This window comes from Staphylococcus sp. HMSC070D05 (assembly GCF_001815595.1).
Lineage (GTDB): Bacteria > Bacillota > Bacilli > Staphylococcales > Staphylococcaceae > Staphylococcus > Staphylococcus hominis.
This window is the reverse complement of the sequence record NZ_KV821155.1, coordinates 1-57,671: the sequence shown is the minus strand read 5'-3', so window position 1 is coordinate 57,671 and position 57,671 is coordinate 1. Positions and strand designations below refer to the sequence as shown.

At 33.0% G+C, this 57,671-nt stretch carries 51 protein-coding genes, 2 tRNA genes, 4 pseudogenes, 1 riboswitch and 1 other annotated feature (1 of these 59 running past the window's edge); of the genes and pseudogenes, 30 read left to right on the top strand and 27 right to left on the bottom strand.

From position 1 onward, the window contains the following. The 15 genes and pseudogenes from HMPREF3046_RS09135 to HMPREF3046_RS09070 form a co-directional block, all read right to left on the bottom strand. Positions 1–328, bottom strand: partial view of an alpha/beta hydrolase gene (locus HMPREF3046_RS09135; RefSeq protein WP_053023570.1) — the beginning only. The gene continues 437 nt to the left of window position 1, outside the view; 328 of the gene's 765 nt are visible here — the first part of the coding sequence; the start codon lies at positions 326–328; the stop codon falls past the left edge of the window. A gap of 24 nt (positions 329–352) precedes the next feature. Then, the gene (locus HMPREF3046_RS09130) at positions 353–1,012 is read right to left on the bottom strand and encodes an ABC transporter permease (protein WP_017175648.1); all 660 of its coding nucleotides are present in this window, start codon (positions 1,010–1,012) and stop codon (positions 353–355) included. Then, complete coding sequence (locus HMPREF3046_RS09125) at positions 1,012–1,962, bottom strand: osmoprotectant ABC transporter substrate-binding protein (RefSeq protein ID WP_070718917.1); 951 nt, start codon at positions 1,960–1,962, stop codon at positions 1,012–1,014. Before HMPREF3046_RS09125 ends, HMPREF3046_RS09130 begins: the two co-directional genes overlap by 1 nt. An 18-nt stretch (positions 1,963–1,980) precedes the next feature. Beyond that, a complete protein-coding gene (locus HMPREF3046_RS09120; protein WP_017175646.1) occupies positions 1,981–2,613 on the bottom strand; it encodes an ABC transporter permease in 633 nt (210 codons plus the stop codon). Next, positions 2,610–3,797, bottom strand: coding sequence for a betaine/proline/choline family ABC transporter ATP-binding protein (locus HMPREF3046_RS09115; protein ID WP_070718914.1), 1,188 nt, complete (start codon positions 3,795–3,797; stop codon positions 2,610–2,612). Before HMPREF3046_RS09115 ends, HMPREF3046_RS09120 begins: the two co-directional genes overlap by 4 nt. Before the next feature lie 132 nt (positions 3,798–3,929). Continuing rightward, a complete protein-coding gene (locus HMPREF3046_RS09110; RefSeq protein WP_070718912.1) occupies positions 3,930–4,403 on the bottom strand; it encodes a thioesterase family protein in 474 nt (157 codons plus the stop codon). 4 nt (positions 4,404–4,407) lie between these two features. Then, on the bottom strand, positions 4,408–5,373 hold the full coding sequence (locus HMPREF3046_RS09105) for a 3-hydroxyacyl-CoA dehydrogenase NAD-binding domain-containing protein (protein WP_017175643.1): 966 nt from the start codon (positions 5,371–5,373) through the stop codon (positions 4,408–4,410). After that, positions 5,373–6,257: a beta-keto acid cleavage family enzyme gene (locus tag HMPREF3046_RS09100; RefSeq protein ID WP_017175642.1), complete on the bottom strand. Its 885-nt coding sequence runs from the start codon at positions 6,255–6,257 to the stop codon at positions 5,373–5,375. Before HMPREF3046_RS09100 ends, HMPREF3046_RS09105 begins: the two co-directional genes overlap by 1 nt. Before the next feature lie 126 nt (positions 6,258–6,383). Further along, positions 6,384–6,941, bottom strand: coding sequence for a TetR/AcrR family transcriptional regulator (locus HMPREF3046_RS09095; protein WP_017175641.1), 558 nt, complete (start codon positions 6,939–6,941; stop codon positions 6,384–6,386). Positions 6,942–7,413: 472 nt separating this feature from the next. Beyond that, positions 7,414–7,563, bottom strand: a pseudogene (locus HMPREF3046_RS11255) (GNAT family N-acetyltransferase); the annotation flags it as partial. Between the two features lie 23 nt (positions 7,564–7,586). Continuing rightward, positions 7,587–8,909 carry an ISL3 family transposase gene (locus tag HMPREF3046_RS09090; protein ID WP_070718908.1) on the bottom strand — a complete coding sequence of 441 codons (1,323 nt, stop codon included), beginning with the start codon at positions 8,907–8,909 and terminating at the stop codon, positions 7,587–7,589. A gap of 159 nt (positions 8,910–9,068) precedes the next feature. After that, positions 9,069–10,709 (bottom strand): mercury(II) reductase, encoded by a 1,641-nt coding sequence (merA, locus tag HMPREF3046_RS09085; protein ID WP_002440486.1) that lies wholly within the window; start codon positions 10,707–10,709, stop codon positions 9,069–9,071. A gap of 28 nt (positions 10,710–10,737) precedes the next feature. Further along, on the bottom strand, positions 10,738–11,130 hold the full coding sequence (merR, locus tag HMPREF3046_RS09080) for an Hg(II)-responsive transcriptional regulator (protein ID WP_001863748.1): 393 nt from the start codon (positions 11,128–11,130) through the stop codon (positions 10,738–10,740). Positions 11,131–11,319: 189 nt separating this feature from the next. Then, positions 11,320–11,760 (bottom strand): annotated as a pseudogene (locus HMPREF3046_RS09075) (GNAT family N-acetyltransferase); the annotation flags it as partial. 88 nt (positions 11,761–11,848) lie between these two features. Then, positions 11,849–12,034 (bottom strand): annotated as a pseudogene (locus HMPREF3046_RS09070) (RimJ/RimL family protein N-acetyltransferase); the annotation flags it as partial. A gap of 183 nt (positions 12,035–12,217) precedes the next feature. Between HMPREF3046_RS09070 and HMPREF3046_RS09065 the strand changes: the two are divergent. Beyond that, the gene (locus HMPREF3046_RS09065) at positions 12,218–13,792 is read left to right on the top strand and encodes a BCCT family transporter (protein ID WP_070718905.1); all 1,575 of its coding nucleotides are present in this window, start codon (positions 12,218–12,220) and stop codon (positions 13,790–13,792) included. A gap of 228 nt (positions 13,793–14,020) precedes the next feature. Here HMPREF3046_RS09065 and lepB read toward each other — a convergent pair. Then, positions 14,021–14,591 (bottom strand): annotated as a pseudogene (gene lepB / locus HMPREF3046_RS09060) (signal peptidase I). 206 nt (positions 14,592–14,797) lie between these two features. Between lepB and HMPREF3046_RS09055 the strand changes: the two are divergent. Genes HMPREF3046_RS09055 through HMPREF3046_RS09040 form a run of 4 tightly spaced genes read left to right on the top strand, consistent with a single transcriptional unit; the run spans position 14,798 to position 18,075 of the window. Then, the gene (locus tag HMPREF3046_RS09055) at positions 14,798–15,205 is read left to right on the top strand and encodes a YxeA family protein (RefSeq protein ID WP_070718902.1); all 408 of its coding nucleotides are present in this window, start codon (positions 14,798–14,800) and stop codon (positions 15,203–15,205) included. 23 nt (positions 15,206–15,228) lie between these two features. After that, entirely contained in the window at positions 15,229–15,987 is a 759-nt protein-coding gene (locus HMPREF3046_RS09050; RefSeq protein WP_070718899.1) for an ABC transporter ATP-binding protein, read from the top strand. Continuing rightward, positions 15,977–17,857 (top strand): FtsX-like permease family protein, encoded by a 1,881-nt coding sequence (locus HMPREF3046_RS09045; RefSeq protein WP_070718895.1) that lies wholly within the window; start codon positions 15,977–15,979, stop codon positions 17,855–17,857. The genes HMPREF3046_RS09050 and HMPREF3046_RS09045 overlap by 11 nt, the downstream gene beginning before the upstream one ends. Before the next feature lie 26 nt (positions 17,858–17,883). Then, positions 17,884–18,075 carry a VraH family peptide resistance protein gene (locus HMPREF3046_RS09040; protein WP_070718892.1) on the top strand — a complete coding sequence of 64 codons (192 nt, stop codon included), beginning with the start codon at positions 17,884–17,886 and terminating at the stop codon, positions 18,073–18,075. A gap of 40 nt (positions 18,076–18,115) precedes the next feature. On the opposite strand, the gene HMPREF3046_RS09035 is transcribed toward HMPREF3046_RS09040, so the two are convergent. From HMPREF3046_RS09035 to rpmH, 10 genes are all read right to left on the bottom strand, one after another. Next, entirely contained in the window at positions 18,116–18,691 is a 576-nt protein-coding gene (locus HMPREF3046_RS09035; protein WP_070718889.1) for a helix-turn-helix transcriptional regulator, read from the bottom strand. A gap of 419 nt (positions 18,692–19,110) precedes the next feature. Then, positions 19,111–19,653, bottom strand: coding sequence for a TetR/AcrR family transcriptional regulator (locus HMPREF3046_RS09030; RefSeq protein WP_070718886.1), 543 nt, complete (start codon positions 19,651–19,653; stop codon positions 19,111–19,113). Further along, complete coding sequence (locus tag HMPREF3046_RS09025) at positions 19,619–20,014, bottom strand: DUF3147 family protein (protein WP_070718883.1); 396 nt, start codon at positions 20,012–20,014, stop codon at positions 19,619–19,621. The genes HMPREF3046_RS09030 and HMPREF3046_RS09025 overlap by 35 nt, the downstream gene beginning before the upstream one ends. Positions 20,015–20,032: 18 nt before the next feature. Next, complete coding sequence (locus HMPREF3046_RS09020; RefSeq protein WP_070718879.1) at positions 20,033–20,395, bottom strand: DUF3147 family protein; 363 nt, start codon at positions 20,393–20,395, stop codon at positions 20,033–20,035. 171 nt (positions 20,396–20,566) lie between these two features. After that, positions 20,567–21,406: a nucleoid occlusion protein gene (gene noc, locus HMPREF3046_RS09015; protein ID WP_070718875.1), complete on the bottom strand. Its 840-nt coding sequence runs from the start codon at positions 21,404–21,406 to the stop codon at positions 20,567–20,569. A 53-nt stretch (positions 21,407–21,459) separates the two neighbouring features. Further along, the gene (rsmG, locus tag HMPREF3046_RS09010; protein WP_070718872.1) at positions 21,460–22,182 is read right to left on the bottom strand and encodes a 16S rRNA (guanine(527)-N(7))-methyltransferase RsmG; all 723 of its coding nucleotides are present in this window, start codon (positions 22,180–22,182) and stop codon (positions 21,460–21,462) included. Then, positions 22,182–24,059: a tRNA uridine-5-carboxymethylaminomethyl(34) synthesis enzyme MnmG gene (gene mnmG / locus HMPREF3046_RS09005; protein ID WP_070718869.1), complete on the bottom strand. Its 1,878-nt coding sequence runs from the start codon at positions 24,057–24,059 to the stop codon at positions 22,182–22,184. Before mnmG ends, rsmG begins: the two co-directional genes overlap by 1 nt. Before the next feature lie 71 nt (positions 24,060–24,130). After that, positions 24,131–25,510, bottom strand: coding sequence for a tRNA uridine-5-carboxymethylaminomethyl(34) synthesis GTPase MnmE (mnmE, locus tag HMPREF3046_RS09000; RefSeq protein ID WP_070718867.1), 1,380 nt, complete (start codon positions 25,508–25,510; stop codon positions 24,131–24,133). A 140-nt stretch (positions 25,511–25,650) separates the two neighbouring features. Next, entirely contained in the window at positions 25,651–25,995 is a 345-nt protein-coding gene (gene rnpA / locus HMPREF3046_RS08995; RefSeq protein WP_070718864.1) for a ribonuclease P protein component, read from the bottom strand. Between the two features lie 98 nt (positions 25,996–26,093). Continuing rightward, positions 26,094–26,231 (bottom strand): 50S ribosomal protein L34, encoded by a 138-nt coding sequence (gene rpmH, locus HMPREF3046_RS08990; protein ID WP_000240855.1) that lies wholly within the window; start codon positions 26,229–26,231, stop codon positions 26,094–26,096. 692 nt (positions 26,232–26,923) lie between these two features. Between rpmH and dnaA the strand changes: the two genes are divergently transcribed. The 6 genes from dnaA (at position 26,924) to gyrA (ending at position 36,054) form a co-directional block, all read left to right on the top strand. After that, the gene (gene dnaA / locus HMPREF3046_RS08985; RefSeq protein WP_070718863.1) at positions 26,924–28,276 is read left to right on the top strand and encodes a chromosomal replication initiator protein DnaA; all 1,353 of its coding nucleotides are present in this window, start codon (positions 26,924–26,926) and stop codon (positions 28,274–28,276) included. A 289-nt stretch (positions 28,277–28,565) separates the two neighbouring features. Next, positions 28,566–29,699 carry a DNA polymerase III subunit beta gene (gene dnaN / locus HMPREF3046_RS08980; RefSeq protein WP_131566578.1) on the top strand — a complete coding sequence of 378 codons (1,134 nt, stop codon included), beginning with the start codon at positions 28,566–28,568 and terminating at the stop codon, positions 29,697–29,699. 360 nt (positions 29,700–30,059) lie between these two features. Next, positions 30,060–30,302 (top strand): S4 domain-containing protein YaaA, encoded by a 243-nt coding sequence (gene yaaA / locus HMPREF3046_RS08975; RefSeq protein ID WP_170999996.1) that lies wholly within the window; start codon positions 30,060–30,062, stop codon positions 30,300–30,302. Next, the gene (gene recF, locus HMPREF3046_RS08970) at positions 30,299–31,414 is read left to right on the top strand and encodes a DNA replication/repair protein RecF (protein ID WP_070718860.1); all 1,116 of its coding nucleotides are present in this window, start codon (positions 30,299–30,301) and stop codon (positions 31,412–31,414) included. The genes yaaA and recF overlap by 4 nt, the downstream gene beginning before the upstream one ends. A 9-nt stretch (positions 31,415–31,423) precedes the next feature. Continuing rightward, positions 31,424–33,358: a DNA topoisomerase (ATP-hydrolyzing) subunit B gene (gene gyrB / locus HMPREF3046_RS08965; protein WP_070718857.1), complete on the top strand. Its 1,935-nt coding sequence runs from the start codon at positions 31,424–31,426 to the stop codon at positions 33,356–33,358. Positions 33,359–33,399: 41 nt separating this feature from the next. Continuing rightward, positions 33,400–36,054, top strand: a complete 2,655-nt coding sequence (gyrA, locus tag HMPREF3046_RS08960; protein ID WP_070718854.1) for a DNA gyrase subunit A — start codon at positions 33,400–33,402, stop codon at positions 36,052–36,054. Positions 36,055–36,102: 48 nt separating this feature from the next. Here the strand turns inward: gyrA and HMPREF3046_RS08955 are convergent, their stop codons facing one another. Further along, a complete protein-coding gene (locus HMPREF3046_RS08955; protein ID WP_070718851.1) occupies positions 36,103–36,915 on the bottom strand; it encodes an NAD(P)H-hydrate dehydratase in 813 nt (270 codons plus the stop codon). Between the two features lie 270 nt (positions 36,916–37,185). Continuing rightward, positions 37,186–37,389, top strand: a binding site (T-box leader). A 75-nt stretch (positions 37,390–37,464) separates the two neighbouring features. On the opposite strand from HMPREF3046_RS08955, the gene serS reads away from it, so the two are divergent. The 19 genes from serS (at position 37,465) to HMPREF3046_RS08860 (ending at position 57,668) form a co-directional block, all read left to right on the top strand. Continuing rightward, positions 37,465–38,751 carry a serine--tRNA ligase gene (gene serS, locus HMPREF3046_RS08950; RefSeq protein WP_070718849.1) on the top strand — a complete coding sequence of 429 codons (1,287 nt, stop codon included), beginning with the start codon at positions 37,465–37,467 and terminating at the stop codon, positions 38,749–38,751. A 286-nt stretch (positions 38,752–39,037) separates the two neighbouring features. Continuing rightward, positions 39,038–39,733 (top strand): AzlC family ABC transporter permease, encoded by a 696-nt coding sequence (locus tag HMPREF3046_RS08945; protein ID WP_070718845.1) that lies wholly within the window; start codon positions 39,038–39,040, stop codon positions 39,731–39,733. After that, on the top strand, positions 39,730–40,059 hold the full coding sequence (locus tag HMPREF3046_RS08940; RefSeq protein WP_070718844.1) for an AzlD domain-containing protein: 330 nt from the start codon (positions 39,730–39,732) through the stop codon (positions 40,057–40,059). The genes HMPREF3046_RS08945 and HMPREF3046_RS08940 overlap by 4 nt, the downstream gene beginning before the upstream one ends. Before the next feature lie 85 nt (positions 40,060–40,144). Next, a riboswitch (SAM riboswitch) is annotated at positions 40,145–40,246 on the top strand. A gap of 71 nt (positions 40,247–40,317) precedes the next feature. Further along, positions 40,318–41,286, top strand: a complete 969-nt coding sequence (locus tag HMPREF3046_RS08935) for a homoserine O-acetyltransferase MetX (RefSeq protein WP_070718841.1) — start codon at positions 40,318–40,320, stop codon at positions 41,284–41,286. A 90-nt stretch (positions 41,287–41,376) separates the two neighbouring features. Next, positions 41,377–42,288, top strand: coding sequence for a YybS family protein (locus tag HMPREF3046_RS08930; RefSeq protein WP_070718838.1), 912 nt, complete (start codon positions 41,377–41,379; stop codon positions 42,286–42,288). A gap of 27 nt (positions 42,289–42,315) precedes the next feature. Beyond that, positions 42,316–44,283 (top strand): DHH family phosphoesterase, encoded by a 1,968-nt coding sequence (locus tag HMPREF3046_RS08925; RefSeq protein ID WP_070718836.1) that lies wholly within the window; start codon positions 42,316–42,318, stop codon positions 44,281–44,283. After that, positions 44,280–44,726 (top strand): 50S ribosomal protein L9, encoded by a 447-nt coding sequence (rplI, locus tag HMPREF3046_RS08920; protein WP_070718833.1) that lies wholly within the window; start codon positions 44,280–44,282, stop codon positions 44,724–44,726. Before HMPREF3046_RS08925 ends, rplI begins: the two co-directional genes overlap by 4 nt. Positions 44,727–44,838: 112 nt before the next feature. Then, positions 44,839–46,239, top strand: a complete 1,401-nt coding sequence (gene dnaB, locus HMPREF3046_RS08915) for a replicative DNA helicase (RefSeq protein ID WP_070718831.1) — start codon at positions 44,839–44,841, stop codon at positions 46,237–46,239. Between the two features lie 278 nt (positions 46,240–46,517). Next, complete coding sequence (locus HMPREF3046_RS08910) at positions 46,518–47,801, top strand: adenylosuccinate synthase (RefSeq protein WP_070718829.1); 1,284 nt, start codon at positions 46,518–46,520, stop codon at positions 47,799–47,801. 385 nt (positions 47,802–48,186) lie between these two features. Next, positions 48,187–48,261: transfer RNA gene (locus HMPREF3046_RS08905), tRNA-Glu, on the top strand. A gap of 5 nt (positions 48,262–48,266) precedes the next feature. After that, a tRNA-Asp gene (locus HMPREF3046_RS08900) sits at positions 48,267–48,339 on the top strand. Between the two features lie 488 nt (positions 48,340–48,827). Further along, positions 48,828–49,529, top strand: a complete 702-nt coding sequence (gene yycF, locus HMPREF3046_RS08895) for a response regulator YycF (RefSeq protein WP_070718826.1) — start codon at positions 48,828–48,830, stop codon at positions 49,527–49,529. Positions 49,530–49,541: 12 nt separating this feature from the next. Next, positions 49,542–51,368, top strand: a complete 1,827-nt coding sequence (walK, locus tag HMPREF3046_RS08890; protein WP_070718822.1) for a cell wall metabolism sensor histidine kinase WalK — start codon at positions 49,542–49,544, stop codon at positions 51,366–51,368. Then, positions 51,358–52,689, top strand: coding sequence for a YycH family regulatory protein (locus tag HMPREF3046_RS08885; RefSeq protein ID WP_070718819.1), 1,332 nt, complete (start codon positions 51,358–51,360; stop codon positions 52,687–52,689). Before walK ends, HMPREF3046_RS08885 begins: the two co-directional genes overlap by 11 nt. Next, positions 52,690–53,481 carry a two-component system regulatory protein YycI gene (locus HMPREF3046_RS08880; protein ID WP_070718815.1) on the top strand — a complete coding sequence of 264 codons (792 nt, stop codon included), beginning with the start codon at positions 52,690–52,692 and terminating at the stop codon, positions 53,479–53,481. 273 nt (positions 53,482–53,754) lie between these two features. Continuing rightward, a complete protein-coding gene (locus HMPREF3046_RS08875) occupies positions 53,755–54,537 on the top strand; it encodes an MBL fold metallo-hydrolase (protein WP_100066513.1) in 783 nt (260 codons plus the stop codon). A 419-nt stretch (positions 54,538–54,956) separates the two neighbouring features. Further along, positions 54,957–55,436, top strand: a complete 480-nt coding sequence (gene rlmH, locus HMPREF3046_RS08870; protein WP_070718812.1) for a 23S rRNA (pseudouridine(1915)-N(3))-methyltransferase RlmH — start codon at positions 54,957–54,959, stop codon at positions 55,434–55,436. Between the two features lie 321 nt (positions 55,437–55,757). Beyond that, positions 55,758–57,014, top strand: coding sequence for an MrcB family domain-containing protein (locus HMPREF3046_RS08865; RefSeq protein ID WP_000566670.1), 1,257 nt, complete (start codon positions 55,758–55,760; stop codon positions 57,012–57,014). Between the two features lie 414 nt (positions 57,015–57,428). After that, positions 57,429–57,668, top strand: a complete 240-nt coding sequence (locus HMPREF3046_RS08860; protein ID WP_001282728.1) for a hypothetical protein — start codon at positions 57,429–57,431, stop codon at positions 57,666–57,668. Positions 57,669–57,671 lie beyond the last annotated feature (3 nt).

Genomic DNA, 57,671 nt, shown 5'->3' with positions numbered 1-57,671 from the left:
TAGACAACGGTAAAATCTGGTGTACATAATTGTAAACTTCTAAAATGTAATCATAATAACTGTGTCCGAAAGCCATATTCGTATAAAAACTGTGATCTGCATTAGGCATTATAATCGCTAATTGATATTCATTAGCATATCGTTCTATACTTGTATATCTCATATACGAGTGAGTGTCGCTAGATAGTCCATGAAATAACAACATTGTTTTAAGTTTTTTTGTCTCGTTCGATGAATCAAAGTAACTGTCATCTTCAGGTAAAATAATATTTAAAGATTGATGCATTCCAAGTGTTTTTGATAAGTAATTCATCTGGATTAAAGCCATATTATCTACTCCTTAAATACTTTATTAATTATTCGTTTGTGTAGCTGGATCTAATTTTTTCTCTACTAGACGTAAAACAATATCTATAAGAACTACTATCACAACAATTGGTAATGCACCAGCCAAGATAAATAGTGTACCATCAGTAGCATTCGTACCACGAATAACGACATCACCAAGTGAAGGCGCTCCAATGAACGAACCAACAGCAACAACACCTATTGCAACTACGAGTGCAATACGTATGCCACCAATAATTACTGATAAAGAAAGTGGTAACTCAATCATACGTAAGACTTGATTACGTGTCATTCCCATTCCTTTTCCAGCATCTTTAATATTAATATCTACTTCTTTAATACCGGTATAAGTATTTTTTATAATTGGAAGTAAAGCATACAAGAATACTGTAAAAATAACCGTATTGATGCCTAATCCTATTACTAACATAAGCATCGCTAACATCGCAATGACAGGAACAGTCTGTATGATATTCGCTAAAGTAATGATAACGCCTGATAATTTTCCAAATCGTGCAATAATGATGCCTAAAGGAATACCTATAATTGACGCAAATAATACACCATACACTGACATTAGGAAATGATTAATAAACAATTCAAAAAGGTAGCCTGAATTTGTTTGATAGTAAGAAATAAGTTGTTCAAATAAATTACCATTCATTAATTTCGACCGCCTTTCTGTTTTGCATCATTTTCAAAATAATCATGTTTTTTCAAGAAATCTTCTGCTACTGTTGCTGGCTCTTTACCTTTTCCATCTGCTTGATAATTTAATTCTTGCATCTGTTCAGTTGAAATCTTACCTTCTAATTTTTCAATAATTGGTTTTAATTGTGGTTTTTCTTTTAATAGTTTATCTGTTGCTAAAGGACTAGCATCATAAGGTGGAAAGAACTGCTTGTCATCTTTCAGTACTTTTAAATCATATGCCGCGATACGACCATCAGTTGAGTAGCCTACAGCGACATCTAAGTTACCTGAATGTAATGCGTCGTATACTAAACCAATTTGCATTGGTCTAACAGTACCAAAATGGATACCGTATTCTTGTTTAAATCCAGGGTATCCATCACCCTTACGATTTTGCCATGAACTATCCATTCCTACTCTTAAATCTTTAGCATGTTTCTTTAAATCTGAAACTGTTTCTAAATTATATTTTTGTGCTGTTTCTTTTGTTACCATTAGTGCATATGTATTTTCAAAACCATATGAATTAAAGAAAGTCTGATTAAACTTTTCTTCAAATCCTTTTTGTGTCACTTTCATTGCTCTATCAGGATCTTTAATTGGATCTTCGCCTAATGCACCAGTTAAATCCGTACCTGTATATCGCGTACCTGACATATTAGCTTGACCACTCGTAATAGCATTGTGTTGAATTACACTAGACCCTAAGTTATTGATTAAAGTGGGTTTAATCTTTCCATTTGTATCATGTTCAATGAGTAGTCTTAACATATGTGAAATAATTTGAGATTCACTTGTTCCTAGAGATGTAATTCTAACCTCATCATCTGAACTACTATTTTTTAAACCTGGCAAGCTACATCCAGATAACACAGTTAGACATAGCACTAAAACAACAATATACTTTTTACAATATTTCATAATGTCCTCCTTTATTGTTTATCTGGAAATTTTAAGTCCTTTTGGTATAATCCATTTTTCAATTTGAGCTAAAATTAAATCAACGATTAATGCTAACAATGTTACCAAAATTGTACCTACGATAATCATTTCTGGTTCATATAATGCTAAACCATTAAAGATTAAGTCACCTAAACCACCAGCGCCAACATAACTCGCAAGTGCTGCCCAACTAATCACATAGACTGACGACAAACGAATCCCACTTAGAACCATTGGTAACGCTAAAGGTAATTCAATATCTTTCATTAATTGAAAGTTAGTCATTCCCATACTACGGCCAGCTTCTACAATATTACGATCTATATTTTGAACACCTACAATTGTATTATTTAATATAGGTAGTAAAACATATATAAATAACGCAATAATTGCCGTTACTTTACCTACACCAAATAAGGGAATCATTAAAGCTAAAATCGCTAGTGTAGGAATCGTTTGTAAAATACCAGCTATAGTTAACGACACCTTTGATAACTTTTCTTTCTTTGATAACAAAATACCTAAAGGAATGGCAACAATCATAGCAAGTATGAGAGCCATGATAGAAATGTAAAGATGCTCTAACGTTTTATTCAGTAACATACCACTATTTTCTACTAAATAATTCATACGTTATCAGCCCCAATTTCTTTAGGCTCCACAATACCTTGATTTTCAGTAGTCATTCCTTCCTCATCTTCACCCCAGAGTGTATCATATACGATATCAACTAAGTTAGAACGTGTTACAAGTCCAATTAAAGTATGTCCGTCCGTATCAACAACAGGTACATTTCTTACATTACGCTTAAGAATAGTACGTACTGTATCTTGTAATTTACTATCTACCTTAACGCGATAAATATCACGTTGCATCGTATCAATTAATTCTTTTTTACTACGTAATCCTTGGTTGATATCTTCAATATCTAAATAACCAAGTAAATGATGTTGATTGTCAACGACAAAAATGGTATCTATACGATTTTTTCTCATAATATTAACTGCATCATTTAATGATTCGTCAACATGTACAGTTATAGGCTTAATCATTGCGTCTTCTACAGTTTTAATATTTGGTCTATCTTGAATCAAGCGATTTTGTCCAATGAAGTCTTTAACAAAATCATTAGCAGGATAACGTAAAATATTATCTGGTGTATCATATTGCACTACTTTACCGTTCGTCATAATACAAATTTTATCTGCTAATTTAATGGCTTCGTCCATGTCATGCGTTACAAAAATAAATGTTTTTCCTAATTGTTGTTGTAATTTTTTTACTAAATCTTGTAATGTATCTCTTGTGATAGGATCCAAAGCACCGAACGGCTCATCCATTAAAATAATATCTTGTTCAGCTGCTAATGCACGAATCACGCCAATACGTTGTTGTTGCCCACCAGATAACTGTGAAGGATATCGTTCTAAATACTCTTCAGGTAAATCAACAAGTTTAATTAGTTCTTTTGCTTTTTTATCTTTTTTTTCTTGCGACCATTTTAATAATTTAGGTACAAGTACAATATTCTCTTTAATTGTCATATGAGGCATTAAACCAATTTGTTGAATTACATAACCAATGCTTCTTCTCAATTCTACTGCATTGATATCTTTAATATTTTTGCCATTAATTGTAATTTCGCCCTCTGATGATTCAATCATTCGATTGATCATTCTTAATGCAGTTGTTTTTCCACTACCACTCGTTCCAATAAAAGCGATAAAGTCTCCTGATTCAATATCAATATTCATATTATCTACCGCTTTCTTACCACCTGCATAGACTTTTGATAAGTTTCTAATGCTTAACATATGTCCAATTCCTCTCTATCTATCATTTATTAAAAAAGAGAACTTAAAGTGAATGTTATACAAAGTTTACTAAGTAAAAACAAGGCACATTAAGTCCTCAATATTTCAAGCATTCGATTATCAATACAAACTTTATTTGTTTCTACTAATTCCGATTTGATGGCCTAATTGTTTAGGCACATTTACATCAGAAGTTTGGTTAAAATACGCTACTATAGATTCTGTAATACTTTTAGGAAATGGAGCCGGTCGATTTGTGACTGTATCTATTCCCATTAGCATAACTTCATATACTGCGCTACATACCATGTCATCATTTAACATTTCCATAAAGATATGAAGTCTCTTACTATCATAATCATATAAACTCACTCTTACTTCAATAGATTCATATTTCTTCATTTCTTTCAAAAATGTTATATGATTTTCTAATGTAAAAATGGTATAGTGTAACGATTGAATTCCTTCTTGATCAAGTCCAATGTATGCTAACCAAGCATCAGTTGCATCACTAAACACACGATTATATTCAGCATCATTCATGTGTCCATTGTAATCAACCCAAGATGATTTTACATTAGTATGATAAACAAACTGAGCTGTCATAGCTTTACACCTTCTGATGTTGCTTAGATTTTTTCATTGATGCTGTATCTTTAGGCCAGTATTCTTCTGCGAGTTGTTTTACTTTAATAAGGAATTCATTACGTTTTCGATCAAGTTCTGACATTGTATATCCTTGTGAAGTCGCTTCACTACCGCGTACCACTTTTTCATAAAGATCCTCTGTCAATTCGGGTGCAACTAACTTAGTCCATGGTTTTTTCAATGCAGGACCAAATTGTTTAAGCATATGTCTCATGCCACCTTCTCCACCTGCAAGATGGAATGTCATAAATGGTCCATATTGAGCATAACGTAAACCAGCTGCATGCGTAAATGCTTTATCTACTTCTTCTGTTGTTGCAATACCATCATTAACAATATGTAATGATTCTCTCCATAATGCTTCCATTAGACGATCTGCAATATGTCCTTCAATTTCATTTCGCACATGAAGCACATCCATACCAATACTCTCATAAACTTCTTCAGCCTTAATAACTGTCTCTTCTGAGGTGTTTTGACCTGGTACAATTTCAACAAGAGGTAAAATATATACTGGGTGAAAAGGATGTGCTACTACTAAACGTTCAGGGTGTTTTAAATTCTTTTGTAACTCAGTTGGCATAATACCAGAGGTACTTGAACCGATAATGGCAGACGGTTTCGCATAAAAATCGATTTCTTTTAAAACAGCATCTTTAATCGATTCTACTTCAGGAACGTTTTCTTGAATAAGATCTGCATCCTTAACTGCCGATTTTAAATCAGTAGTAAAGCTTAAATTATCCAACGATGCTCCCTCAGATAATCCCATTTCTTTAGCATAAGGCCAGTTTTGTTTAACTTGTGTTAGCATTCTTTCATAGGCACCATCACTAGGATCTGTAGCAATAACTTCGTGGCCGTGGGCGAGTATTCTTGTTATCCATCCGCTACCAATCACGCCTGTTCCAACTACTGCAAACTTCATTATTTATCTCCTTTATTATTTTTAAGATTAAATTTTTCTCTTGCTTCTGCAGGTGTTAATGGTATTAAATCATATTCTTTCATTATTTTTTTAGCTTCTTCAACTAATGCCTCATTTGTTGCTTTAACACCTTTTGAAATATACAGGTTATCTTCAAGACCAACACGAATATTTCCACCACGTTTAGCAACTTCTCTAACTGTTGGTAATTGCATTCTACCAATACCAAATGCAGACCATTGCGCACCTTCAGGGATTCTTGAAATAAGATAGTCTAACGTCTGAGCATCATTTTCAGCACCCCAAGGTATACCTAAACAAAACTGGAACATAGGTTGTTCGACTAAACCTTCATCAACAAGTTGCTTTGCAAAACTGACATGACCTGTATCAAAACATTCAAGCTCAGGTTGTACACCTGCATCTTTAATCATTTGTGCTTGTTCTCTCAGCCATGAAGCGGGACTAATATATATCGAATCTCCCATATTAACGCTGCCACAATCAAGCGTACACATTTCTGGTAATGTGTCTCCTACTGGTCTATGACGCTCTTTTGGTGTTTGAATCCAGGTTCCTTCACCGCCTGTTTCTGGGTGTTGTTGACTTGGGATAAAGTCGCCACCGCCACCAGCTGTTACATTAATAATAATATCTTCGTCTGCCTCTCTAATGAGTCTTACGGTTTCACTATATAGTTCTGGATCATGACTCACCCCACCTGTTTTAGGGTCTCTAACATGAATATGTGCTACTGTTGCTCCAGCTTTTGCACACTTAATTGCTGAATCAGCAAGTTCTTGAGGTGTTACTGGAACATTTTCATTTTTGTCAATTGTATCTCCAGCGCCTGTAATTGCTGCAGTTAATACCACTTTTTTCAAGGTAAGCACTCCTTTATATTTTAAATACGTTATAAACTATACCAACTGGTCGGTAAAGTTTCAACCATGACATAAAAAATAAGCTGAAAAGTTTCATTCTCACCTAACAGCTTAAAACCTGAAAATTTATTTTTTTTCTTTATTAATACCTACTTCTACTTTTTCTTTTAACCGATTTATTACTTTTTCACGCATTGCTTCGTCAACTGCACTTATTCCAAAAACTTCTGATAACCATAAACCATCAACGGCTAACCTAATGATTGTTGCATCTACTTCATCTAGACCGTCATTAACAATTTGAGATTGCCAATCTTCATATAAAGATTTTAATGGTAAGAGTAGCGCTTTATTTGAACCTTGTGCAGCAAGCATTGCAGAAGTAATAGGCGCATTTTCAACACGATGTTCTTTCGTTGCTTCAATAAACGCATTTAACCATTGTCCTTGTTTACAATGCGTATTATCAATATGGCTATTTACATTTTCTCGATATAATTCATTAGCATAATTGACAAGCTCTTTTATTAAACCTTCTCTATTTTTAACATGATAAAGCAAACCACCCTTGCTTATACCTGCTTCTTTTGCTACTGCATCTAATGTTAAATAGTCAGTACCTTGTCTATTTACTATATTAGCTGCAGATTCTAAAATATACTGTTTCTTAGACTTCCTTGCCACCAATTCACCTTCTTCCAATTAAAATCAATATTGTTTACATATTACTCTTAAATAGATAGAAATTATTATATTATATAAATTATTTTAAAAAAAGTTTTACGTTCTAATCTCTTTAATTATATTCAAAATGATTATACTTAAAAAATGTATAAAGTTAAGAATAAGATAAAGAGTTCAAAATGCATTCTTCTTTCTATCTCAACTATGTATATAACCTAATTTATATTGAATGTAAACCTCCTTTATGAAAGTCTTAGTTCTAGGACTTAAATCAAATTGAACTTAAATTTTTAACCTTTTGTATTGATTGTATAAGAGTAGAAGCGAAAAACTTAATATAAGTGTATTTTTTCATTTTAATTATTGATTACCTTTGTATTAAAATATAAGAAACGCTCATTTAAAACGCTTTCTGTCAAGTAGATAATTAAATAATTAAAAGCTATTATTAATTTTAAATAATTTCTCATCTTTAAATTTGACTTTCATATTCTTTTCTCAACAAGCTATACACATAACTATCTGAGAATTCCCCTTGTAAACGTTCATCACTTCTCAATATACCCTCTTGTGTGAATCCAAGTCTTATTGGTATAGCTCGGCTTTTCTTATTTTGGGTATTCGGATTTTATGGTGGAAAAGGGCTTATAAATCACCCTTCTCCAAATTCTTAATAAGTGTGGAAAAATCGACACCAAAGTTGTCTGTAATGTCGTGATCATTCACTTCATACCAATTGAAAGTATCGTATAACATAGCTTTATTGAAAGCACTTGAATTAAATCGTGGCTTACGTTTTTTATGGAGCTTCTCATTGAAAAGGATTTTGGCTCGTAAGGCATCAAACGAGTAACCTCTACCCATTCGCTCTACCTGCCTAATAATGCTGTTAATTGACTCCGTATAAGCATTAGTGAGCCTTTTATCAAAGTAGTTGAATATTTCGACATGCCAGTTGTCTACGGCTCTCACGAGGTCTTTATATGCGTCTTTAGAGTTGCTGGACATACAACGGTGTCTCCATTGACTATAACGAAGATGACCTTCATCTGGATCAGGAGTATCCCATATCCAGTAAAACTCTTCTTTGAGTTCATAGGCTTCTTTTAAAGCAGGAAGATTACCTAACCAAGTATCTAAGAGGAATGATTCACGTTCATTTAGATCGTGTTTACGCTTTAGAAGGATAAACCTTTCACGCATAAGGGTACGTCTTTCTTTTTGGCTCATATGGGCTTTCAAAGACTTTCTGACGTTATCTAAGGCTTGATTAGCCATTCTAACTACATGAAACTTATCTACGACAACTTTAGCGTGTGGAAGGATAGTGTTCACTGCGTCTTTGTAAGGCTTCCACATATCCATTGTGACGTACTCAATGTAAGTCCTGTCACTGATTTCTGAAAGACGTTGGATGAATGTTTCCTTGTTACAGTTAGGCTTGATGTCATAAATAGTCCTGCGTTCAATATTAGTCAATACAAGCCGAGGTCTACGGATAATATGTATCTCGTCTATCCCAAGCCACTTAGGAGTTTCAAACTGGTATTCACGTTCTTTGAGTGCCACATAGTCCTTAAAAACGTTCCTAATGGTTTTCTCGTCAACACCAACGCTTTCTGCGACTTCTACAAAGGTCTTAGACATGGATTGCTCTTGAATGGACTTTAAAAGCCTTTTGGTCATACTACGCTTTTCATCTACAGATATTAGGCGTTCCCAGAAGGTAGATCCGCATTCACGACACTTGTATCGTCTACGGTTCAATTGTAAGCCCACTCGCTTTAAACGAATGGGCAAATCCATAATTAGTTGATTTCTTGAACTGTGTTTGTGCAACTTGTCAAAACCACATTCAGGACAACGTTCAGGTGGTCCGACTGCTTCAACTTTAAACATCATATCGGTTTCATTTTCTTGTGGCGGTTCTATTGTTTTAATGTCTGGTAGGGATAATAAGTCTGACATATTATTCATCCTTTATTACTCTGCGGTGTTAAGGTATCAATTATAGATTTGATGTCGAAATCATCAGTGTTAAATTATTTTTGTGACCACAAATGCACTTAGAAAATCCCTTAAAGCATTAGCTGGTTCACTTGAATAGGGAGTTGTAAAAAAGTTCCCTTAGCCTGCACAACAAGATAATTTCGAAATATCTTTATCGAACGTAAGTGCAGCTAATTTTAGCCCTTCAGCCATTGTTAAATATGGTGCTAGGGTTTCTGTTAAATCTTCTATCGTTAAGCCAAATTTAACAGCTAATGATGCTGCATAGATGACATCTCCTGCATTCTCAGATACAATATGAACCCCTAATACTTTTAGTGTTTCTGCATCTGCTACTAGTTTAAATACACCGGTTGTTTCACGGTTTACAATTGCTCTTGGAACAGCATCTAAAGGTAATACAGATGTCTTCACATCATACCCTTTCTCTTTTGCTTGTTCTTCTGTTAAACCAACCGTTGCAACCGTCGGATTCGTAAACGTAACAGCAGGAACTACCGATAAATCTATTTTTTTGTTTAATCCACCAATAGCATTATCAGTAATAATTCCACCTTCATAGGCTGCTACATATACAAATTGTGGTCCTAAAGTCACATCTCCTGCTGCATAAATCTTTTCATTACTTGTTTGACCAAAATCATTGATCAGGATTTCATTATTTTTTCCAGTTTCAACACCTGCTGCACTTAAATTTAAAGAATCCGTATTTGGTTTTCTTCCAGTGGCAACAAGTAACTGATCTGATTCAATGACTTCTCTACTGCCATTTACTGTTACGTAAACCCTTTTTATCTCTCCACTTTGTTCAACACGCTCAAAAGTTGCCCCTTTGACAAGGTTTATACCCTGTTCAATTAACGCTTTTTCAACTGACTCTGAAATCTCAGGATCATACTCCTTTAAAAGTCGCTCACTTCTTTGCATAAGCGTTATTTCTGAACCTAAATGATGAAATAGTTGTCCAAGCTCCATTCCAATGTATCCTGAACCAATTACAGTTAATCGTTTTGGTATTTTCTTTAACTCAAGAAGTGTTGTACTAGTTAAATAGTCCATTTTTTCAAGTCCTGAAATTTGGGGCAACGAAGGCGATGCACCTGTTGCAATTAAAAAGCGTTTTGCAGATAACTTTGCCCCATTGACCTCAACCGTACTAGCATCAACGAATTTTGCTTCACCTTTAATTAAATCAAAATTGTATTCATCAATTAAATCCATATATTTTTGATTCCGAAGTTCGCTCACCAATTTATCCTTTTGCGTGATTAAACTAGCTAAATCCACTTCTCCAGCGGATGTTTGTAAACCTATAAACGGATTGTCTTTTGATAAATGATTGATTTCCCCTGCCCTAAGAAGAGTTTTTGACGGAACACAGCCAATATTCACACAGGTTCCCCCAACCGTTCCACGCTCAATCATTCCAACTTTTGCACCATATTCTATAGCTTTAATTGCCGAAGAAAAGGCAGCAGCACCAGAACCAATAATAAGAAGGTCATAATTGTCTTCATTAATTAACGCCACGTTTTCTAGTGATGATACTTCTTCAATTTCTCCGGCTTGGTAATTTGCTTCATCAATCGCCTTTATTGCACTTTCAACCTCAATATCATCGGGCAGTTCAAATACTGCTTCACCACGACGATAACTAGACTCAATATTTTTAGCACCTATCTTTTCAAGTGCTGATTCTACGTGTTTTTCACAACCCGTACAAGTCATTCCTGAAATGTTTACCTTAAATTTATTCATAAAAAAGCTCCTTTCGTTAATTAATCTCTCATGTTAATGTTTCTATTATTGGACACGAATGTAATTGCTTTTCATCTGGACATCGTTGTTTTAAGTCGTCTAACATAGTTTCAATTCGTTTTAAATCCTCTATTTGTTTTTGCACTTCCTTTTGTTTTTTAGAAACAAATTCGAACATATCTTGACAACGAACTTCATCTTTATCTACAACACCAAGTAATTTATAAATCTCGCTTAAAGAAAAACCAAGTTCCTGTATTCGTTTAATAAACCCAACACGCTTAACGTCATCATACGAATATATCCGATAACCAGCTTCCGTTCGGTGAGGTTCTTGTAATAAATTTTTTCGCTCGTAATATCTGATCGTTTCTTTATTAACTCCACATTTATCTGCAAACTCACTAATGCGATAAATCATCTTATTTCACCCCATGAATATTATAAACCGTGTACCATAGTACACGGTCAAGTAAATTGGACTATTTTATTTTTTTCCCAAAGTATCACTCGTATGTGATTGATACTTTTATATAATACTATTGATTATCCTAACATCCCGCCAGAAAATCCGATTTAAACACCAGTTGTTTTTAAACTATTAAGAAAGTAATTCCACTATATATTCCGAAGACCCCTTATTTTTAATAGACATTTGTATTTCGATTCGATTAATATCATATTCTTCATATACATATTGAATAAGTGCTTTAGTGCATCTAGTCATGATGCCTTTCTTCTGGAAATCTTCAGTTAAATAATAACTAATTGAGGTACGTTTATTAACTAAGTCTAAATAATGTAATCCAATAACACCAATCAGTTTTTTATCACTCCATATTCCACAATGAAACCCATTACCATCGATAAATTGTTGTAAAGCTGAGTGGATAAAGTGTTGACTATCTTCTACCCTCTTTGTATGTTCAACAAAAGGTAAAAATTCCGCTAGATATTTGCGGTTACTATCTACTAATTTAAATAACTGCCCTGCTTCTCGTTCTTCTAATATCTTTAATTTAATATCTTTATCTATTTGATAACCAAAGATCATAACTATCTCACCCGCTTATATAATTATTAATGAACCTTAAAGAAAAAAACCGCTACTAAAGAGGATATGGAAATCCATCTCCACGCGCAAATTGTTGTAAAGCCGACTGAATAAATATTTTACTGTCTTCAACTTTATTTGTATGTTCAACAAAAGGTAAAAATTCCGCTAGATATTTACGGTTATTATCAACTAATTTAAATAATTGTTCCGCTTCTCGTTCTTCTAATATTTTTAATTTTAACCGTTCATTAATTTGATATCCAAACATTATTAAAACCTCTCATATTTTTCAAAATATTCAATAAATTATAAATATAGTAACATAATTATATACATTAAAAACATAAACTTATTAAATATTTGTAAAATTTTAAAATCAATCATTATTCTCTAACTATATATGTTAATCTTTTATACATCTGTTTTATTAAATTTGAAAGGAGTTAAATACATGGAAAACAAATCTAAACAGTTTTCAAATGTGTTTATTTTTGCTTCAGTTATTGTAGGGTTACTGGTAATTATTGGAGCCATCTTCCCTAATCAATTTGGTTCAATTTCTGGAGCAATCGGAAGTTTTATTACAGAAACGTTTGGTTGGTACTATATGCTACTTATTAGCATTATTCTGATATTTTGTATCACACTTACTTTTCATCCAATTGGAAAGCTTAAGTTAGGAAAACCTGATGATAAACCAGAATTTAATACCATTTCATGGCTAACAATGCTATTTAGTGCAGGTATGGGTATTGGACTTGTATTCTATGGATCTTCTGAGCCCATTTCACATTATCTATCGCCGCCAACAGCGAATAAAGAAACAGAAGCTGCTCTAGCTGAAGCCATGCGTTCAAGTTTCTTACATTATGGACTACATCCTTGGGCAGTTTACGGTATGGTTGCATTGGCTCTTGCATATACACAGTTTAGAAAAAATGACTTAGGACTCATTTCTCGTACATTACGTCCTATTTTCGGAAATAAAGTAGAAGGTCCATTAGGTACTGTTATAGATGTTCTAGCCGTGTTTGCTACTATTATTGGGGTTGCAGTGTCACTTGGTGTTGGCGCCATGCAAATTAATGGTGGTTTAAATTATTTATTTGGAGTGCCAAACAATAAACTTATTCAAGGTGTTATTATTCTTATTGTTACAGTTTTATTCTTAATTAGTGCTTGGAGTGGCTTAAGCAAAGGTATTCAGTATTTAAGTAATTTAAATATGCTTTTAGCTGCGATGTTACTTATTATTATTCTAATTGTAGGTCCTACAATTAGAATTATGAATATGTTTACATCCTCAATTGGGGAATATTTGAATACCCTTATTTTTAATAGCTTTGATGTTGCTCCACTTAACTCACAAAAACATGAATGGTTACAGTCATGGACGATTTATTATTGGGGTTGGTGGATGAGTTGGTCACCATTTGTAGGTATCTTCATTGCACGTATTTCAAAAGGCCGTTCGATTCGTGAATTCGTTATAGCAGTATTAGGTGTTCCTACAATTATTAGTATGCTATGGTTTACAGCCTTTGGTATTACTGGTATTGAAATTGGTAATCAATCTAGACACATTTTTAGTATGCCACCTGAAACACAGTTATTTGGTATTTTCAATGAGATGCCTATGGGTACAATTTTGTCATTTATTGCTATTATCTTAGTAGGCTCATTCTTTATTACATCCGCAGACTCAGCAACATTTGTATTAGGTATGCAAACATCATTTGGTCGTTTAAATCCATCCGGTTTTGTTAAAATTGTCTGGGGCGTGATGTTATCAGCAATTGCCTATGTACTTTTATTATCTGGTGGATCGACAGGTCTAGATGCTCTGCAATCTGCTGCTATTATTTCAGCATTACCATTTAGTTTTGTTGTTATTTTAATGATGATTTCATTTTTCAAAGATGCAAATCAAGAAAGAAAATTCTTAGGTTTAACCTTACAACCTGATCATCAACGTAAAAAGGACTATATTAAAAATAACACAACTCAACAATCTAAAATCAAATAGGACAGAATCTGAGACATCATTAAATGTCTCAGTTTTTTTATTGATAGTCGATGATTGAATTGAACATGCATTATCGCAAACTTTTTTCAACCTTAGTCCTCTTTTTTGGGGACGACACATTCAAAATAAATTCTATCTACTCTTGTAGTTTGTATAGGATATCTCCTAAAACTCTACTATAAAATAAAAGGTCACAACGAATTAAAAATGTTCGTTGTGACTTTATTTTTAAAATGTTCCTGGATTGAAGTTAGTCTTCCATTCATTAAATGGCCAATATCTCCAAACGACTTTACCTACAAGTTGTTTTTTATCTACTAGACCTACAACATCAAATCGGCTATCTATACTATTTTGTCTATTATCTCCTAAAACTAAATATTTGTCTTTAGGAAGTTTCATTTCACCGTTTGAACCTTTAATTTGACTTGATTTAAATGAGCCTGTTAAATATTGACCTTGTTTATGTTTCTTATTGTAATCTAAATACGGTTCAGACACTTTTTTATTATTTACATATAATTGGTCCCTTATATTCTACTGTATCCCCTGGTGTGCCAATCACACGTTTAATAAAATCACGTTTTGAATCTTCATGAAATACAACGACATCACCATTATCAATGTGATTCATAGATTTAGAAATTTTACTTATAATCACTTTATTGCGATCTTGAAACGTTGGATACATCGAAGACCCAGATACTGTATAGGATTCGCCAATAAATTTTGTGACTACAATAACAACCAGTAGGCCCACTACAATGGATATAACCCACTCCACGATTTCTCTTTTCACATTTCATCCCGCCTATCATCTTTTCTTATTCTCAATTACTTCTACTCTATCATACATACTTTTCAAACACGTTTCATTCTTCTTACGACTGATTTTTATTTGAATCTTTCACATTCGTAAGATACCCCTCTTACTTTGTAAGGTTAGATAAAGGCACCGCTTCATTCATCCTTTTAAAATAAGAAGTGTAATAGAGATAAGGAGTGATGAGATTGAAATTATTATTACGAATTATATTAACTATTTTTGTCATTATTGTAGTCATTATAGGTGGTTTATTTGGATTAAACGCATATTCAGACCAACATCCTAACAATCGTTCTATCAATGATTGGAATAAATTAAATCCCTTAGCGCCAACGCATGAGTATTATGTTAAGACTCAAAAACCATCAAAAGTGGAAGTCATTGATAAGGAAAAAGACTTCTATATCTACCATTACAATCAAACAGGTTACACCAAAGATGGTAAAGCTAAAAACATTGATTATACAGCGTCTAAAAAATTAAAACAACATCATTACTTAGTTGTAAGCGAAAAATCTCACACCATTACATCATATACAGAAGTAAAACAATCAGACATTCCAACTAAAGCGAAAGAAAAATTATAAAACTTACAAGGAGTATGATCATCATGCCTATTTTAAACGTTAATCATGTATCAAAAATTTATGGAACGAAACAAAAATTTAAAGCACTACACGATATTAACTTTTCAGTCGATAAAGGAGAATTCGTTGCCATTATGGGACCATCTGGTTCAGGTAAGACAACCCTTCTTAATGTTATCAGTTCGATTGATAGCATTTCAGACGGTACTGTAGACATCAGTGGCAATGAGATAAACCAGTTGTCTAATAAAAAATTAGCACAATTTCGTAAGAAAGAACTTGGTTTTATTTTCCAAGATTATAGCGTTTTACCTACCTTAACAGTTAAAGAAAATATTATGTTGCCCTTATCTGTCCAAAAAATGAAAAAAGATGAAATGGAAAAAAACTATCAAGACGTCACAGAGGCACTTGGTATTTATGATTTAAGTGATAAATATCCTAGTGAAATTTCTGGAGGTCAACAACAACGTACAGCTGCTGCACGTGCTTTTGTACATCGACCATCCATCATTTTTGCAGATGAACCCACAGGTGCACTGGATTCAAAAAGTGCACAAGATTTACTTCATCGCTTAGAAGATATGAACAAACAATTTAATAGTACGATTATTATGGTTACTCATGATCCTTCAGCAGCAAGTTTTGCACAACGCGTCATTATGTTAAAAGATGGCGATATTCATTCAGACATTTATCAACAAAGTAAAACAAAATCTGCATTTTATAATGAAATCATTCAATTACAATCAGCCCTAGGCGGTGTGGCAAATGACGTTTAATCAAATTACATTAAAGAATTTAAAAAGTAATATCAAACATTATGTATTATATCTTTTTTCATTAATCTTAAGTATCATCTTATATTTTAGTTTTGTTACATTACAATACACACATAGCTTAAATAATGGTTCATCAAAAATAATCAATCAAGGTGCAAAAGTTGGTTCAGTTTTTTTATTCATTACGATTATCATTTTCTTAATGTATGCGAACCATCTATTTATTAAACGTCGTACACACGAATTTGCATTATTCGAACTCATTGGACTAACACGTGGTAATATTCTTAGAATGCTTGCTATCGAACAAATCACTTTATTTATTAGTACAGGCATTATTGGCGTCATCATTGGTATTTTGGGTTCAAAATTATTGCTTTCAATATTAATAAAACTGATGCATTTACACATTCATGCATCTATAGGATTTGAAGTAGCTGCTTTAATTCAAACAATGATCATGCTAATGCTAGCGTTTATTTTAATTATGTTAGAAGATGCGATCTTTTTAAAACGAAGAACCATACTTTCTATGATGAAAGACAGTATGAAAACAGAAGCAGTAAAAGCGAAAATCACCACGCCAGAAGGTATTGCGGGTATTCTTGGACTCATAATGATGATGTTAGGTTATTATATGTCTACAGAAATGTTTGGTAAATTTCAAGAATTAACGATGGCCTTATTAACACCGTTTATTATTTTATTCTTAACTGTAGCAGGCGCATATTTGTTTTTCAGAAGTTCAGTTTCAATTATTTTTAAATCTTTAAAAAAATCAAAACATGGTCGTGTATCTATCACTGATGTCGTCTTTACATCTTCGATTATGTATAGAATGAAGAAAAATGCGATGTCTTTAACTATTATTACAGTTATTTCAGCAGTTACAGTAACAATATTGTGTTTCGGAGCAATTAGTAAAGCAAATGCTGACTTTAATATTCAATCATCGTCACCTCAAGACATTAACTTTACTAAAGTAAAGACGGCCCAACAATTTGAACATCAACTTAACCAACACGGTATACCCTATACAAAAAAAACATATGAAAATGCCAATACCCATATTATTGAAAATGATGTCATTAAAAGTAAAACGGGTAATGCAATGCAAAATGAAAGTATATCGATTATGGCTGATCATCATATCCAAGGTGATCACGCTACAATTACAAATTTACAAGGTCCACTTTCAATGATGTTTAATGTTCAAATCCATAAAAATTTAAAATTAAAAGGGCAACAAGTAAAGACATTTTATGTAGATAAAAAAGATTTAAATGAAATCATTCCAATGGATGTTTCACTGGGTGGACCAGTACTTAAAATCAGCGCAGACAACTATAATGCTTTAAAAATAAAAAATCAGCTTACACATCATTATGGTTTTAATATTAAGCATCATAGCGATCTTTCAAAAGCTGAAACATTAGCTAAAAATGAAAATAAAAATGTAGTTTTAAAAAGTGAAAACAAAAAAGAAATTGATGAAAGTAATGGCATTCTTATATTTGTCACTTCTTTCTTAGGTCTTGCATTTTTAGTAGCAGCTGGTTGCATTATTTATATTAAACAAATGGATGAAACTGAAGATGAAATAAATAATTATCGTATTCTACGACGTATTGGTTTTACAAATACAGATATGATAAAAGGACTAGCCTTAAAAATTATATTCAATTTCGGTTTACCGTTAGTAGTCTCTTTACTCCATGCCTTTTTTGCAGCAAACGCATTTATGATCTTAATAGGCAATTATACATTGACACCTATCTTCATTGTCATGGTTATCTATTCACTCGTATATCTGATATTTGCAGTTATTTCGTTTATTCATTCAGAACGCATCATTAAAGACGCCATTTAAATAATAAATTGAAAGGATATATTAAAATGACTATTAAAGAAATGATTCAACACGCATATGGAGACTTAGTAAGTTTAAAAGTAAATTGGTTTAATGGTATCATGTTAGCTCTGATAGTATTAGTTGCTAGTAGCATTACAACGCCATTTATTGGTGTGCCGGTAGGCTTACTTGGCGGTGGCTATATTTTGAAAAGATACGAAGAAAACAAACATTAGAATAAAAAAGAAGCTCAAAATGAATTGAGCTTCTTTTTCATTAATATTTTAAAAATATCTCTGTTAAATATAGACTCAAATAACACATACATAAAAATAAACCCACTACAAAAATAAAAGATAATATACTAGTAAATATATTTCTTTTTTCACTAGATTTTACTTCGTTCGGATCTTTACCATTCATAAAAGCTACTATTCTATCGTAGTTATCTAAATTGTATTTATACTTAATTTTATCTATTTGAGTACTACTATAAAAGCTAATTAAAAAAAGAATAGCAATTATTATAAAACCCCATAAATTAAAATAATATAAGAGAGGACCTATAAGTATAGAAGACAAAGTAAATCCAATAATCATAACTAACGACCAAATGTTCATTTTTCTTTTTATAGATTCTTGTTTATTTGAATTTAAATCTCCTCTAACTAAATCATCTAGTGAGATATCAAACAACTCACACATTACTAGTAAATTATGAATATCCGGATAACTCTTTTCATTTTCCCAATTTGATATTGTCTGTCTAGAAACATATAATTTTTCCGCTAAGTATTCTTGAGAATATTCATCTCTTTCTCGATATTTTCTTATTTGTTGACCGATATCCATTCATTCACCTCGTTATAAATTAAACTATTTTTATTTGATTTTTAAAATCATAATACTACATTTATAAAAGCGTTTTTTCTAATAAAAATCTATCAATTTTCTTTTACATTATCTTAGTTTTAGTGTAAAAAATGTTTTACATTTTAGTATATCGCAATATCTTTGGATCTTTAGAACAAATATAAGCAAAGTATTGGTGGTGAAATTCCTAAATAGGTAGGACAAATTAAAGATTGAGACCTTAATCATAAATAAACATTAAACGACTTTGAGTTGAGATAGACTGAAACTATCCCCCAGGAAAGTGAAATCGTATAATACTGATTATTAATAAAAAAACCCATAGATTAATAAAATCATCTACGGGTTATATAATAGTAAGATTTATACTCTACTTTCTTATAGTTTCAATATTTTTACTATTCAATATTATATGCATCTAAAATTACTTTTAATAACTTTTTAATATAAGTTTCATTAAGGACGTTAGGTTTAATCAATATATTGAAATAAATCGGTGAAAAAATTAAATCAATAAATAAATCTTGGTCCGCTTCGTCAATATATTTAGAAATAATAGTCTTCAATATTTTACGATTGCTATCAAAATAACCTTTCATAAATATGTCACGTGCCTCAGATTGTTGATAACTAATTAATATTTCAATCACAGCACGCCCTAAATGAGTTTGATAAATATTCATAATTCTTATTAGAAAATGATACAATTCATCGTACATCGTTTTATAATCATTTTCAAAAACGTGAATTCGACTTACAAACATATCGACAATAATAGATGATTTATCTTTCCAACGTCTATAAATCGTCGCTTTAGAAACACCTGTATTTTCAGAAATTTGATCTATTGTAATCTCTCTAAAATAAGTCGTTTCTAATAACTGATCAATTTCTTTAAATATCTTTTCATTGATTGTTGGATCTTTCGGTCTTCCAGCCATCTTTTCTCCTTCTTAAACGTGAAATCAATTCTACAATTTCAAAGATAATTACTGCACTCATAAACCATACAACAAAACCAATCAAAATACTAAGTAACCACTCATGTGTATAATATAACATCGCCCATGTTGCTAAGATACTACATAATACACCTGTCATACCAAAAACTGCACCTCTACTAACATGTTTGGCAACGACATCTCCATATTGCATACCAGTAATAAATAAAGAAACAAGAAATACTGCAGGTAATGTTGCAAAAACGCCACCTAATTCCTTCCAAGGTAGCATAACTGAAATAATATAACTTAACATAACGGCTAAACCACCCACGAGAAATTTGATAAAAGTTAATTTCATTAAAAAATCCTCCAAATATTAAGAAATGTGTCGTACTGCAAAAATAGCAATTGAAATGACTAACCAACAAATAAATGCAAACGCTGTACCTTTTTTATAATCTCGTTTACTTATATAAATCGACGTAATCAATACTGTAATGATGCAAGAAATAATACCTATTATAGCTCCTGAACTAAGATGTATCGACATTTGAATCAGCTGTTCTCCTCGATGATCTATAGCTAAAGCAATAACAGCTGCTAGGTAGACTGCCGGCATAGTCGCAATAATGCCACCCATTTTTCCTCCTACTTTCTCAGCCATCATCGATGCAAAGGCAACAGCGATACCTCCAATCACAAAATGAAGTATCGCACTTGAAATTGATATTCCGAACACATGAAACCCTTCTTACCTTAATTATTAAACGATACGTTTCGTTTATTAATATTGTAATTCTATTTTCAAACTATGTAAATATGAAATAAAAAATCAATTATGATAAAATATTTGACAAAAAAAAGAACAGGATACTGAATGTACCATTCATTCTACCTGTTCTTTTAGTCATTAACGTTTATATAGTTTTATTTTAATTTCATAATAATCCTCATGATCTTTATCACGATGCTCAACATGAATACCCGAGTTTTCAATTGCTTGAATACTCTTACCCACTTCATCACGTGCTTGTGTTAAATCTTTAGCAAATTGGAATGTTTTTGCTTTTACTTTTTCAGGGCCTAATTTTTGTTTCACACGAGCTTCTGTCTGTTTGACATTCAATTTCTGAGCAATAACTTGTTCAATCAATTGTTCTTGATCCGCTTCTTTTAAGGATAATACTGCGCGTGCATGGCGTTCTGTAATTTTACCTTCACGTAATCGTACAATTACTTTTGGTGCTAATTTAAGTAAGCGTAATTTATTAGCAATAAAACTTTGGCTTTTTCCAAGACTTTGCGCTAACTCACTTTGAGTAGTCTGTCCAATTTCAAGTAACTTTTTATAAGCTTCGGCTTCTTCTATTGCAGATAAATTTTCACGTTGGATATTCTCAATAAGGGCCACTACAGCAGTTTCTTCATCATTCATATGACGAATAATGACGTCTGCTTTAGATTGATGCAAGGATTGTAATGCTCTAAATCGTCGTTCACCAGCAATAATTTCATACATATTCTCTTCTATAGGTCGAACGACAATGGGTTGTAATAACCCATGTTCTTCTATCGACTCAGCAAGTTCTGTAATTTTACTTGAATCAAACACTTGACGCGGTTGATAACGGTTAGGTACGATACGCTCTATTTGAATGGATTCCACATTTGAATGACGATTTTCTTCAATATAATCAACGATGTCTTCTTTATTTTTTAAACCAAATAGTTTAGAAAAAGGTTTTTTCATTGTCCATTCACTCCTCTTAAAATCAATTTTAACATGAGTAACCGAAAAATTGATTAATTTTCTAATAAAGGAGCTTTATTAGGTGTACCAGGTTTTCTAGGATATTTTTTAGGTGTTTGACGTCGTTTATCAACTATAATCATTTGTCTTTCACCTGCATCTTCTGGTAAATAAAATGTGTAAGAATCACTAAACGCTCCACCTAAGATGCTTATACCAAATTGTGCTTCTGCTAATTCTTCTTCACCTTTTGCAGATTTTAATGCAATAAACTGTCCGCCTTTTTTAACTAACGGCAAACATAACTCACTTAGAACAGTAAGTCTTGCCACTGCACGTGCCGTTACCACATCATATGTTTCTCTATTGACACCTTTACCAAATGTTTCTGCTCGATCATGAACAAAACTTACTTCTGTTAATCCAAGTTCAACTGCTAAATGATTTAAAAACTGAATACGTTTATTTAATGAATCGACAATGGTTACTTTCAATTCTGGAAAAACAATTTTTAAAGGAATACTTGGAAATCCAGCACCAGCTCCTACATCACAAAGTGTTAATGGTTGATTAAAATCATAGTAAAATCCAGCTGTAATAGAATCATAGAAATGTTTCAAGTAAACTTCATGCTCATCAGTAATACTTGTTAAATTCATTTTTTCATTCCATTCAACAAGCAAACGATAATAGGTTTGAAATTGTTGTTGTTGTTGATCTGTTAATTCAATACCTTGCTCACTTAACTCTTTTGTTAACCATTCGATGCCACTCATTAATTTTTCACCCTTTGTAATTTACCTTGTTCTAAATATACAAGTAAGATAGAAATATCTGCAGGATTAACACCTGAAATACGTGATGCTTGCGCAATATTTAATGGTTTAACCTCTGATAATTTTTCTCGTGCTTCAGTGGCTAAACTATCCACTTTACTATAATCTAAATCTTCCGGAATTTTCTTTTCTTCCATACGTTTAACTTTTTCAACTTGCTGTAATGATTTATTGATGTAACCTTCATATTTCGTTTGAATTTCAACTTGTTCTTCTACCGCTTCTGGTAACTGATGCGTTTCTTCTAATATCTCTAAAATTGTATCATATGTCATTTCAGGACGACGCAATAAATCAATAGCTAAGATACCATCTTTTAAGCGTGAACCACCATGAGCTTCAATCACAGATTGCGTATGTTCATTTGGTTTAATACGGATATTTGATAAACGGTCAATTTCATCTTGAATTTGTTGACGTTTATCATTAAAACGTGCATAACGTTCTTCAGAAATCATGCCTAAGTCATACCCAATATCAGTTAAACGTAAGTCGGCATTATCATGACGTAATAATAAGCGATATTCAGCACGAGAAGTCAATAAACGATAAGGTTCATTCGTTCCTTTTGTTACTAAATCATCAATTAAGACACCGATATAAGCATCTGAACGACTTAGAATTTTTTCGCCTGTACCTAATACGTTACCTGCAGCGTTAATACCTGCCATAATGCCTTGGCCAGCTGCTTCTTCATAACCAGATGTACCATTAATTTGCCCTGCAGTGTATAAGTTTTTAATCATTTTAGTTTCTAATGTTGGCCATAATTGTGTTGGCACAATCGCATCATATTCAATCGCGTAACCTGCACGCATCATATCTGCTTTTTCAAGACCTGGAATAGTAGCTAACATTTGGCGTTGAACATGTTCAGGAAGACTGGTTGATAAGCCTTGCACATAAACTTCATTCGTATTACGTCCTTCTGGTTCTAAGAAAAGTTGATGACGAGGTTTGTCATTGAAACGTACAAATTTATCTTCAATAGATGGACAATAACGTGGACCTGTACCTTTAATCATACCTGAGTACATGGCTGATAAATGTAAGTTATCATCAATGACTTTATGTGTACGATCATTTGTATACGTGAGCCAACAAGGTAGTTGGTCTAAAATATATTCGGTAGTTTCGAAACTAAACGCACGACCAACGTCATCACCAGGCTGAATCTCAGTTTTAGAATAGTCAATTGTTTTAGAATTCACACGTGGCGGTGTACCTGTTTTAAAACGCACAACTTCAAACCCAAGTTCTCTTAAATTATCAGCTAATGAAATAGATGGAAGTTGATGGTTTGGACCACTTGAATATTTCATATTCCCTAAAATGATTTCTCCACGTAAAAATGTACCTGTCGTGATGACTACAGCTTTCGCATGATACTCTGTACCTATGTTCGTACGTACACCTTTAACTTCATCATTTTCAATCAATAATTCGTCTACCATACCTTGCATGATATCTAAGTTATCTTCATCTTCAATGACACGTTTCATTTCTTGTTGATAAAGCACTTTATCAGCTTGAGCACGTAATGCACGAACTGCTGGACCTTTACCAGTATTAAGCATACGCATTTGAATGTGTGTTTTATCAATTGCTTTAGCCATTTGGCCACCTAATGCGTCGATTTCACGTACTACTATTCCTTTTGCTGGGCCACCGACTGATGGGTTACATGGCATAAAGGCGATATTATCTAAATTAATGGTTAACATTAAAGTTTTAGCACCACGTCTTGCTGAAGCTAATCCCGCTTCAATTCCAGCATGACCGGCACCAATAACAATTACGTCATATTCTTGAACCATTGAATGGACCTCCCTATTTTTTTCTTTAATTATTTTCATTCATTTTAGACTACTGACTGTCTTAATTTTTATTATTTACCTAAACAGAATTGACTAAATAGCTGATTAATTAATTCATCACTTGCTGATTCTCCAATAATTTCTCCTAATAATTCCCATGTACGAGTTAAATCAATTTGAACCATATCCATAGGAATACCAGCTTCAGCTGCATCTATAGCATCTTGAATTGTTTGTCTTGCTTGTTTTAAAAGTGAGATATGTCTAGAATTTGAAACATAAGTCATATCTTGATTTTGTACTTCTCCACCAAAGAATAAATCTCTGATTTGTAATTCTAATTCGTCGATACCTTCTTGTTTTAACATTGATGTTTGAATAAGTGGTGTGTCCCCTATCATAGTTTTAACTTCTTCAATATCTAATTGACGTTCTAAATCTGTTTTATTAACGATAACAATAGCATCTTCATTTTTTATGACTTCATATAATGTACGATCTTCTTCAGTTAAAGGCTCGTTGTTATTTAATACAAAAAGGATTAAATCCGCTTCGCTTAATGCTTTACGTGAGCGCTCTACGCCTATTTTCTCTACAATATCTTCAGTATCACGAATACCTGCTGTGTCAACAAGTCTTAATGGGACACCACGTACATTAACGTATTCTTCTAATACATCTCGAGTTGTTCCAGCTACTTCAGTGACAATGGCTTTATTATCTTGAATAAGATTATTTAGCATTGAAGATTTACCTACATTCGGTTTACCGACAATCACTGTAGATAATCCTTCTCTCATAATCTTTCCTTGAGTACCGGTTTCTAATAATTGATCAATTTCATTTTTAATTTTTTTAGACTGCGCAAGTAAAAATTCCGTTGTTGCATCTTCAACATCATCATATTCTGGATAATCAATGTTCACTTCAACTTGGGCAAGAATTTCTAATATCGATTGACGTTGTCGTTTAATTAAATCACTCAAACGACCTTCAATTTGATTCATTGCAACTTTAGAGGCTCTATCCGTTTTAGAACGAATGAAGTCCATGACTGCTTCTGCTTGAGATAAGTCAATTCGGCCATTTAAAAACGCACGCTTAGTATATTCGCCGGGTTCCGCCATTCTAGCACCATGTGTCATAGTGAGTTCTAGTATACGATTAATTGTCAAAATACCTCCATGACAATTAATTTCAATAATATCTTCACGTGTAAAGGTTTTTGGTGCACGTAAAACTGAAATCATCACTTCTTCAACCACTTCATGTGTCTCAGGATCTATAATATGACCGTAATTAATAGTGTGTGATGGAACATCTTTTAATTTTTTCTTTCCTTTATATAACTTATCGCCTATTTCAACCGCTTCTGGACCAGACAACCGTACAATACCAATTGCACCTTCTCCCATTGGAGTTGAAATACTTGTAATTGTATCAAAATCCATTATCCATTCTCGCCTCCCTAGTTAAGTAAAATTTCAATATAATATTGTAATAAGTTTCTAATTAAATTGCGAAGATATTGTTTTATAATCTACTGGTTAGTCTTCGGTTTGTGTGACGTTAGACTTCCGTTAGTCTAACTTTATTTAATTTTCTTATTAAATACCTTTGCTATTTTCAATACATGTTCTAAACTGCCTTGAACCTCTAAAGTCGACATGTTTTTAGCAGGTTGTCTCGCTATTACAATAATATCTTTTGAAATCATATCTTGCTTATGCACTTTAAAATTTTCTCTAATGGCACGCTTAATACGATTTCGAGTTACAGCGTTTCCGAGTTTCTTAGAAACGCTAATGCCTAAACGAAAATGTTCATACTCATTCTTTAATGTATACACAACAAATTGTCTATTGGCTACAGATTTTCCTTTTTTATAGATTTTTTGGAAATCACTGTTCTTTTTTATACGATAAGCTTTCTCCATGCTTAAATCACTCGCTTACATTGTTCTTTATGTTACATTAATCTATTAAAATGTATTTGTTTAAAACGAAAAAAAAGACCACTGAGAAGTCAGTGATCTTATGCTGATAAAACTTTACGGCCTTTACGACGACGGCGCGCTAAAACTTTACGGCCATTTTTAGTGCTCATACGTTTTCTGAAACCATGAACTTTACTATGTTTACGTTTATTTGGTTGATAAGTACGTTTTACCATGCAAAACACCTCCATCTACATATTATATCTCGTTCACTACATCTACTTCTAATGAACCTGACTATTTTAATAGATAAATGATAATTTTTAATATCAAATCATTTTGATTTAATTCGATTTTATCTAGTCATAATCCAAGCAACTACTACAATATAACAAATTACCATTTATAAAGCAAGCAGCTTTTGAAACCAATTAATGATTTTCAAGAATTTCTCTTAGTTATCTCACTTTTATTTTTTAATATTTATACATTTCATTGACTTAGTAGTTTCTCAAATTTATACATATTTAATACACGTTTATAAATTATTTCCCAAACCTGTTATAGTACATTAAATTATGGTACCCTTTTTTATCCACTTATTCACATATAGTATTTAATTTTTTGTGGATAATCAATCGCATATTCACAGATTTATACCAAATTTACAAACATATTCACAGCCATTTGACATCTATTGCAGTTAAAAAGTATAATTGTGTGGATAAGTCGTCTGGATCATTTATCTTATAGGATTTTTTTATAAATTCTATACGTGTTTTTACTGTGTATAAATCATAGCATATATAAAGTTATCCACCAAATGTGATTAACTTGTGGATAATTATTAACATGCTGTGATTATTTTTATCCACTCTTATAAAAACTGTGTATAAGTCTTAAATTTATAGAAAGATGGAGTTTATATATGTCGGAACAAGAAATTTGGAAAAAGGTATTAGAAGTAGCTGAGTCAGAGATTTCGAAAACAACGTTTAATACGTTTTTAAAAGACACTGAACTTAAAGAAATTCGCGACAATGTTGCTTACATCTTTGTTATTCATGAGTTTTATGCTGATTGGTTAAACTCAAATTATAAAGATGTAATTCAAACAATTATGAAAGACATCATTGGTTATGAAGTTGATCCAAAATTTTACACTGCTGAACAACTTGCTGAACTTGATGAAACGAGTCGTAAACAATCAAATACTGTAAAAGAAACATCTGCCATTGATGATAGTCATGATGATATCGACCAATTTAATACGCATAATACGTTTGATACATTTGTGATTGGTCCTGGTAACCGCTTCCCACATGCAGCAAGCTTGGCTGTAGCTGAAGCACCTGCACAAGCTTATAATCCCTTATTTATCTATGGAGGCGTAGGATTAGGGAAAACACATTTAATGCATGCCATTGGTCATCACGTACTAAGTAATAAACCGAATGCCAAAGTGCTGTATACCTCAAGCGAGAAGTTTACAAATGATTTTATTAAATCTATTCGTAACAATGAACCTGAAGCATTTAGAGAAAAATATAGAAATATCGATGTATTATTAATTGATGATATTCAATTCATTCAAAATAAAGAACAAACACAAGAAGAATTTTTCCACACATTTAATGAATTACATCAAAATAAAAAGCAAATTGTTATTTCAAGTGATCGTCCTCCTAAAGAAATATCAAAACTTGAGGATCGCTTACGTTCTCGATTTGAATGGGGACTTATTGTTGATATCACGCCACCTGATTATGAAACACGCATGGCCATCTTGCAGAAAAAAATCGAAGAAGAGAACTTAGAAATTCCAGCAGAAGCATTGAATTATATCGCAAATCAAATTCAATCAAACATCCGTGAACTTGAAGGAGCTTTAACACGTTTACTTGCTTATTCAAAATTACAAGGTAAACCGATTACAACAGAACTTGCTGCTGAAGCATTAAAAGATATTATTCAAGTTCCTAAATCTAAAAAAATCTCGATTCAAGATATTCAAAAAATAGTTGGACATTACTACAATGTACGCATCGAAGATTTTAGTGCTAAGAAAAGAACAAAGTCGATTGCATATCCACGACAAATCGCAATGTATCTATCTAGAGAATTAACTGATTTTTCATTACCAAAAATTGGTGAGGAATTTGGAGGACGCGATCATACTACAGTGATTCACGCACACGAAAAAATTTCGAAAGATATTAAGGCGGATCCAATTTTCAAGCAAGAAGTCGAAGATTTAGAAAAAGAAATACGTAAACAGTAATAGGAAATATGAATCTGTTATATAACAGTGCTGCTAAAATATGACATTCAATATCAAAGATGACTATGCTTCTAAATAATTTGATAAATATAGCACGGATTTAGAAACTGTTAAATTGTGGATAATGTGAAAAAGTAATACACATCATTAACAACTTATCCACATGTGCATAACTTTGATATCAAAGGTGTTTCGTTAGATATCCACTAATCCACAAGCCCTACTACTATTACTATGATTTTAAAACCTATATAATTTAAGTATAAACGACTGGAAGGAGTTTAAATTAATAATGGAATTTACAATAAAAAGAGATTACTTTATTACGCAATTGAATGACACATTAAAGGCAATCTCACCAAGAACAACTTTACCAATTTTAACAGGTATCAAAATTGATGCTAAAGATAATAACGTTATCTTAACTGGTTCTGACTCAGAAATTTCAATTGAAATCACGATTCCTAAACAAGTAGATGGAGAAGATATTGTTGACATTACTGAAACTGGATCAGTGGTTCTTCCTGGTCGTTTCTTTGTCGACATCATTAAAAAATTACCAGGCAAAGATGTTAAATTATCAACAAATGAACAGTTCCAAACGCTTATCACATCAGGACATTCAGAATTTAATTTAAGTGGTTTAGATCCTGAACAATATCCATTGTTACCACAAGTATCACGTGATGATGCAATTCAATTATCTGTAAAAGTACTTAAAAACATCATTGCGCAAACAAACTTTGCAGTGTCCACCTCAGAAACACGCCCAGTTTTAACTGGTGTGAACTGGCTTATACAAGATAATGAATTAATATGCACTGCTACTGATTCACATCGTTTGGCTGTAAGAAAATTAAAGCTTGAAGATGAATCAGAAAACAAAAATGTTATTATTCCAGGTAAAGCATTATCTGAATTAAATAAAATTATGAGTGATAACGATGAAGACATTGATATCTTCTTTGCCTCTAATCAAGTATTATTTAAGGTCGGTAACGTGAACTTTATTTCACGTTTATTAGAAGGTCACTATCCTGATACAACACGTCTGTTCCCTGAAAACTATGAAATCAAATTAGGATTAGATAACGGAGAGTTTTATCATGCGATAGATCGTGCGTCATTACTTGCACGTGAAGGCGGAAATAACGTAATTAAATTAAGTACTGGAAATGAGGTTATAGAATTATCATCTACATCACCAGAAATCGGTACAGTCAAAGAAGAAGTTACAGCAACTGATGTTGAAGGTGGCAATTTGAAAATTTCATTCAACTCAAAATATATGATGGACGCATTAAAAGCAATTGATAATGATGAAGTTGAAGTAGAATTCTTTGGTACGATGAAACCATTTATCTTAAAACCAAAAGCAGATGATTCAGTCACTCAACTCATTTTACCAATCAGAACATACTAGTGATTAAAGAGTAATTACAAAATTAAAGTAGGACAGAGTTCTTATTGAATGGCTGTTCTACTTTTTTATTGATTAAAACAGTAATTTTAAACTATCTGAGAGGTTCATAGTGAAGCTAAATTAAGTAAAACGTAGGTTTTTATCTAAAACTCATTATATTCGCTAAAATAGGCCTTAAAATTAAAAAATGAGATATTATCTCTGATTATTTTTGTCATCATTTCAAAAAATGATCTATTTTTTACATAACAATTTAAAATAATAAAAACTTATTTTAAAGTAAACGGTTTCATACTTCATTTTAAATGAAATTTATTCTTGAAAAAGGTATAATATAGTAATGATATATAAAGAAATGGAGTGATTATTTTGGTTCAAGAAGTAATAGTTGAAGGCGAGATTACGTTAGGTCAATTTCTTAAAACAGAAGGTATCATTGAATCAGGTGGACAAGCAAAATGGTTCTTACAAGATTACGACGTTTTATTAAATGGCGAACGTGAAACACGTCGTGGAAAAAAGCTAGCTGACCAAGATCGTATCGATTTCCCTGATATTCCAGATATCGATTCATTTATTATTATTCATCAAGGTGAGCAATGAAGCTTAAAACACTCCAATTAGAAAACTATCGTAACTATGAAGCAGTTACGTTAAATTGTCATCCTGAAGTGAATATTCTTATTGGAGAAAATGCACAGGGAAAGACAAATTTACTTGAATCAATTTACGTCCTTGCTTTAGCTAAAAGTCATCGAACCTCCAATGATAAGGAACTTATACGGTTTAACTCTGAGTATGCTAAAATAGAGGGTGAGCTAAGTTATAGACATGGAACCATGCCATTAACGATGTATATAACTAAAAAAGGTAAACAAGTTAAAGTGAACCACTTGGAACAAAGTCGACTCACACAGTATGTTGGACATCTAAATGTGGTTCTTTTTGCACCTGAAGACTTAAATATTGTTAAAGGTTCTCCTCAAATTAGAAGACGATTTATAGATATGGAATTAGGGCAAATTTCGGCAGTATATCTCAACGATTTAGCTCAATATCAACGTATTCTCAAACAAAAAAATAATTATCTTAAGCAGTTACAACTTGGTCAAAAAACTGATAAAACAATGCTAGAAGTTTTAAATCAACAATTTGCACAATATGCACTTAATGTCACTTTAAGACGTGAGCAATTTATTGAAGAATTAGAGGCTTTAGCACAACCTATCCACGCTGGTATTACGAACCAACGTGAAACATTATCTCTAAAATATTTACCAAGTATTAAACTTAGCGATACAAGTAAAAATAAGAATGAATTATTGGATGAAGTCATCACGTTATTGAATGAATATCAACAACGTGAAATGGATAGAGCAGTATGTTTGTATGGTCCACATAGAGATGACTTAGGATTTAATGTGAATGACATGGATGCCCAAACATATGGATCTCAAGGTCAACAAAGAACAACAGCTTTATCAATTAAACTAGCGGAAATAGAATTAATGAACATTGAAGTCGGAGAATATCCGATTTTATTATTAGATGATGTCTTAAGTGAACTTGATGATTCTCGTCAGACGCATTTACTCAGTACAATTCAACATAAAGTACAAACATTCGTAACAACTACATCGGTAGACGGTATTGATCATGAAATCATGAATAATGCGAAACTTTACCGAATTAATCAAGGTGAAATTATTAAGTAATAGAAAGTGATGGTGGATACATTGTCAGATGTAAACAACACAGATAATTATGGCGCTGGACAAATACAGGTATTAGAAGGACTTGAAGCGGTACGTAAACGCCCTGGTATGTATATTGGTTCAACTTCAGAAAGAGGTTTGCATCATTTGGTATGGGAAATCGTTGATAACAGTATTGACGAAGCGCTAGCTGGATATGCGAATCAAATTGAAGTAGTGATTGAGAATGACAACTGGATTAAAGTGACTGACAATGGTCGTGGTATTCCTGTCGATATTCAAGAAAAAATGGGACGTCCCGCAGTAGAAGTTATTCTGACTGTACTTCATGCCGGAGGTAAATTCGGTGGTGGCGGATACAAAGTATCTGGTGGACTACATGGTGTAGGTTCATCTGTAGTAAATGCGTTATCACAAGATTTAGAAGTGTATGTACACCGTAATGAAACTATTTATCATCAAGCATACAAAAAAGGCGTGCCTCAATTTGATCTTAAAGAAGTAGGTAGTACGGATAAAACAGGTACAGTGATTCGCTTTAAAGCAGATAGTGAAATCTTTTCAGAAACAACAGTTTATAACTATGAAACACTTCAAAAACGTATTAGAGAATTAGCATTCTTAAATAAAGGTATTTCAATTACGCTAAGAGATGAACGTGAAGATGAAGAACAACGTGAAGATACCTATCATTATGAAGGTGGTATTAAATCTTACGTTGAATTACTGAATGAAAATAAAGAACCTATTCATGAAGAACCTATTTATATTCATCAGTCAAAAGAGGATATCGAAGTAGAAATTGCAATACAATACAATAGTGGTTATGCGACGAACTTATTATCTTATGCGAATAATATCCACACATATGAAGGTGGTACACATGAAGATGGTTTTAAACGTGCACTTACACGTGTCTTAAATAGTTATGGTACTCAAAGTAAGATTATTAAAGATGATAAAGAACGTCTTTCAGGTGAAGATACACGTGAAGGTTTAACAGCAGTCGTATCTGTAAAACATGGTAATCCACAATTCGAAGGACAAACGAAGACGAAATTAGGTAACTCTGAAGTACGTCAAATCGTGGATCGATTATTTTCAGAACACTTTGAACGCTTTTTATATGAGAATCCAAATGTTGCAAGAGTCATTGTTGAAAAAGGAATTATGGCGTCAAGAGCACGTGTAGCAGCTAAAAAAGCGCGTGAAGTGACACGACGTAAATCAGCATTAGAAATTTCAAGTTTACCTGGTAAACTGGCAGACTGTTCAAGTAAAAATCCTGATGAAAGTGAAATTTTCTTAGTTGAAGGTGACTCTGCCGGGGGGTCTACAAAAGAAGGTCGTGACTCAAAAACACAAGCTATTTTACCGTTGAGAGGTAAAATATTAAATGTGGAAAAAGCACGTTTAGATCGTATTTTAAATAACAATGAAATCCGTCAAATGATTACAGCATTTGGTACAGGCATAGGTGGCGAGTTTGATATTTCTAAAGCTCGTTATCATAAGATTGTTATCATGACAGATGCTGATGTAGATGGTGCGCATATTCGTACATTATTACTTACATTCTTCTACAGATTTATGCGTCCATTAATTGAGGCTGGGTATGTATACATCGCTCAACCACCATTGTATAAGCTAACACAAGGTAAACAAAAATATTATGTCTTTAACGATCGTGAATTGGATAAATTAAAAGCTGAACTAAATCCTACGCCAAAATGGCAGATTTCTCGTTACAAAGGTTTAGGTGAAATGAATGCCGATCAATTATGGGAAACAACAATGAATCCTGAAAATCGTATGATGTTACAAGTAAAACTTGAAGATGCAGTAGAAGCGGATCAAACATTTGAAATGTTAATGGGTGACGTTGTTGAAAATCGTAGACAATTTATCGAAGATAATGCAGTTTATGCTAATTTAGATTTCTAATTTAACTTAATGTGAACTGACTATAAAAGGAGGATATCTTGATGGCTGATTCTCTACCACAATCAAGAATTAATGAAAGAAATATAACCAACGAAATGCGCGAATCATTTTTAGACTACGCGATGAGCGTTATCGTTTCACGTGCATTACCAGATGTACGTGATGGTTTAAAACCTGTACATCGTCGTATTTTATATGGTCTAAATGAACAAGGAATGACTCCAGACAAACCTTATAAAAAATCAGCACGTATTGTTGGGGACGTTATGGGGAAATATCATCCACACGGCGACTCTTCAATTTATGATGCTATGGTAAGAATGGCACAAACCTTTAGCTATCGTTATCCTCTTGTTGATGGTCAAGGTAACTTTGGTTCAATGGATGGTGACGGTGCTGCAGCAATGCGTTATACCGAAGCAAAAATGACCAAAATCACATTAGAACTGTTACGTGATATCAATAAAGATACTATTGATTTCTTAGATAACTATGATGGTACAGAAAGAGAGCCCGAAGTCTTACCTTCTCGTTTCCCTAACCTTTTAGTGAATGGTGCTTCAGGTATTGCGGTTGGTATGGCTACAAATATTCCGCCACATAATTTAACAGAAGTCATTGACGGCGTCTTACGTTTAAGTCAAAATCCTGATGTCACAATCTCAGAATTGATGGAAGATATTCAAGGTCCTGATTTTCCAACTTCTGGCTTAATCTTAGGTAAAAGTGGCATTAGACGTGCCTATGAAACTGGTCGTGGATCGATTCAAATGCGTGCACGTGCATCAATAGAAGAACGTGGTGGCGGCCGTCAGCGTATTGTTGTGACTGAAATTCCATATCAAGTGAATAAAGCAAGAATGATTGAGAAAATTGCAGAATTAGCGCGTGAGAAAAGAATTGAAGGCATCACAGATCTTCGTGACGAAACAAGTTTACGTACAGGGGTAAGAGTGGTTATTGATGTACGTAAAGATGCCAATGCAAATGTTATTTTAAATAATTTATATAAACATACACCACTACAAACATCATTTGGTGTAAATATGATTGCGCTTGTGAATGGCCGACCTAAATTAATTAACTTAAAAGAAGCGCTTGTTGAATATTTAGAACATCAAAAAACAGTTGTACGTCGTCGTACAGAATACAATTTGAAAAAAGCGAAAGATCGTGCACATATCTTAGAAGGTTTAAGAATTGCGCTTGATCACATTGATGAAATTATTTCTATTATTCGTGAGTCTGACACAGATAAAGTGGCAATGGAAACATTACAAGAACGTTTTAAATTGTCAGAACGTCAAGCTCAAGCCATTTTAGATATGCGTTTACGTCGTTTAACCGGGTTAGAGCGCGATAAAATTGAAAAAGAGTATAATGAATTATTAAGTTATATTGCAGAATTAGAAGAGATCTTAGCAAATGAAGATGTGTTACTTCAACTTGTTCGTGATGAGCTTACAGAAATTAAAGAACGTTTCGGTGATGAACGTCGTACTGAAATTCAATTGGGTGGTTTAGATCACTTAGAAGATGAAGACTTAATCCCTGAAGAACAAATCGTCATCACTTTAAGTCATAATAACTATATTAAACGTTTACCTGTATCTACATATCGATCACAAAATAGAGGTGGACGAGGTGTACAAGGTATGAATACTTTAGAAGAAGACTTTGTTAGTCAACTTGTAACATTAAGTACACATGATAATGTTTTATTCTTTACGAATAAAGGCCGTGTTTATAAGTTGAAAGGATACGAAGTACCTGAATTATCTCGTCAATCTAAAGGGATTCCCGTCATTAATGCGATTGAGCTTGAAAATGATGAAGTGATTAGTACGATGATAGCCGTAAGAGATTTAGAAGATGAGAACAGTTTCTTAGTCTTTGCTACTAAAAAAGGTATTGTTAAACGTTCTGCATTAAGTAACTTCTCCCATATTAATAAGAATGGTAAAATTGCGATTGGCTTTAAAGAAGATGATGAATTGATCGCAGTCCGTCTTACTGATGGTAAACAAGATATTTTACTTGGTACAGCACATGCCTCATTAATTCGATTCCCTGAAAATAGTTTACGCCCACTAGGTCGTACAGCTTCAGGTGTGAAAGGTATTTCTCTGAGAGAAAATGATGTAGTCGTAGGTTTAGACGTAGCCTATGCTGAAAGTGAAGATGAGGTTCTAGTTGTGACTGAAAAAGGTTATGGTAAACGGACACCTGTAAGTGAATATCGTTTATCTAATCGTGGCGGTAAAGGAATAAAAACAGCTAAAATTACAGAACGTAATGGTAACGTTGTATGTATTACAACGGTAAGCGGTCAAGAAGATTTAATGATTGTAACAGATGGTGGCATTATTATTCGTCTACAAGTTGAAGATATTTCTCAAAATGGCCGTGCCACACAAGGTGTGCGATTAATGAAATTAGGCGATAATCAAGCCGTATCAACCGTTGCGAAAGTCATTGATAAAACTGAAGATGAAGCTGCAACGGAAGCGGCACAACAAACAGAACATGCGAGTGCTCAAACGACAGAACGTCCAAATGAACAAGTGATAGATGATACGACACCTGGTAACGCGTTGCATACTGAATCTGATGAAGATGATGAACGCAGCGAAGTAAGACAAGATTTCATGGATCGTGTAAATGAAGATATTGAGAATGATTCAGATCAGAATTAAATGTAAAAATAAGACTTCCCACATATAGGGAAGTCTTATTTTCGTTATTTATCTTTCTAATTCTTTCATTACATAAGGAATTTGACTAATTAATTTTGAAGGGGGTACGACGTACATTTTTTCAGAAAGTTGTTCCCCAATATAACTGTGAATATAAGTTGCGCTAGTAACGGCATCTTGTAAACTATCAAATTGACCTACAAAACTTGTAATCATACCAGCTAATGTATCTCCCATACCACCTGTAGCCATTGCAGGTGTACCAATGGGTAATTTGTATTCTTTATCTTTAAAGAAGATTTCTGTACCGTGTTTTTTTAGTACTACAGTAGCGCCTAATTTATCCACAGCCTCTCTATTTCTTTCATATGTTTGTTCTTCAATAGGAATACCACTTAGACGTTCCCATTCTTTTTGATGTGGTGTAAAGATAACACGACATGTAGGAATGTCAGGTTTAAGTTTACAAAATATTGTAATTGCATCACCATCTACAATTAAGTTTTGGTGAGGTTGAATATTTTGTAGTAAGAAAGTAATCGCATTATTTCCTTTGAAATCAACGCCAAGACCTGGTCCAATTAAAATACTATCTGTATTCTCAATCATTTTTGTTAACATTTTAGTATCATTAATATCTATTACCATTGCTTCAGGGCAACGTGAATGAATGGCTGCATGATTAGTAGGATGTGTAGCTACAGTAATTAAACCACTTCCACTAAAAAGACATGCACGTGCAGCTAACATGATTGCGCCGCCTAAATTTGCACTACCACCAATTAAAAGAATTTTTCCATAATCACCTTTATGTGTTTCGTCATTACGTTTAGGAATTGTCACATTAGTTAATGTTTCCATATGATGAATCCTCCCTATTTAGATTCGAAAGTCATAACTTCTATATATTAAATCAATGATATGATGAGTTATTAAGACAAGCGAAAATATCATGTGCATTTTAAATACAATAGAAAATATTATACCTGCTTAAGCGTTTCGTCAACACTATTTTAAATAAATTTATAAATGCTAAAATTGATAGAATATTAACGTATGTGGTTTGTTAAATTTGAATGGGATAACTGCTTGAAAATTATATATGACTTTGCTATATTAAAATTAAGTTAATAAAGTATTGTTCGTAGGCCAAGTAACATAAGGGGATTAATTTCAGAGAGCTTGTGGTGAGTGTAAACAAGTAATTAATTGTTATGTGAATCTACCTACTTATATTGAACAATCGGTTTTAACCGTTATCGATAGTGGAGTGCAATTTAGTTTATTTAATTAAATTGTTAAATAGGGTGGCAACGCGTAGACCACGTCCCTTGTATGGGGATGTGGTCTTTTTTTATTTTAAATCGCTATAGTCACTCAATATAAATTTTTTGGAAGGATGAATATGATATGTTAGACATCAAGCAATTCAGGGACGAAACGGACAAGGTTAAGAGCAAAATTGAATTACGAGGAGATGATTCAAAGGTTGTTGATGAAGTATTAGAATTAGATAATCAACGTCGTGACTTAATAGGTAAAACAGAAGAAATGAAAGCACGTCGTAACAAAGTAAGTGATCAAATCGCTGAAAAAAAACGTAACAAAGAAAATGCTGATGACGTCATTAAAGAAATGCGTGAATTAGGCGATGAAATTAAAGAAAATGATGCAAAATTAAATGAAGTAGATAACAAAATTCGTGATATCTTAATTCGTATTCCAAACTTAATTGCAGACGACGTACCACAAGGTGCTGATGACACTGAAAATGTTGAATTAAAAAAATGGGGTACGCCTCGTGACTTTGATTTTGAACCAAAAGCGCACTGGGATTTAGTAGAAGAATTAAAAATGGCTGATTTCGAACGTGCTGCAAAAGTATCAGGTGCGCGCTTCGTTTATTTAACTAAAGACGGTGCATTACTAGAACGTGCATTAATGAACTATATGTTAACAAAACATACAACACAACATGGTTATACTGAAATGATGACACCTCAGTTGGTAAATGCAGATACAATGTTTGGCACAGGTCAATTACCTAAATTTGAAGAAGATTTATTCAAAGTTGAAAAAGAAGGCTTATATACAATTCCAACTGCAGAAGTTCCATTAACAAACTTCTATAGAAATGAAATTATCCAACCTGGTGTGTTACCAGAAAAATTCACTGGTCAAACTGCATGTTTCCGTAGTGAAGCGGGATCAGCTGGTAGAGATACAAGAGGTTTAATTCGTTTGCATCAATTTGATAAAGTTGAAATGGTGCGTTTTGAAAAACCTGAAGATTCTTGGAACGCATTAGAAGATATGACTCAAAATGCTGAAGCAATTTTAGAAGAATTAAAATTACCATATCGTCGCGTGATCTTATGTACTGGAGATATTGGTTTCAGCGCAAGTAAAACATATGACTTAGAAGTATGGTTACCAAGTTATAATGACTACAAAGAAATTAGTTCTTGCTCAAACTGTACTGATTTCCAAGCTCGTCGCGCTAACATTCGTTTCAAACGTGATGCTTCTTCTAAACCAGAATTAGCACACACATTAAATGGTAGTGGACTTGCAGTAGGTCGTACATTTGCAGCTATCGTAGAAAACTACCAAAACGAAGATGGTTCAATTACAATTCCAGAAGCACTTGTACCATTTATGGGCGGCAAAACAGAAATTCGTCCAGTCAACGAATAATTAAATATAATTCAACTAATAAAGTGATAGAGTGACTTAGTCCTCTATCGCTTTATTTATTTTTTTATTAAAATAAGACATCTCTAAGAGAGGTAACTTTAAAAAATGTCAAAAATTTCTGATATTTTTAAAGTGTTGAAGTATCACTATTTTAAAGCATCCCTCTCTCTAACCTCACTCAAACGGATGTCTAAAAATATTGAAGCGCTTCTTAGATTATATTAGACTAAATTTAATTAACTATATAGTCAATTTAAAAATACATATATATAAAGGGGGAGCTAAAATGACGTCACATGTAACATTTCAACAAGGGGTCAAAGAATGTATTCCAACACTACTAGGATACATCGGTATAGGACTATCATTTGGCATCGTGGCAGCTTCTCAGCATTTTAGTGTTCTAGAAATTCTTCTGTTATGTTTACTGGTTTATGCAGGCGCATCACAATTTATTATTTGTGCTTTAGTCATTACTGGTACACCGATATCAGCAATCGTGTTAACAACGTTAATTGTGAACTCCCGCTTCTTTTTATTGTCTATGACATTATCACCTAATTATAAAGATTATGGTATATGGAATCGCTTAGCTTTGTCTTCTATTCTTACTGATGAGACATTTGGCGTTGCTATAACACCACACTTAAAAGGGGAAACAATTAATGATCGATGGTTACATGGATTAAATATTACTGCTTATTCATTTTGGGCAATAGCTTGTGTGTTAGGGGCAGTCTTTGGGAAATACATCTCTCATCCTGAAATGTTAGGATTAGACTTTGCGATTACAGCCATGTTTATTTTCTTAGCTATGGCTCAATTTGAAACGATTACACGTTCCAAAGTAAGTATATATATCGTATTAATTGCGTTCGTTATTGTAATGATGTTCATTTTAAGTTGGTTTATGCCATCTTATGTAGCCATTCTTGTTACATCAATTTGTGCTGCAACACTTGGGGTGGTGATGGATCGATGACGATAACTGGACATATGCTTTTACTCATCGTTTTATGTGGATTAGTGACATTAATTGTACGTGTCGTACCATTTTTAATGATTTCACGTATTCACCTGTCAGAAACAGTCATCAAATGGCTGTCATTTATTCCGATTTCATTATTCACTGCGCTAGTTATTGATAGTTTTATCGTTCAACATAAAGGCATGCAGGACTTTGAATTAAATATTCCATTCATTGTAGCAACCATTCCTACAGTCATTATCGCAGTTGTGACGCGTAGTCTAACCATCACTATTATTGTAGGTATTGTATTCATTGCAGGTATACGATGGTTCTTTTAATTCATTTATTTACTGCGCATTGAAGTTAACTAGACAATTGTATTAAAATAAGTTTAAATTAAACAATTCAATCAATATATAGATATTCTTATTTTGAGAAGTAGAGGGAATTGGCCCTATGAAGCTTCAGCAACCGACAAATCATTTGTACGGTGCTACAACCAACGAGATACTCGAATGATAAGTACTAAAGTATTATCGCTTCATACTTTTAAAATTAAGAGTAGAAGCGATTTTTTTATTCTAAGGAGGCATAGCATGACAAATTATACAGTAGATACATTAAATTTAGGTGCTTTTACAACGGAATCAGGTGAAACGATTGAGAATCTAAAATTACGTTATGAGCACGTAGGTTATTCGGGACAACCGCTTGTTGTGGTTTGTCATGCTCTGACTGGTAATCATTTAACTTATGGTACAGATGAACATCCTGGATGGTGGCGCGAAATCATTGATGGTGGTTATATGCCGATATACGATTATCAGTTTCTTACTTTTAATGTTATTGGAAGTCCTTTTGGTTCAAGCTCCCCTTTAAACGATTCTCACTTTCCTAAAACAATAACATTAAGAGATATCGTTAAGGCAATTGAATTAGGAATAAAGGCCCTTGGATTTACTAAAATTGATATTTTAATTGGTGGCAGTTTAGGTGGCATGCAAGTGATGGAATTATTATACAATCATCGATTCGAAGTAGATAAGGCAGTCATCTTAGCAGCTACAGATAAAACCTCTTCATATAGTCGTGCTTTCAATGAAATTGCACGTGAAGCGATTCATATTGGAGGTAAAGAGGGACTTAGTATTGCAAGACAACTTGGATTCTTAACATATCGCTCTTCAAAAAGTTATGACGCACGTTTCACACCAGATGAAGTAGTCAATTATCAACGTCATCAAGGTAATAAGTTTAAAGAATCTTACGATTTATCGTGTTATTTAACGATGTTGAATGTCTTAGATAGTCATCATCTTGATCGTCAGCGCGATGATGTGGATGAGGTCTTCCAATCTTTAAATACGAAAGTACTAACGATGGGCTTTACAGATGATTTGTTATATCCAGATGATCAAGTAAGAGCAGTAGGAGAACGTTTTAAATATCATCGTCACTTTTTTGTGCCAGACAACGTAGGCCACGATGGTTTTTTACTTAATTTTAATGACTGGGCGCCTAACTTGTATCACTTTTTAAAAGTTTCGAAATTCAAACGAAAATAATAGATAAGAGAACAGTTAACACATTTGTTTAATTTGAATATAGAAGGTAAAATAGACCTTATAGTCAAAAAAAGTATAGGAGTGGCGAATGTGTTTTCAAAAGTACATCCTAAAGCAATGATTATAGGAACTATCGTGCTTGTAGCAGTTGCTTTAGTTACGTATGTATTGCCAATAATGGGTCTGATTCTATGTTTATTCGCTACCATTCCAGGGATTATCATGTGGCATAAATCAATTGCTACATTTGGAATTGGAGCTTTACTCACTGTAGTCATCACGACCTTATTAGGGAATACCTTTGTATTAAGTGCCATGATTCTAGTTTTATTACTAAGTTTTGTAATTGGCCAATTATTAAAAGAACGTACATCTAAAGAACGCATTTTATATATTACAACAATGTATATAAGTATTGTGACGTTAATTGCATTTATGTTATTACAAGCGTTCAAAAAGATTCCAAATACCGAAGTATTGATTAAACCAGCAAAAGACGCAATGAACAATGCGATTGTAAATTCAGGCGTTGAATCAGATTATAAGAGCATCTTAGAAGAAGGATTTCGTCAAATGGCTGTTCAACTTCCAAGTTACATCATTATTATTGTTTTTCTTTTAGTTTTAATGAATATCATCATTACATTTCCAATTTTACGTAAATTCAAAGTAGCAACACCTATGTTTAGACCTTTATTTGCTTGGCAGATGAATCGCACATTATTATGGATTTACATGATTGTGCTAGTATGTGTGATGTTTGCGATGAAACCAAGTATATTTCAAAGTATCGTATTAAATTTCGAAGTTGTGTTATCATTATTAATGTATATCCAAGGATTGAGTTTGATTCATTTCTTTGGAAAGGCCAAACGCTTACCTGATGCGGTATCTATATTATTAATGGTCGTGGGGACAGTTATTTCACCCTTTACGCATATCGTATCATTACTTGGCGTACTTGATTTAGGAATTAACTTAAAACGAATGATTAAAAAATGACTTTAAAAAGTGAATAGAGGTGGAAGAATGAACCGTCAATCCACTAAAAAAGCATTGCTTATTCCTTATATTTTGATGGTGCTTACGGCAATTGCAATTGTTATCGTAGGGTTTATATTTAAACCTTTAATTGCAACGTTTACGGCGATTGCTTTAATCATTATGATCGTGATTAGTGCGGTATTGATTAAACAAGCATTATCAAAAATGGATAATTATGTGGATAATCTGAGTGGTCATATTTCAGCAGGAAATAATAAAGCAATTAAACGCATGCCAATTGGCTTAGTTGTGATTGATGCTGACGATCACATCGAATGGATCAACCAATATATGTCTGAACATCTAGAAACGAATGTCATCTCAGAACCAGTCAATGAAGTTTTTCCGAATATTCTTAAGCAACTTGAAAGAGTACAAGAAATAGAAATCGAACATGGTCAGTACCATTATCATGTGCGTTATTCTGAAGAAGAGCATTGTTTATATTTCTTCGATATTACAGAAGAGGTACATACAAATGAATTATATGAAGAATCAAAGCCTATCATTGCAACGTTGTTTTTAGATAACTACGATGAAATTACACAAAATATGAATGACACACAACGTTCTGAAATCAACTCAATGGTGACACGTATTATTAGTCGATGGGCAACTGAATATAACATTTATTTTAAACGTTATAGTTCAGATCAATTCGTAGCTTATTTAAACCAAAAAATCTTAGCAGAAATAGAAGATTCTAATTTTGAAATTCTAAGTCAGTTACGTGAAAAAAGTGTAGGCTATCGTGCACAATTGACATTAAGTATTGGCGTTGGTGAAGGCACCGAAGATTTAATTGAACTTGGTGAATTATCTCAATCAGGACTTGATTTAGCCTTAGGTCGTGGAGGAGACCAAGTTGCAATTAAAAACATGAATGGTAATGTCCGTTTTTACGGAGGTAAGACTGACCCGATGGAAAAACGAACACGTGTTAGAGCACGTGTTATCTCTCACGCATTGAAAGATATCTTAACTGAAGGCGACAAAGTGATTATTATGGGACATAAACGTCCCGACTTAGATGCGATTGGAGCAGCTATTGGAGTATCTCGATTTGCGTCAATGAATAATTTAGAAGCATATGTGGTACTTAATGAAGAAGATATCGATCCAACATTAAGTCGTGTGATGGAAGAAATTGATAAAAAACCTGAATTGAAAGAACGATTTGTGACATCTGATGAAGCTTGGGATATGATGACGTCAAAAACAACGGTTGTTGTGGTAGACACACATAAACCTGAAATGGTATTAGATGAAAATATTCTAAATAAAGCGAATCGTAAAGTAGTCATTGATCATCATAGACGTGGAGAAAGCTTTATTTCAAATCCATTACTCGTTTATATGGAACCTTATGCAAGTTCAACTGCAGAGCTTGTCACAGAGTTATTAGAATATCAGCCAACAGAACAACGTTTATCACGTTTAGAATCTACAATTATGTATGCAGGTATTATTGTCGATACACGTAATTTTACATTACGAACAGGCTCAAGAACGTTTGATGCGGCAAGTTATTTACGTGCGCATGGTGCGGATACAATCTTAACGCAACAATTCCTTAAAGATGATGTTGAAACGTATATTAATCGTTCTGAATTGATACGTACTGTGGAAGTTCAAGAACATGGTGTCGCAATTGCTCACGGTTCTAATGACAAAATATATCATCCTGTAACAGTTGCACAAGCAGCGGATGAATTGTTAAGTTTAGAAGGTATTGAAGCTTCTTACGTTGTAGCGAAACGTGAAGATAATCTTATTGGCATTTCAGCACGTTCATTAGGCGGTATTAATGTTCAATTAACAATGGAAGCCTTAGGTGGCGGAGGTCACTTAACAAATGCTGCAACGCAAATAAAAGGTGTCACTATAGAAGAAGCAATCGAGCAATTACAACAAGCAATTACTGAACAAATGAGTAGGAGTGAAGATACATGAAAGTAATATTTACACAAGATGTTAAAGGTAAAGGTAAAAAAGGTGAAGTTAAAGACGTGCCAGTAGGTTACGCAAATAACTTTTTATTAAAAAATAACTATGCTGTTGAAGCAACACCAGGCAATTTAAAACAATTAGAACAACAAAATAAACGTGCTGAAGCGAATAGACAACAAGAAATCGATGATGCTAAAGCATTAAAAGCAAAATTAGAAGATATCGAAGTTGAAGTAAGTGCTAAAACTGGTGAAGGTGGTAAATTGTTTGGTTCTATTAGTACAAAACAAATTGCTGATGCATTAAAAAATCAACACGATATTAAAATTGATAAACGTAAAATGGATTTACCACACGGTATTCACGCGTTAGGTTATACTAATGTACCTGTTAAATTAGACAAAGAAGTTGAAGGTACAATTCGCGTACACACTGTAGAAAAATAAAAAGATTTGGGACACAGATAGGTAGTCCACTCTTTTAAAAGCAATTCATAGAAATAGAGATAATGTTGCACTAGCATGTCGAAAATTTTAAGATGGATGGGTGTAATGATTGATGGATAATATGTATGATCAAAAACAAATGCCCCATAACAATGAAGCTGAACAGTCTGTCTTAGGTGCAATTATTTTAGATCCAGAATTAATAGGTTCGACTCAGGAGGTATTACTTCCTGAGTCGTTTTATAGAGGTGCACACCAACACATCTTCAGAGCAATGATGAATTTAAACGAAGATGCTCATGAGATTGATGTAGTCACGTTAATGGAACAATTAACGAAAGAAGGTACGTTAAGTGAGGCTGGTGGCCCTCAATATTTAGCTGAATTATCGAATAATGTACCGACGACACGTAATATTGAATACTATAGAAATATAGTTGCTAATCTTGCGCTTAAACGTCGATTAATTCAAACAGCTGATAGCATTGCAAATGATGGGTATAATAATGAGCTTGAATTAGATGCTATTTTAAGTGATGCTGAAAAACGTATTCTTGAACTCTCAGCAAACCGTCAAAGTGATGGATTTAAAGATATTAGAGATGTCTTAGGTCAAGTATATGAGACTGCAGAAGAACTTGATCAAAATAGTGGGCAAACGCCAGGTATTCCTACTGGATACCGCGATTTAGACCAGATGACTGCGGGCTTTAATAGAAATGATTTAATTATTTTAGCAGCCCGTCCTTCTGTAGGTAAGACTGCCTTCGCACTTAATATCGCTCAAAAAGTAGCCACTCATGAAGATAACTATACAGTAGGTATTTTCTCACTTGAAATGGGTGCCGATCAACTTGCGACACGTATGATTTGTAGTTCAGGAAATGTAGATTCTAACCGTTTAAGAACAGGGACAATGACAGAAGAAGATTGGAATCGATTTACGATTGCAGTTGGTAAATTATCGAGAACAAAGATTTTTATTGATGATACACCAGGAATTCGTATTACAGATTTACGCTCAAAATGTCGTCGTCTTAAACAAGAATATGGCCTTGATATGATTGTGATTGACTATTTACAACTTATTCAAGGTAGTGGCTCACGTTTTTCAGATAATAGACAACAAGAAGTCTCTGAAATCTCACGTACGTTAAAAGCCATCGCTCGTGAATTAGAATGTCCCGTTATCGCACTGAGTCAGTTATCTCGTGGCGTAGAACAACGTCAAGATAAACGACCTATGATGAGTGATATTCGTGAATCAGGATCAATTGAGCAAGACGCAGATATTGTTGCTTTCTTGTATCGTGATGATTACTATAATCGAGGCGATGGTGAAGAAGATGAAGATAGTACGCATTTCGAACCTCAATCCAATGATGATAATGGTGAGATTGAAATTATTATTGCTAAACAACGTAACGGCCCTACAGGCACAGTGAAGTTACACTTTATGAAACAATATAATAAATTTACAGACATTGATTATGCACATGCAGAGATGTCTTAAAAAAATTTTTACCGTACATTATTATTATTTTCAATAATAATGTACGGTTTTTATTTTATTTTTGAAAAGGAAAGTTAAGTGAAGTATGTGTATTAAACATTTGTAAAACTGCCTTGAAATACTGATAAATTAACAATTTTAAAGGTTTTTTAATAAAATATACGTATTGATTTGATTGATATGAATGCTATTTTTAATGTTCGATTTTTACTTGCATTATATGAAACGTATTGATAGAATACTTAGTGGTTAATTGAGAAAACTTTGGAGGTGCTCACATGTCATCAATCGTAGTAGTTGGGACACAATGGGGAGACGAAGGTAAAGGTAAAATTACAGATTTCTTAGCAGAACAAGCAGATGTGATTGCGCGTTTTTCAGGAGGTAATAACGCAGGTCATACCATTCAATTTGGTGGAGAAACATACAAATTACATTTAGTACCATCAGGTATTTTTTATAAAGATAAATTAGCAGTGATTGGTAATGGCGTAGTTGTAGATCCTGTTGCATTATTAAAAGAATTAGACGCTTTAAATGAACGTGGTATTTCTACAGACAATCTACGTATTTCAAACCGTGCGCAAGTCATTTTACCGTATCACTTAGCACAAGATGAATATGAAGAACGTCGTCGTGGCGATAATAAAATCGGTACAACGAAAAAAGGTATTGGACCAGCTTACGTAGATAAAGCACAGCGTATTGGTATTCGTATGGCTGATTTATTAGAAAAAAACACATTTGAAAGACGTTTAAAAGAAAATATTGAGATTAAAAATGCATATTTCAAAGGGATGTTTAATGAAACTTGTCCACACTTTGATGAAATATTCGATGAATACTATGCCGCTGGTCAACGTTTAAAAGAATTCGTTACAGATACAGCTAAAATTTTAGATGACGCTTTCGTAGCTGATGAAAAAGTTTTATTTGAAGGTGCACAAGGAGTTATGTTAGATATCGATCATGGTACATATCCTTTTGTAACGTCAAGTAATCCTGTCGCAGGTAACGTGACAGTTGGAACTGGTGTGGGTCCAACTTTCGTATCTAAAGTGATCGGTGTATGTAAATCCTATACCTCTCGTGTAGGTGATGGTCCATTCCCTACTGAATTATTCGATGAAGATGGTCATCATATTAGAGAAGTAGGTCGCGAATATGGAACGACAACAGGACGTCCTCGTCGTGTAGGTTGGTTCGACTCAGTTGTATTACGTCACTCTCGTCGTGTAAGTGGTATTACAGACTTATCTATTAACTCTATTGACGTTTTAACAGGTTTAGATACGGTTAAAATCTGTACAGCATATGAGTTAGATGGTGAAACAATCACAGAATATCCAGCAAACTTAGACCAATTACGTCGTTGTAAACCCATCTTCGAAGAATTACCTGGTTGGACAGAAGACATTACAGGTTGTCGTACATTAGAAGAATTACCTGAAAACGCACGTAAATACTTAGAACGTATTTCTGAATTATGTGGCGTTCATATTTCAATCTTCTCTGTAGGCCCTGACCGTGAACAAACAAATCTATTAGAAAAATTATGGTAAGAAAAGCGTATAGACCTAGAGCAATAACGTGCTAAGAGCGTAAATCGATGTTTGATTTTAAGATGAGCATACGATTGACGAGAGGGTTGCTTTTCGAAGTCCGTTAATAACAAAATATTTATTGGTATACATCTAACGTTGTTAAAGTGACTCACTTTAGCAACGTTTTTTATATACATCAAATAAGATAATAATAACCGTATCATTTAAATTTGAATTGATAATGTAAAAGTAAAGAAAAAACGTATATTCTCACGTAATCTACCTTCAATATAACTCTTTTTTTCTAAAAATTAAGGAATTATAAAAAAATATTAAAATTATGTAAAAAAGTTCTTGTCTTTAAAATAAAAGCTATGCTATAATCTATCTTGTGCTTAAGAAAGGCTCCTTGGTCAAGCGGTTAAGACACCGCCCTTTCACGGCGGTAACACGGGTTCGAGTCCCGTAGGAGTCACCATTTTAGGTCTCGTAGTGTAGCGGTTAACACGCCTGCCTGTCACGCAGGAGATCGCGGGTTCGATTCCCGTCGAGACCGTATTGCTTATCCAAAAGGGTAGGCATTTTTTTTATGCTTTTTTAATATGGCGTCTTTATTTTTATAAATATATAGACGTTATCATGAGTAAAACGATGTGTGTATTACAAATAGATGACGTCGCAATATATTTTTAATATTTCTCTCTTTTTTTATACATCTTTTATATATCACTCTTAATTTTCAACGACTATCCGCTATCATCATTTTGTAACAATGTACCGTTTCAATCTTCCTACGACTTTTGTCCAATATTCAAGGAACTCAACTTATTTGTAATATAAAACGAGCGTGGTAAACTTTAAATTAATGTTATTCTATAATTTTAAATATGAAAATAGAATTAAGTGAATATTAATGTTAAATTATATAGTAGATAAACGTGCGTTAAGACGTAAGATAGCGCCATATAATACAGTTAATGTTTTACTCAAAATATAATAAACATTAAGGTTTAAACTACAATTTGAGAAATGAGGTTTATAGATATGGCTAGAAAAGTTGTTGTAGTTGATGATGAAAAGCCAATTGCGGATATTTTAGAATTTAATTTAAAAAAAGAAGGCTATGAAGTTCATTGCGCTTATGATGGTAATGATGCCGTCGATTTAATTTATGAAGAAGAGCCAGACATCGTATTGTTAGACATTATGTTACCTGGTCGCGATGGCATGGAAGTATGTCGTGAAGTACGTAAAAAATACGAAATGCCAATTATTATGTTAACAGCGAAAGACTCAGAAATTGATAAAGTATTGGGCCTTGAATTAGGCGCTGATGATTATGTGACGAAACCATTTAGTACACGTGAATTAATTGCACGTGTGAAAGCAAACTTAAGACGTCACTATGCTCAACCTGCGCAAGAATCAGAAGGTACGACGAATGAAATTGCGATTAAAGATATCGTGGTTTATCCCGATGCCTATTCAATTAAAAAACGTGGTGAGGATATTGAATTAACACATCGTGAATTTGAATTATTCCACTATCTGTCAAAACATATGGGTCAAGTTATGACACGTGAACACTTACTACAAACGGTTTGGGGCTACGATTATTTTGGAGACGTACGTACAGTGGATGTAACCATTCGTCGTTTAAGAGAAAAAATTGAAGACGATCCATCTCATCCAGAATATATTGTGACACGTCGAGGCGTTGGATACTTTCTCCAACAACATGATTAGGAGTTGCAAACGATGAAGTGGCTGAAACAACTCCAATCCCTTCACACAAAACTCGTTATTGTTTATGTCTTACTGATTATTATTGGAATGCAGATTATTGGTCTGTATTTCACTAATAGTTTAGAAAAAGAATTAACTAATAATTTCATGAAGAATATTAAACAATATGCGACACAACTCGAAGTCAATATTGAGCGTATTTATAAAGATAATCCTTCAAATGCACAAAAGGAAGTTCAATCGCTACTGAATGAATACGCTAATCGCCAAGAGATTGAAGAAATCCGTTTTATTGATAAAGACCAAATTATAATGGCTACAGCTAAGTTATCTTCACATAGCTTAATTAATCAAAAAGTGAATGATAATTCTGTTCAAAAAGCAATATCCCTTGGCGAAGCAAATAGTCATAACGTCTTAAAAGACTATGGTAATGGTAAAGAACGGATTTGGATTTACAACTTGCCAGTTAAGAATAGCAATGATGTAATAGGTAATATTTACATAGAATCAAATATTAATGATGTATATAACCAGCTTAACAATATCAATCAAATTTTTATTATTGGTACGGCTATTTCCTTATTTATCACGGTCATACTCGGTTTCTTTATTGCGCGAACGATTACGCGACCGATTACAGATATGCGTAACCAAACAGTTGAAATGTCGAAAGGGAACTATACACAGCGTGTTAAGATTTATGGTAATGATGAAATTGGTGAACTTGCGCTTGCGTTTAATAACCTTTCTAAACGTGTACAAGAAGCCCAAGCGAATACAGAAAGTGAAAAACGTCGACTCGATTCTGTCATTACACATATGAGTGATGGTATCATTGCGACGGATCGACGTGGTCGTATTCGTATTGTGAATGATATGGCGATTAAAATGTTAGGTATGGCGAAAGAAGACCTCATTGGTTATTACATGCTAAATGTTTTAAAAATAGAAGGCGATTTTTCGTTAGAAGAAATTCAAGAGAATAATGATAGTATCTTAATTGATATGAACGAAGAAGAAGGTATTATTGCACGTGTCAACTTTAGCACGATTGTACAAGATACGGGATTTGTTAATGGTTATATCGCCGTATTACACGATGTTACAGAACAACAACAAGTGGAACGTGAACGTCGCGAATTCGTTGCCAATGTATCACACGAGTTACGTACGCCATTAACATCAATGAACAGTTATATTGAAGCACTTGAAGAAGGCGCTTGGAAAGATGAAAATCTTGCGCCATCGTTCCTTTCAGTTACACGTGAAGAAACAGAACGTATGATTCGACTGGTCAATGACTTACTTCAATTATCTAAAATGGATAATGAGACAGAACAAATTACAAAAGAAATTGTCGACTTTAATATGTTTATTAATAAAATTATAAATCGACATGAAATGACAGCGAAAGATACAACGTTTGTACGTGAAATTCCAAATGAGACAATTTTCACAGAAATAGATCCGGATAAGATGACACAAGTATTTGATAACGTCATTACGAATGCGATGAAATATTCTCGTGGAGATAAACGTGTCGAGTTCCACGTGAAACAAAATGCACTTTATAATCGAATGACCATTCGTATTAAAGATAATGGCATCGGTATTCCAATTAATAAAGTAGATAAAATCTTTGATCGCTTCTACCGCGTAGATAAAGCACGTACACGTAAAATGGGTGGTACAGGTCTTGGACTGGCCATTTCAAAAGAAATTGTCGAAGCACATAATGGTCGTATCTGGGCAAACAGTGTTGAAGGACAAGGCACATCGATATTTATTACACTTCCATGTGAAGTGATAGACGACGGTGATTGGGATGAACAGTAAGGAACATATTAAATCAGTTATCCTTTTTCTTTTAGTCATGATGAGTATTGTCCTTACGTATATGATTTGGAACTTTACTCCAGATTTAAATAATTTAGACAGCGCGGATAGTAAAAAAAATAATACTAAAACTATTGGTAAACCTTTAGCTGCAGAGATGGACACAGTGATTTCACCTTATCAAGTTGTGTCAGTTAATGGAGATAAAGTTAAAGGATTTGCACCATCAAGATCTCAACTTGCTCAAGTTATTGACCCACTCAAAAATCATGAAGTGAGTAAAGTAGAATTGATGCAAAAAGGGTATAACTTGCAATCCCCGATATTAGATCATGATTTTGTCGTATTGGATTTTACGTATGATATGCCATTAACAACTTATTTAGGTCAAGTACTTAATAACTCAGCTAAGATCCCTAAACATTTTAGCTTTAATCGAATTTTAATGGATAAAAATACTAAGGGTGATTTAGAATTATATGCGCTGAGTAAACATCATCAACAAGTCATGAAAGTGACGATAAATGCGAAGGCAAAGCCATTTACTAAAACCATTCATCATTTAGAAAAAGATATGGAAACCTATTCTGAAGTGATTACGAATAAGACGACGATTGATAAATCAACGCATATTTTTGCGCCGAAACATCCAAAAAATCTACGCTCATATCGTATGGTATATGACACGATTTCAGTGGAAACGATGAACTCAATTTTATTTGATGATTCTGTCATTATTCGAAGCGGAAAAAGTGGTTCGACCACATATAATAATAATACCGGCGTCGCAAACTATAATGATGATAGTAAAAAATATCATTATAAAAACTTATCGGAAGATGAATCAGGTTCGAAAGATATGGTTACGTCTATTCCAAGTACATTTGAATATATTAATAACCATGGTGGCTTCTTTAACGATGATTTCCGTTTGTTCAATACGGATCATATTTCAGGAGAATTAACCTATCAATTATTCCTCAATGGACATCCTACATTTAATGACCAGGAGTTAAATGAAATTAACGTGACTTGGGGAGAAAAAGGAATTTATGACTATAAACGTGCCCTTCTACGCTCAAGTGTACCTTTAGACGGTGCAACGACATCATTAGATAGTTTGGAAACGGTGCGTGCGTCACTTGCAAATAATCATGATATTGATTTTGAAAAAGTATCGAATATGATCGTTGGCTATAAAGAAGATGATAAGCCAGATAAAGATGACATCGAAGTACAACGGAATAGTGAATTTATTCCAACGTGGTATGTTGAGTATGATGGTGAGTGGTATGTATATCAGGATGGGAGGCTTGAATAAATGAACTGGAAACTAACCAAAACACTGTTTATTTTCGTGTTTGTTCTAGTCAATATCTTCCTCATTCTGATTTATATTAATAAGGTGACCAAATCGCAAATTAACGAAACTGAAAGCGATAATGAAGTCAACTTTCAACAAGAAGAGATTAAAGTATCGAAAGATGTATTAAATAAAGATGTAAGTGGTACGAAAATGCAAATGATTACTGCTACTTCTAAAAACTTTAAATCATACGCTGAAAATAAATCTTCATTAGAAACAAGTGATTCTGGTTTCACGTTAAGCGGTGACGTAGACAATACTGTAAATGTAAGCGATCGTAATCTTAGTGATTTAAAAGATTACATTATCAATCATATTTATAATGGTAAGGTCTATCAACTTGGCGATATGAATTCAAATACAGTCACTTACGAACAAACATATGATGGGTACCCATTGCTTAATAACAATAAAGCACGCCTGCGCTTTAATATAGACGATGGTAAAGCGACCATGTATAAACAAACAGTAATGAGTAAAATTGAACCTGCAAAAGGTGACAATAATCCTAAGAAGCAAGTGATTACACCGCGGAAAGCAATTGAAAGCTTGTATTTCAATCGTTACTTAAAAGCTGGCGATGACGTATTAGATGCTAGACTAGGATATTACTCAGTAGTAAGAGAAACCAACGTTCAATTACTACAAGCAAACTGGGAAATCAAAGTGAAACATAAAGGTAAAGAAGAAACGAAAAAATATTATGTTGAAGCCACTTCAGTCAATCCTAAAGTGATTGATAACTAGAAAAGTGAGTCATTTTAAATAGAGCAAAATGGCGGTCAAATTTGCCCGTTGTTTTGTTCTTACATATTTAATATAAACAGGGAATTGGAATTTCTCGTTACAGGTTGGTATAGTATACTATAAAAGTACTTTTAGAGCGGAAAGTTTCGAACAAAGATACAAGTTCGAAACTATATTTTTTTAGAAAAAAAGTAAATATAAAATAATTAGACTGAAGGCACTCTAAATAATTAAATTTAAGATAATGAGAAAGGATGAACCATCTTGATTCGAATGAGCGTATTAGCAAGCGGTAGTACAGGAAACGCGACTTATGTAGAAAGTGAGAAAGGCAGTCTATTAGTAGATGTCGGTCTTACGGGTAAAAAGATGGAAAATTTATTTAGTCAGATTGATAGAGATATAAAGAATCTGAATGGCATCCTAGTGACACATGAACATAGCGATCATATTAAAGGACTAGGTGTCATTGCACGTCGATATGGTTTGCCCGTGTATGCGAATGAAAAAACGTGGAAAGCGATTGAGAAAAAAGACGATAAAATTCCAATGGATCAAAAATTTATTTTCAATCCGTATGAAACGAAATCCATTGCAGGTTTTGATATAGAATCATTTAATGTCTCTCATGATGCGATTGATCCACAATTTTACATTTTCCATAATAACTATAAAAAATTTACAATGATTACAGATACTGGCTATGTGTCAGACCGAATGAAAGGTATGATTCAAGGTAGTGATGCATTTATGTTTGAAAGTAATCATGATGTGGATATGTTGCGCATGTGTCGTTACCCTTGGAAGACGAAACAGCGTATTTTAAGTGATATGGGACATGTGTCAAATGAAGATGCAGGACATGCGATGGCGGATGTGATTACAGGTCATACGAAACGTATCTATCTGTCACATTTATCTCGTGATAATAATATGAAAGATTTGGCACGCATGAGTGTTGGACAAGTATTAAATGAACATGATATCGATACTGAAAAAGAAGTATTATTATGTGATACAGATAAAGCACAAGCGACACCGATTTACACGTTATAAAATTGAAAAGAAGTATGAAGCTTAATGAAACCTTAAGGAAATATGAGGTTTTTATTAAGCTCTTTTTTTGGAAAAATTAAAGTTATTATCTAACAATTTGGACTATACATGAATATTCATTAAAAGGTGGATAAATAGTGCTATTTAACTAGAATCTGTGAATAAATATAAAAGACTGTCGTGAAGTTATCCCCAAATTTAAAGGAAGTTATCCACTATTGTGAATAATACACACAGAAATACTCACATTATACACAGACTTATCCACAAAAATAGTGTGTACTTGACATTTTTTGTAGATAAATATTAAATTTTCCACAGAATTTATATACATTCCTGTTATAATTAGAGGGAATTCTGTTAACAAGTTGATAACTTGTGGATAAGTCGAATAACTATTATCAACACGGAGGACTATAATGAAGATTACTATTTTAGCTGTCGGCAAATTAAAAGAAAAATACTGGAAACAAGCGATTGCTGAATATGAAAAAAGACTCGGAGCATATTCTAAAATTGAGATGATTGAAGTGCCGGATGAAAAAGCACCTGAAACTATGAGTGACAAAGAGATTGAAAAAGTTAAAGAAAAAGAAGGACAACGATTATTAGCCAAAATTAAACCACAAGCCACCGTTATTACATTAGAAATAGAAGGTAAAATGTTATCATCGGAAGGTTTAGCTAAAGAACTCCAACAACGTATGACACAAGGACAAAGTGACTTCGTCTTCGTCATTGGGGGATCAAACGGACTTCATCAAGACGTCTTAAATCGCAGCAACTACGCACTCTCATTTAGCAAAATGACTTTCCCACACCAAATGATGCGCGTCGTCTTAATCGAACAAGTATATCGAGCATTTAAGATTATGAGAGGCGAAGCATATCATAAATGATGCGGTTTTTTCAGCCGCTTCATAAAGGGATTTTGAATGTATCAGAACATATGAGGTTTATGTGAATTGCTGTTATGTTTTTAAGAAGCTTATCATAAGTAATGAGGTTCATGATTTTTGACATAGTTAGCCTCCGCAGTCTTTCATTTCAAGTAAATAATAGCGAAATATTCTTTATACTGAATACTTATAGTGAAGCAAAGTTCTAGCTTTGAGAAAATTCTTTCTGCAACTAAATATAGTAAATTACGGTAAAATATAAATAAGTACATATTGAAGAAAATGAGACATAATATATTTTATAATAGGAGGGAATTTCAAATGATAGACAACTTTATGCAGGTCCTTAAATTAATTAAAGAGAAACGTACCAATAATGTAGTTAAAAAATCTGATTGGGATAAAGGTGATCTATATAAAACTTTAGTCCATGATAAGTTACCCAAGCAGTTAAAAGTGCATATAAAAGAAGATAAATATTCAGTTGTAGGGAAGGTTGCTACTGGGAACTATAGTAAAGTTCCTTGGATTTCAATATATGATGAGAATATAACAAAAGAAACAAAGGATGGATATTATTTGGTATATCTTTTTCATCCGGAAGGAGAAGGCATATACTTATCTTTGAATCAAGGATGGTCAAAGATAAGTGATATGTTTCCGCGGGATAAAAATGCTGCAAAACAAAGAGCATTAACTTTATCTTCCGAACTCAATAAATATATTACATCAAATGAATTTAATACTGGAAGATTTTATTACGCAGAAAATAAAGATTCATCTTATGATTTAAAAAATGATTATCCATCAGGATATTCTCATGGATCAATAAGATTCAAATATTATGATTTGAATGAAGGATTCACAGAAGAAGATATGCTAGAGGATTTAAAGAAATTTTTAGAACTATTTAATGAATTAGCTTCAAAAGTTACAAAAACATCCTATGATAGCTTGGTCAATAGCATAGACGAAATACAGGAAGACAGCGAAATTGAAGAAATTAGAACAGCACAAAAAGATAAGACACTCAAGGAAGTGGAAGCACCTAAAGGAATAATTCCAAAATATAAAAAAGGTGTATCAAAGACTACTAAAAATGATTCAGAAATTGAAAAATCAAATAAAGAGAATAAATTAACCGGTAAAGTTGGAGAAAAATTAGCGCTAAATTACTTTAATGAGCTAATTGATAATAAAATAGACGAAGATAAGAAAGAACAGTTTAGGAATATTTTAAATGATAATCCAGGCTCTCAACACGGTCATGGCTATGATTTAGTAGCTTTTGATCCAACAAATACAGATAAAGCTGTAGAAAAATTTATTGAAATTAAAACATCTACATCTTCTAGTATTGAGGAACCATTTTTTATGTCGCTAAATGAAATGTTTGCTATGAAAGAATATAAGCAGAAATATTTAATATTAAGAATATTTAATGTTTCCGGTAAAGAACCACAATTTTATTTTATAGATCCATATGCAAATTATTCTGAATTTAAAGATGTAGATGATCTCATTGACAAAGTATTTAATGTAGAAGCTATTCAGTATAAAGTTTTTGGCGAAAAATGATTACTTGAACAAGAGCTAAAATAAAATTGTGATCTAATAAAAATAGAAACTGTAATTTAAATAAAACTTTCTAAATAAGCTAACTGATAAAAAATCAGTTTGTCCACAGTCTGAAACAAGATTCCTATATTCTTTAGGAATCTTGTTTTTTCTATTTTTATGGTGATAAAGAGCAGATAAGATAATGTGTAATAATCACAAAAAAGTTAAATATTTTAAGGCTTGTTTAATTATTAATGATTTTATATATAAAGAGCAGTATAATAAAGTTGTTAATATATTATGAATAATATTCAAGTAATTTTATTGTTTTTTAATTTGTCGATATTTAAGTTGAGTTAAATTTAAAGGGTGTAATTTGTTTTACAATGATGAAGATAATTAGTCTATCAAAATAAAGGGGTTGGGACTGTTATGAGTGATAATTTGTCATTATTCATTGACTATATCAATGATAATATAATCTATGGTAGTGAAATCAAACGGGAGAAATTAGAGAATTTATTTAATCAATTTGCTATAAAAAATGTTGAAAAGAACATTGTCTATGATGAACTGAAATCTTTAGATATTACAATCATTGAGTCACAGGATTCATATAAAAATAAATTGAAGAGATTATTTTCGGTTCTGTTGCAAAGTAAAAAAATATAGCTA

What these genes read in the sequence shown, in the direction of transcription:
- HMPREF3046_RS09130 (WP_017175648.1), bottom strand. Translation starts at nt 1,012, where the DNA reads ATGAATGGTAATTTATTTGAACAACTTATTTCTTACTATCAAACAAAT.
- HMPREF3046_RS09125 (WP_070718917.1), bottom strand. Translation starts at nt 1,962, where the DNA reads ATGAAATATTGTAAAAAGTATATTGTTGTTTTAGTGCTATGTCTAACT.
- HMPREF3046_RS09120 (WP_017175646.1), bottom strand. Translation starts at nt 2,613, where the DNA reads ATGAATTATTTAGTAGAAAATAGTGGTATGTTACTGAATAAAACGTTA.
- HMPREF3046_RS09115 (WP_070718914.1), bottom strand. Translation starts at nt 3,797, where the DNA reads ATGTTAAGCATTAGAAACTTATCAAAAGTCTATGCAGGTGGTAAGAAA.
- HMPREF3046_RS09110 (WP_070718912.1), bottom strand. Translation starts at nt 4,403, where the DNA reads ATGACAGCTCAGTTTGTTTATCATACTAATGTAAAATCATCTTGGGTT.
- HMPREF3046_RS09105 (WP_017175643.1), bottom strand. Translation starts at nt 5,373, where the DNA reads ATGAAGTTTGCAGTAGTTGGAACAGGCGTGATTGGTAGCGGATGGATA.
- HMPREF3046_RS09090 (WP_070718908.1), bottom strand. Translation starts at nt 8,909, where the DNA reads ATGTCAGACTTATTATCCCTACCAGACATTAAAACAATAGAACCGCCA.
- merA (WP_002440486.1), bottom strand. Translation starts at nt 10,709, where the DNA reads ATGAATAAATTTAAGGTAAACATTTCAGGAATGACTTGTACGGGTTGT.
- merR (WP_001863748.1), bottom strand. Translation starts at nt 11,130, where the DNA reads ATGATTTATCGCATTAGTGAGTTTGCAGATAAATGTGGAGTTAATAAA.
- HMPREF3046_RS09065 (WP_070718905.1), top strand. Translation starts at nt 12,218, where the DNA reads ATGGAAAACAAATCTAAACAGTTTTCAAATGTGTTTATTTTTGCTTCA.
- HMPREF3046_RS09055 (WP_070718902.1), top strand. Translation starts at nt 14,798, where the DNA reads ATGAGATTGAAATTATTATTACGAATTATATTAACTATTTTTGTCATT.
- HMPREF3046_RS09050 (WP_070718899.1), top strand. Translation starts at nt 15,229, where the DNA reads ATGCCTATTTTAAACGTTAATCATGTATCAAAAATTTATGGAACGAAA.
- HMPREF3046_RS09045 (WP_070718895.1), top strand. Translation starts at nt 15,977, where the DNA reads ATGACGTTTAATCAAATTACATTAAAGAATTTAAAAAGTAATATCAAA.
- HMPREF3046_RS09040 (WP_070718892.1), top strand. Translation starts at nt 17,884, where the DNA reads ATGACTATTAAAGAAATGATTCAACACGCATATGGAGACTTAGTAAGT.
- HMPREF3046_RS09035 (WP_070718889.1), bottom strand. Translation starts at nt 18,691, where the DNA reads ATGGATATCGGTCAACAAATAAGAAAATATCGAGAAAGAGATGAATAT.
- HMPREF3046_RS09030 (WP_070718886.1), bottom strand. Translation starts at nt 19,653, where the DNA reads ATGGCTGGAAGACCGAAAGATCCAACAATCAATGAAAAGATATTTAAA.
- HMPREF3046_RS09025 (WP_070718883.1), bottom strand. Translation starts at nt 20,014, where the DNA reads ATGAAATTAACTTTTATCAAATTTCTCGTGGGTGGTTTAGCCGTTATG.
- noc (WP_070718875.1), bottom strand. Translation starts at nt 21,406, where the DNA reads ATGAAAAAACCTTTTTCTAAACTATTTGGTTTAAAAAATAAAGAAGAC.
- rsmG (WP_070718872.1), bottom strand. Translation starts at nt 22,182, where the DNA reads ATGAGTGGCATCGAATGGTTAACAAAAGAGTTAAGTGAGCAAGGTATT.
- mnmG (WP_070718869.1), bottom strand. Translation starts at nt 24,059, where the DNA reads ATGGTTCAAGAATATGACGTAATTGTTATTGGTGCCGGTCATGCTGGA.
- mnmE (WP_070718867.1), bottom strand. Translation starts at nt 25,510, where the DNA reads ATGGATTTTGATACAATTACAAGTATTTCAACTCCAATGGGAGAAGGT.
- rnpA (WP_070718864.1), bottom strand. Translation starts at nt 25,995, where the DNA reads ATGGAGAAAGCTTATCGTATAAAAAAGAACAGTGATTTCCAAAAAATC.
- rpmH (WP_000240855.1), bottom strand. Translation starts at nt 26,231, where the DNA reads ATGGTAAAACGTACTTATCAACCAAATAAACGTAAACATAGTAAAGTT.
- dnaA (WP_070718863.1), top strand. Translation starts at nt 26,924, where the DNA reads ATGTCGGAACAAGAAATTTGGAAAAAGGTATTAGAAGTAGCTGAGTCA.
- recF (WP_070718860.1), top strand. Translation starts at nt 30,299, where the DNA reads ATGAAGCTTAAAACACTCCAATTAGAAAACTATCGTAACTATGAAGCA.
- gyrB (WP_070718857.1), top strand. Translation starts at nt 31,424, where the DNA reads ATGGTGGATACATTGTCAGATGTAAACAACACAGATAATTATGGCGCT.
- gyrA (WP_070718854.1), top strand. Translation starts at nt 33,400, where the DNA reads ATGGCTGATTCTCTACCACAATCAAGAATTAATGAAAGAAATATAACC.
- HMPREF3046_RS08955 (WP_070718851.1), bottom strand. Translation starts at nt 36,915, where the DNA reads ATGGAAACATTAACTAATGTGACAATTCCTAAACGTAATGACGAAACA.
- serS (WP_070718849.1), top strand. Translation starts at nt 37,465, where the DNA reads ATGTTAGACATCAAGCAATTCAGGGACGAAACGGACAAGGTTAAGAGC.
- HMPREF3046_RS08945 (WP_070718845.1), top strand. Translation starts at nt 39,038, where the DNA reads ATGACGTCACATGTAACATTTCAACAAGGGGTCAAAGAATGTATTCCA.
- HMPREF3046_RS08940 (WP_070718844.1), top strand. Translation starts at nt 39,730, where the DNA reads ATGACGATAACTGGACATATGCTTTTACTCATCGTTTTATGTGGATTA.
- HMPREF3046_RS08935 (WP_070718841.1), top strand. Translation starts at nt 40,318, where the DNA reads ATGACAAATTATACAGTAGATACATTAAATTTAGGTGCTTTTACAACG.
- HMPREF3046_RS08925 (WP_070718836.1), top strand. Translation starts at nt 42,316, where the DNA reads ATGAACCGTCAATCCACTAAAAAAGCATTGCTTATTCCTTATATTTTG.
- rplI (WP_070718833.1), top strand. Translation starts at nt 44,280, where the DNA reads ATGAAAGTAATATTTACACAAGATGTTAAAGGTAAAGGTAAAAAAGGT.
- dnaB (WP_070718831.1), top strand. Translation starts at nt 44,839, where the DNA reads ATGGATAATATGTATGATCAAAAACAAATGCCCCATAACAATGAAGCT.
- HMPREF3046_RS08910 (WP_070718829.1), top strand. Translation starts at nt 46,518, where the DNA reads ATGTCATCAATCGTAGTAGTTGGGACACAATGGGGAGACGAAGGTAAA.
- yycF (WP_070718826.1), top strand. Translation starts at nt 48,828, where the DNA reads ATGGCTAGAAAAGTTGTTGTAGTTGATGATGAAAAGCCAATTGCGGAT.
- walK (WP_070718822.1), top strand. Translation starts at nt 49,542, where the DNA reads ATGAAGTGGCTGAAACAACTCCAATCCCTTCACACAAAACTCGTTATT.
- HMPREF3046_RS08885 (WP_070718819.1), top strand. Translation starts at nt 51,358, where the DNA reads ATGAACAGTAAGGAACATATTAAATCAGTTATCCTTTTTCTTTTAGTC.
- HMPREF3046_RS08880 (WP_070718815.1), top strand. Translation starts at nt 52,690, where the DNA reads ATGAACTGGAAACTAACCAAAACACTGTTTATTTTCGTGTTTGTTCTA.
- HMPREF3046_RS08875 (WP_100066513.1), top strand. Translation starts at nt 53,755, where the DNA reads ATGAGCGTATTAGCAAGCGGTAGTACAGGAAACGCGACTTATGTAGAA.
- rlmH (WP_070718812.1), top strand. Translation starts at nt 54,957, where the DNA reads ATGAAGATTACTATTTTAGCTGTCGGCAAATTAAAAGAAAAATACTGG.
- HMPREF3046_RS08865 (WP_000566670.1), top strand. Translation starts at nt 55,758, where the DNA reads ATGATAGACAACTTTATGCAGGTCCTTAAATTAATTAAAGAGAAACGT.
- HMPREF3046_RS08860 (WP_001282728.1), top strand. Translation starts at nt 57,429, where the DNA reads ATGAGTGATAATTTGTCATTATTCATTGACTATATCAATGATAATATA.